The following is a 57,671-nucleotide window of genomic DNA, read 5'->3' as shown; positions in this document are numbered from 1 at the left end:
CCAGAAAGCCAAACATCCGACCTTGTGTTTTTTCATCTCCAAGCAGTCGTATTGCCTTTAATAGAACCGGCCAGTAAATCACTTCTCCAAGTATTGCAAGCAGACCAAACGCCGCAAGAAAGCCTGCATAAGTCGGGAATGTAGCCAGATAAAGTCCGGTCAGTCCAATACCAATCAGTCCTCCGCCAATCATATATTTTTTACTGATGATGTCGCAAACATAAATACCAACGATCAATCCTATGGTCTGTACTATACCGTATACACTAAGCGCTCCACCAATCTGCGTGTTGCTAAGTCCCATAAACTGCTGCATTGGCACATAAAACATATCCTTAATAGAAGAAAGCTTGAATGCAACTCCACCGGATAATGTCAAAATGCAAAACACCAGCCATCTGTTTGGTGCAGCTCTAAGCACCTTTGTTTTTGTTGCTGAATCCATCTGTAAATCTCCTTTCACTTGCATTTTTCTGTGTATAGATTGTGTTTTTCTTTGCTTCTTCACATACAATAGTCACAAGTATTGGCTTTTGCAAGCATTAAATCCAATATTTCACAACTTTTGTTGTATTTAACAAGTTGATATCTGCGTTTTTGTGCATTCTTTTTGCTTTTTAATTGTGTTTTGTTGTGTTATGATATTATTAATGTTTTTTGAAAGCATAATGCTCTAATTTTCTTTTTATGATTTCAAAAAGTCTTGTCATAATAATTATGCTATAGAGAGCAGAAAAGTATTCTGAAAGGAGAACAATGCAATGCTCTTAAAAGAGAGACAGGATATGATTCTCGATCTCATTCAAAAAAAAGGAATTGTACATACTGCTGATTTAAAAGAACGATTGAATGTTTCCTCTGAAACCATTCGGAAGGATCTGGAACTTCTTTCACAGGATGGCATGGTTCTCAGAGTTCACGGAGGAGCGATTCCCGGTCCAAATTTCATGAAGGAAAGCTCCTCCGAAACTACCTTGGAATACATCCCTCTGGAGGAACGTGATATACGGCATCGTGAGGAAAAGCTGAGAATTGTACAGGCAGCTGCTTCCATGGTGCATGAACATCAGATCATTGGGCTTGATTACGGCAGTACAAGTCAGCTTATGGCATTAGAACTCTTGAGACAATTCCAAGCCCTTACAATTATTACCGATTCTATCCAAAATGCTATGGTTCTTGCCCGTAATCCGCATTTCACAATTATCCTGCCCGGCGGAGTCCTGAATAACGATGAATATTCCATTGTAAATGACATCTCGCCATTATTAAGTCATCTGCACATTGACACCTACTTCATGAGCGCCACAGGAGTGGACCCTGTCGTCGGATGTACGGATCAACGTCTGAACGAAGTAAAAATGCAGATACAATTTCTGAAGATTTCAAGCCGTACTATAGTACTGGCTGATTCCAGTAAATTTGGAAGTGCCAGCCTGGCAAAAATCTGTGATTTGAATGATATTTCACTGTTTATAACCGATTCCGGACTCTCTGATAACATGCGAGCCGCCATCCAGGACAGTGGTGTACCAATCAAGCTAGTGTAAATTTGTGCGTAATACATTGAAATAAACCTGTTTTTTAGTTTTCAAAACAAGAAGCGCCGGCAACACTGCCGACGCTTCTTGTTTTGTTTTTGCTTATATCCGTTTTTATTTGAGATAGATCATCCGAAATTCCTTGAGGCAAAATAAAACGGATGAATCCATCGCCCCACCTCATCGCTTCACGGGGTTTGTGACGTTCACTTTGTGGTCGTACCACTTGCCTTTGGTACCGAGTAGTGCACAATCAAAATCCTCCCCGATTGCGGGTACGGGAATGTCAAAGCCGTTGACGGTTTCCGTCGTGCCATCGCTGTATTTCACCGTATCCTTTACCGGCTGGAGCAGTGCAGCCCCCGGCTTCTGCGCGTCCTCCGCGGTGCCGGGGAAAAGATTCACGATGTTTTCCGAGGTGAGGCTTACATGGATCGTCATCTTTCCATCCTTGACGGTAAGCGTACCCTTGCCATCCAATGCCTCATTCACATGGAACATCGCGCTGTCCGTCTTGAAGTCTGCGCTGTAGGTGCCATCCTCCAGGGACGCTGATGCTGTCGCTGAGACTGTATTGCCATTGCCTTCGGGCACTGCATTGACAGCTTCCCTGGCATGGGAAACATAAATCTGCTGCACCTCCGGGATCTCTCCGAGCCCAGCGATCTGCGACGTTACAGAGTCAAATGCATTCGCAGCCTGAAACTGGCTCTTCCATGACTCCGCGTCATCGCCTGCCATGTCATTGTTGGCGTGATCACCTGCCACGACCATCAGTGGGCGCAGCACAACCTTTTTATAGCCGGCATCCTTAACCTTTTTAATAACACTCTCGCAGCTGGTATCCTCAGGCTTGCCTTCCACTGTACCTATATAAACATTGACATATTTAAGTGCCTGCATCTGCGACTGCATCTGATCATAAGTCACAGCTGCCTGGTGGCTTGTACCGTGTCCCATAAAGACAAATGCAGTACCGTCCTGTTCCGCCTGATCAAGACTGTCATAATCTGCCGCCTTGACCGCCGTGTCGGTGATTGCCTTGGCGACCGCCTCCTTGTCCTGATTGACTACCGTTCCATCTGCGCCAACCTCGCCAAGGAGAGGCTCTGCTACCTGAATCGTCTTGAACTTGTCCTGATATTTATCCACTGTCTCAACAAGCTCGTCGTATTCCGCTCCGTGCATCAGATGCGTCGGCTGCACCACCAGATTCTGGACACCGTTGTTTACCGCACGCGCAAGCGACTGCTCCACGTTATCAATGCATTCGCCGTCCCGCGCCTCCACGTGATTTATGATGATCTGCGAGGTAAACGCTCTCCGCACGGACCATCCTGCGAATGCTTCCTGCAGAGCTTTTTCAATACCGCCGATGTCCTTTGCGCGGCTGTCATTAAAGGAAGTGCCGAAGCTCACAACCAGAAGCTCGTTTTCTCCGATGCCGTCCTGATTTAACGGATCATCCTTGGATGCGTCTCCGGTGTCTCTGCCAAAATATTCCGGATCAGCAAATTCCCCCTTAACAAGCTGTTTCTGTACGTCGGTAAGGGCATCCCAGGCTGCTTTTGCCTCCTGGCACTGCTTGTCCGTATCCTCCGTCCGCTCCTTAACATAAATCGCATCAATCAAATCCGCTACATGATCCGCTGCCGCCTGATCCGCCTCGCTTGCATTTGCACTGGAGTTAACGGTATCCGCTGACTTAGTTTCGGAAGCAGCTGTCGTAGTCTCGCTTCCCGATTCCGCTGCTGCCGTTGTACGTGCTCCGCCGTTTCCTGCTCCGCAGCCTGACATTGCAAGTGTGGATGCTGCGAGAAGGGCAAGCATGGTTCCTGCCAATTTCTTTTTCATTTTATTCCTTTCTGCCAGTTACTCGTGGCAAAGGTGATTCTGTCATCAGGCAGGTCTCCTGACTCATGGCATCGCATGCCGCCTTCCCGTTTCCAGTGGCTGAGGTTCACTCCGGTAGTTCTTTACTGCTGTGTGAAATCGTTGATCATAAAGCTTCAGCAATTTCCCGACGTAGGTTAGCCCGGCTTCCAAGCATGTTTATGACCTCATGGCATGTTTTTAGCATTTACAGTGACGAGTTCGTGCAGGCCTTGCACCTGCTTCCCTATTATCCCGGGCAAAGTGCGCGGGCACCAGATGACATTGACTGTTCCTGACCATTATATCGGGTTTGCAGACATCCGCCAAGAGGATGAGAAGGATATAGGAGATGACTTGACCTCTGTCCTCGCATAAATTTTTTTGCCCCGCATCATTTCTTCATCCAGTGCATTTCATAGTCCCGTAGCGCTGCCACAGCCTCCCCGGACATCGGAATCAACGCGATCATGTTAAACACCGTCATAAGTCCGATGCCAAGATCCCCGAGATCCCATACAAAAGTATATGCCGCAAGACATCCGATAAACAGATTGATAATGCCAATCACCTTGTAAATCGTCTGACTTGTCCAGTTATCTCCAAAAATGTACGCAACATTGGAGCGGGCATAGAACATCACCCCGATAAAAGTCGAGAAGCTGAAAAGCCAGAGCGTAATCGCAATAAACACCTCGCCTGCATAGCCAAAATGATACTGCATAGCCTTCTGCAAAAGATCCATTCCGCTCAGCCCCGAGAGCATGTCCTCCGGCGCAAGCAGCATCACAAACGCTGTGCAGCTGCAGATCACAATCGTATCTATAAAAACACCAAGCGACTGTAAAAGGCCGGACTTCACAGGATGATCCACATCACCCGCAGCAGCCGCGCATGGCGCAGATCCGGAACCCGCCTCATTGGAAAAAAGTCCCCGCTTGACACCATTCATGATAACAGCACCCATACCACCGGCAACCGCCTGCCTGAGTCCAAATGCCTCTGTCAGAATCCTCCGGAACACACCTGGGATCAAACGGAAATTATTAATGATGACAAAGATCGTAAGGAACAGATAAAAGCCCGCCATCACCGGCACCACGATGTCAAGCACCTTGACCGACGTGTTTTTCCTGAGGATGATGACGGCCGCAATCGTGCTCAGTATGACCGCAGTAACCATCGGCGGCACACGAAACGCATTATCAAACGCTGTGGCAACAGAATTTCCGATTACCTGACTGATACCGCACCAGCAAAGCAGTCCGGAAAATGCAAACAGGATCGCAATCACGCTCTTCCGTTTCTTTCCATGCAGCAGTGAATGCAGATAATACGCGGGGCCTCCCCGGAATCCTCCATACAACGGATCCTTCTGTTTATACATTTGCGCAAGTGTAGCCTCGACAAACGCCGTGCTGGAGCCCACAATTGCAGTCACCCACATCCAGAAAACCGCACCGGCGCCACCTGCCGATACTGCTGCGACAACCCCGACCAGATTCCCCATGCCAACACGAGTTGCAGTAGAAACAATCAGAGCCTCGATGCCAGAAACCGGATTACTCTTTTCTTCATCCACATTTTTTTCCATCACCACCCGGATCATCTCAGGAAACAGCCGCACCGGTAGAAATCTCGTAATGATCGTGCAGAAAATACCCGCAGGAATCAGGATCAATACCATCAGCGAGAGTCCGAGCGAGGAGCCACCCGGCAGAGGAATCGTCACCAGATCTCCCCAAAGCAAATTGTATACAAAATGAAATAAAGCCATCCCTCACATCCCCCTTTTCGTTATACACATAAGGCATATCTCCAATGCCCAATATTTATTGATTATACACTTACGCTTTAAATTTGTGAAGTGTGGCACAGCCTATATTCACCCGCTATGTAGCCTCTGCAATAGCCAATGACAGGAAGTTTACAGAGGTTTTCACTCTTATTTTTGCTGCCTTGCCATTACTACAGGTTTATGCTATGATCATAGTCCGCGGTGATACAAGACATGTCACTGCAGAAATACATGAGTTCGAGACCTTCCTCATGTAAAACAAAACTAAAGGAGAAAATCATATGAAGCAGAAAGACGTCTTATTTATGACGCAGGCAGCGATGATTGCTGCTGTTTATGTTGCCCTGACCTACGTGTTTGCGGCAATTTCATTTGGCGAGGTTCAGCTCCGGATTGCGGAAGCACTGACGATCCTTCCCATGTTTACGCCCGCTGCGGTTCCGGGACTTTTTGTCGGATGTCTCATCGGCAATATCCTTGGCGGTGCCGTGCTGCCGGACATTATCTGCGGAAGCCTTGCCACTCTCATTGGCGCAGTATTCACCTGGAAGCTTCGGACCAGAAGCCCATTTCTTGGATGTCTGCCACCGATCCTTGCCAATATCATCGTTGTCCCGTTTGTCCTGAAATATGCGTACGGAACCAACCTTCCAATCCCATGGATGATGCTGACTGTCGGTCTCGGCGAAGTTCTCGGCTGCGGTGTCCTGGGCTGTGTATTATATTACGCACTAAAAAATCATAAGGAAACAATCTTCCACACAAAACAGTTTGAGATGGCTGCATAAATTTGATGCAGCCACCTGCACTTGGTTAATGGTAATGCAAGTTTACCAAGACGCAGCAAAACCAGCTTACTTAAAATCAACGAACAAAAAACAACACGCGTCTAAAAACAGCCTATGCCGGCGAAATGATTGATATCCGCCGGCACAGGCTGTTTTTTTGTTTCCATATTATGTTTCTATATATCAAACGACGGAAGCTAATACTCAATGGCTTGTTTCCGAGGCTGCCTCGTCCGTAGCTTTTTTCTCTTCCGATGCTTCCGCGATCTTCCGACGGGTCCAGGCATCCACCACCTTCCGAAGCCGTCCAAAATACGGACTCACCTTCATATTTTCTGCGCCGTAAGTAAGCTGCAGCTCATATTCATTGGGAAGCCAGCTCCGGATATCTGACTCATCATGAGAGATCACAGCTTCCAGCTTATCCAGAGCCTTATATACCCTGGCTTCCGGTGTCTTAAGCTCCTCCATCTCCATCAGAAGCGCACGCCACTCCTCCCGCTGCGGAGAAGGAAATGTATTCACCCAGTTCATAAAGATGGCAAGCTCCCGGTCGCCGTCCGCATCGCTTTTTTCAAACGCAGGGATATCCCCCGTAAACGCCTCGCCTAAATCATGGATCAGGCACATTCGCCGCACCTTATCCAGATCCACATCCTGAAACTCCGGTTCTCCATCCAGAAGCATTGCCATCAGCGTCATGCGCCAGGTATGGTCCGCAACGCTTTCCTTCCGGTCCGGTGTAATCCAGCAGTGCCTTGTATTTTCCTTTAATTTTTCCGCTCTTCCAAGGATGGACAGAAGCTCTTCCGGTGTCATAGTTTCCTCCCCGCTGCTTCTTATCAAACGCAGCCATTCTTATGTAAATCCAAACTATCGTCGCAGGCAGCACATCCAATCAGATGCGAGCCATGAATTGCAGTGAAATTATGCGATGCGCGGCATCGGCGCAGTGCGCAGGCTCCGCTTCATCCTTGCGTAGGCGATCAGCATCATGATGCCTGTGAGGATCCATGAGATCGGATAAACATTCATAAGCCGACCATAATCCCGGGTTCCGGGGAATACAAGGAAAATCCATCCAAGCCGGTAGCCGCAGGTTCCGATTACCGTGAGTACTGCAGGAATCAGCGAATGTCCATGTCCCCTGAGCGACGACCCGGGGATGTCAAACAAGCCCTCCAGGAACTGGAACATGCCGCAGTGCAGCATTCGCGTTGCGGCAAACCCGAGGACCGTAGCATTTGCAGAATACAGACCAAGGAAAAATCCCCTGCCGAGGTAAAAGGTTGAGCTCATCGTCAGGGTCACCAGCATGCCAAAGCTTAGACTCAGCCAGAATACCCGCGCACACCGGTCTTCCCGCCCTGCCGCGCTGTTCTGACTGGTAAAGGTCACGCATGCCTGGCTAAATCCGCCGGTAAAAAAGTAGGCAAAAAGGTCAAAATACTGTGCAATGGAGTTTCCCGCCATCGCAAGAGACCCAAAGCTGTTGACCGAGCTCTGCACACAGATATTGGAAATAGAAAAAAGCGAGCTCTGAAATCCGGCTGGAGCGCCAATGGCAATAATCTGCTTAAGACAGCCCCCGTGGATCCGCAGCTTCGTGAGCTTCAATGTAAACGGCGCCGGCTCGGTCATGAGGAATGAAAGCACAAGCCCGGCGGCAACCCCATTGGCAATCACCGTCGCAACCGCAACTCCGGCAACGCTCATATGCATAAGGATTACAAAAAACAGATTCAGGATCACATTGACAACCCCGGAAAACATGAGGCTATACAGAGGCCGCCGGCTGTCTCCCTGGCTTCGGAGGATCGCGGCGCCAAAATTATACAGCATCTCAAACGGCACCCCAATGAGATAAATCCTGAGATACAGCACCGCAAGCGTAATGACATTATCCGGCGTGCCCATCAGCGTTAAAATCGGTTTTGCCGCAAGCTCGCCGATCACAACGACTCCCGCACTGATTATGAATGCCAATGCCACAGCCGTGTGTACTGCCGCTTCGATGGCGTCCTGCTTCTCCTGCCCGATAAACTTGGCGACAAGCACATTGGCACCGACCGACATGCCGACAAAGGTATTGACCAATAGGGAAATCACAGAATTGTTGGCGCCTACAGCCGCCTGCGCCTCGCTGGAAGCAAAATATCCAACCACCGCCGTATCTGCAGAGTTAAACAAAAGCTGAAGGATACTGGTAAGCGCCAGTGGAATCGCAAAAATGATCAGCTTATCCCAAAGAGATCCATGGGTCATATCCATCTGATGCCTTGTGGTGGTTTTTGTCATAACGATTAGCTCCTTACAAAAAACAGGGCGGTATCACCGCAGCTCAAATCCCGAAGTTGATTATATCATTGGAAGCTGTGATTTCAATATTTGGTTCCGTTTCCCTCCGGTTTATGGCAAAATGGCAGTGACAGAATTTCTTTATGGAAAGGAATGCATATGAGACTCGATAAATTTCTCGCGGATATGGGCGTGGACCCGCGCGGCAAAATAAAGCATTACATCAAATGGGGCAAGGTGACCGTCAACGGTAAGGGCGTAACTGATCCCGGATTTCAGATTCGCGACCAGGATCTGAATTCTGTGCAGGTAAGCTACAAAGGACATCCCGTTGTCTATGCCCGCTATGAATACTATATGATGCATAAACCAGCCGGCGTCCTATCGGCAACAGAGGATAAAAAACAGACCACGGTGCTTGATCTCATGACCGGTCCCGTCCGGAAGGACGTATTCCCCGTAGGTCGCCTGGATAAGGACACCGAAGGACTCCTGCTGCTCACCAACGATGGAGAGCTTGCGCACCGCCTCTTATCCCCGAAGCATCACATCGATAAGGTCTATCTTGCACGTGTCGGCGGAGAACTGCCCCCGGAGAGTGTGGAAGCATTTCAGCAGGGGATTCACTACGACACAAAGCTTACTGCCATGCCTGCCGGTCTCACCATCCTCCGCACCGGGCTTCCGATGAGCGAGACAGAAAAAGCTTCCTACATTAAAAATTACGAGCTGCTTTCCGGAATAAAAAAAGATGCATCCCATGCGAATGCATCCTGCCTTGATGTATCCCAAATCCCGGATACGGTCAGCGAAGTCACTGCTACGATTCAGGAGGGTAAATTCCATCAGATTAAAAAAATGTTCCATGCGCTTGGCACCGAGGTCGTCTATCTTAAGCGTGTCAGCATGGGACCGCTGCAGCTCGATCCGGCATTAGCGCCCGGTCAGTACCGCCCGCTGACGGAGGCAGAGCTCGCAGCGCTCCGCGAGCTCACAGGCTGATTTTCCTGCCGGTCCAGATCCCGTTTTCCTCGGTGACACGGATCACAAACGGGAAGATGCCGATTTCCGTGCAGAGCGGAACATCCTCCGCCGGATACTGTGTCTTTGCCGGGTCATAAAAATGTGCTGCCGCCTGATGCAGTCTCCGGTCCGCGGCATCCAGATCATAGGCTTCCCCGAGGATCTTGGCACGGATATATTCGGCACAGATAAGATCCTCATCCGCCCGGGTGACACCGGCATTGCCCATTGCGACGATCGACACCCGCTCCGGCTGTTTCATGCGAATATATGCCGCAACCGCATCCGCGTTGACAAGGCTTCCTGTCACGATTTCCTCCGCAAAGACTGCATTCACAATACCCTGTGTGCCGGCGCTTGTAGAGTGAATGATGGTTCTGTCTTTGAGCTCCATGTTTCTAAGGTCATAGGGAGAGTTGCCAAAATCACAACCCTCCACCTTGGCACCGCCGCGTTCGCCGGAGAGAAGCCAGTCAGGATGCTCCCGCTTAAGCTGAAACGCCTCCTCGAGACCTCCGATCGGATGCGTTTCCCTTACGCCCTTGGCAAACATATATGCCTCAAGTGTAAACGCACGAAAAACATCTATAATAACGGTCAGACCCTCCGCCTGCTTTGCTCCTGTAATCAATTCAAGAATCCTGATGTCCATGATTTCTGCTGCCTCCTCCAAAACCTTTCTATCCCGGGGATGCATCCCCGATGTTCTATGGCATTACTCTGTAGTGTACCACGCATCCCCGGAACTGATAAGCCCCTTGCGGAAACTCGCCATGCTTTGCTCCTAACTATTGCAAAAAGCCTTTTAAATTTCACCAGAAGCGCGTATAATGCCTCCGATACATAGAAAATTATGAAATGCAAGGTTGATTCTTTTAGAAATTTACAGGAGTGGTGAATGCAGACAAGCATGACAAAGGGAAATCCGTTCCCGCTGATTCTTAAGTTTATGATCCCGCTTTTTATTGGAAATGTTTTCCAGCAGCTGTACAATATGGCGGATACAATTATCGTCGGTCGTTTTGTCGGTGCAGACGCCCTCGCTGCCGTTGGTGCCACAGGCAATATTATGTTTCTTGTACTGGGATTTGCGCAGGGATTATGCACTGGCTTTACCGTGCTGACTTCACAGGCCTTTGGCGCAGAAAACTATCCCAGGGTCAAGCGTTCTGTTGCGAATGGCATCCTGCTGGCGCTGCTCGTTTCCATCGGTGTGACCATCCTCTCTGTGGCATCTATGCGTCCACTGCTTCACCTGATGCATACCCCTGACAATATCTTTGAGGATGCGTTTACTTATATTGAGATCATCTGTCTTGGCACGATTTTTGCCGTATACTATAATCTTTTTTCGGCTTTTATCCGTGCCATCGGTAACAGCCGTGTGCCCCTCTATTTTCTGATCTTCAGTGCCTGCCTCAACGTGGGACTGGATCTTCTGTTTATTATTGTAGGCAAAATGGGGGTTGCAGGAGCTGCCATCGCGACAAATCTGTCACAAGGCATCTCCGCGGTACTCTGCCTCGTTTACATTCGCACCAAAGCACAGGTGCTCTGGCCGGAGCGTGGAACCTGGCGCATCAACTCCTCCGATACCACCCAGCAGATGGCTGTCGGCATACCGATGGCGCTGCAGTTTGCAATCACGGCATCCGGCACCATGATTATGCAGTCTGCGATCAACCTCTTTGGCTCCACGGCAGTCGCTGCTTATACTGCTGCCAACAAGCTGCACAGTGTCATGACGCAGGAAATGCCCGCCATGGGGCAGGCATTGGCCACCTACAGCGGACAGAATTATGGTTTTGGAGACAGCAAGAGACTGCATCAGGGCGTGCGTGCCGCAGTAATCATCGAGCTTGTGTACTCGGTCCTGGCGGCGGTGCTCTGTGTCCTTTTGCTGCGTCCGGTGATAGGGATGTTTTTTGGAAATGCAGAGGATAGCGCAATGATCGCGGAAATGATGCCCTGGGCCAGCACCTATGTACATATCGCGGTACTGTTTTATATTCCACTAAGCCTGATTTTTGTTTTCCGTAATGCCATGCAAGGCTGCGGTCACGGCTTTCTGCCGATGATGGGCGGCGTAGTAGAGTTTTTTGCGCGTCTTCTTGTGGCGGTACTGGCCATGCATTTCATGAGCTACCCGATGGCAGTCTTCTGTGATCCCGCCGCATGGCTTGGTGCCGGTATCTTAACCGCGATTGCCTATATCTTTGTCATGCGGCAGGTAGAGCAGGAAATACACAAAGCCGGGGACAATCCTATATCATCTCACGCCTGATCACCTCCCGGCTGGTGGAAAATCTTATGATGTTAAGCTTCTGGCATACAATACTAGCAGAATTTTCATAAGAATGCTCTCTAAAATGATTTCAACCGATATGTCGAGCTTATTTTAGCATAATTTCCTTAAAGAATGATTGAAATCCAAAAAGCTGCTGCGTTGAAATCCTGCGTCCCTTGTGTAAATTTCTAAAATTTTTATAAATTTCTCTGTGCATTTTGGGAAATTTTGAGCTTGCGAAATGAACTATGGCGGACTAGAATAAGGCTCATAAAAAAACAGACCGGCTATGAAGAGAACACGACCGGAAACGAATGTTACAGAGAGCTGCCGTTTGGTGCGAGGCAGTACAGGACTTTCGGATACATCATCTCTGAGCTTCGATGGTAAACGTTATCAAAAACAAGTAATCGTCGACGGAGGATCACCGTTATCATAGATCACGCATTGTTTGATGCGGCTAAGTGACTGCTTCGGAAACGGAGTAGTAAGAAGAGTGGTACCGCAGAGGAATTTCAGCCTTTGTCTCTTCCTGTCAGATCTATGGCAGGAAAGGACAAAGGCTTTTTTTGTAACCGGCCCGTTTATATTTTTCATTTTGGAATGTCCAAGCTCAGGCAGATGCATTCCATACTCATTATGAGGAGGTCTACAATGAAAACACTGGAAAAAGTAAGTAACTTCGTCGGCAAATGGATGGCTTTGATCGTCCTGGTAGTTGCCGCTCTGGCTCTTTTTGCGCCTGCCACCTGCTCCTGGATTAAAACCAGCTGGATCAACACACTGCTTGGCGTCGTAATGTTTGGTATGGGTCTTACGCTTAAGGCGTCTGACTTTGCTGAAGTATTTAAAAGACCAAAGGATGTAATCCTCGGTGCTGTCTGCCAGTTCACGCTGATGCCGCTGCTCGCATTTCTGCTGACCAAGCTTTTCCGCCTGTCTCCGGAGCTTGCTGTCGGCGTTATCCTTGTTGGCACCTGCCCGGGCGGTACATCCTCTAACGTTATGACCTATCTTTCTCACGGTGATGTTCCACTGTCCGTTTCCATGACAGCCGTATCTACTCTCCTCGCACCGGTCATGACTCCGCTCCTGACTCTGCTGTACGCAGGACAGACCGTCGATATCAATGTTGTTGCCATGTTCCTGTCTGTCGTTAAGGTTGTTTTATTCCCGATCGTACTTGGTCTTGTCGCAAATCACTTCTTTGGCGAATTTACGCAGAAGGCTGCAAAAGCACTGCCTCTTGTATCCACAACCGCTATTGTTCTGATCGTTGGCGCAGTTGTTTCCGTAAACTCAGCGAGAATCATGACCTCCGGTCTTCTGATCCTTGCCGTTGTCATCTGTCATAACCTGCTTGGCTATCTTACCGGCTATGCGGTTGCCAAGGTTCTGGGTCTGGATACAACAAAGTGCCGTGCAATTTCCATCGAGGTCGGAATGCAGAACTCCGGTCTTGCTACAAGCCTCGCTGCAACACACTTCGCACAGTATCCGTTAGCTACTATCCCAGGTGCTGTCTTCTCTGTATGGCACAACATCTCCGGCGCACTCCTGGCTGGTTTCTTTAACCATCAGTCTGCAAAGCAGGCAGAAACTGCTGCAGCCGTTGCACGTTGATCATCGACCGCATGCCGGAAGTTTTGATCGCTGCCCGCTGATGACAATCTGGTAATCCTATATGGAAATGCTTAAAGCCCGTGACCAAAAGTCACGGGCTTATTTATTACTGAGACATCCTCGGCTAGCCAGCATCCCCCTCTCAATTTTATCTTCAATAGAGGATGTTTCATCCGACACGCTTTTAATTTTAAGGTATTTCCTATATTTCTGAAGGTTATCCGAAATTGCACCTCACCACAGCACTTCTCCGGTCTCCACATCATACACCGCACTTGCCACAGTGAAGCCCTTAAGCGCAGGATCCAGGGCAAGTGCCTGCCGGATCTTCTCGGCACTATACTCGGCATTTTTCCTGCTTGCCTCTACATCATCTATTTCCGCACCAATGGCTGCATGAATTTCATCTGTGATACTCCTGATATATCCGTCGCCATGACCAAGGATCGCCGCTCCCACTGCACCGCAGTGCGTATGCCCCAGCACCAGTGTAAGCGGACAGCCCAGATGCCGTAATGCATACTCGACACTGCCAAGCTGCTGATCGGAAATGATATTGCCAGCCACCCGGATCGTAAAGAGCTCGCCGATACCACAAAGGAAAATATCCTCGGGAATCACTCTGGAATCCGCGCATGCAATTACAACCGCATACGGATGCTGCCCATGCGCTGCTGTATCTTTCCGCCGCTCCGGAGAAATATCCCCATCGTTTTTTCTCGCTGCAATATATCGCTCATTTCCTGCCTTAAGTCGCTCCCATACCTGCGCTAATGTATATTCTGACTTTTCTGAATGTCCTATCTGTCCAGTACATTCTGTATCTTTTATGAATCCTGTGGAGTCTGCATGTTCTATATGTTCTATATATTCCATATGTCCTGGCATTGGCATGTCCTACCTTCCTATAACTATAGTGCGCATGGAAAATAAATCCAAATTCCTCAATCTCGCCACGCAAATCTTGTCGTCCGCTGCAGAGTTTACTTTCCTTACATTGTTTATATCAGCCAGAAAATTTCTGTCAAGAATGAATGTCAGTGAGTGCTTCCATGGGGGATGTTTCATCCATCGCGCTTTGATCCTCCCGTTTCGGATGATTTATCCGATGCTTCTAACCTGCGATACTCCAAAAAGCGGAATGTCAACTCTCTTTCTGCTTTTTCTGCTTGTTTCACCCTCTCTACTTGTTCCGCCCTCTCCACCTTTTCCGCCTTATTCACCTTATGCTGCCCCGATGAAATCAGTTGGAACTCTCCTTCCGGCAGCTCCGGGAAATGCTTATCCCCCGGGAAGCTTCCATCAATTTCCGTAAGGTACAGTGTGTCTGCATAAGCAAGCCCCTCCCGGTACAGACTCTCTCCTCCAATGATGAAAATCCTGTTTCTCGTGGCTAAGTCAAGTGCTTCCGGAAGGTTCCTCGCAAAGCGAATGTCCGTCTCCGCTGGAGCCGCAGCGACGGAAGCCTGTGCAGAAGTCCTTACAGAAGCATCTACAGACTCCCCCAGAGATGCTGCCACAAGCGCTTTTGCAGACTCCTCTCGTATGAGAGCTTCACTCAGGCTCCTGGAAACAATGATATTTTCTCTACCCGGGAGCGGATGTCCAATGCTCTCATAGGTCTTGCGTCCCATGATCACGGTACCTCCGGCAGTGATCTCCCGGAAATGTCGGAAGTCCTCGGAAATGTGCCATGGAATCCTCCCCTGATATCCAATCACTCTATGGTCTGCATACGCTGCAATGATCGCAATCATCCGATCCCCCATCCTCCGTCTTACGCCCGGAATCCCGTATCAAAATCTATAACCAACTATAAGAAATATCTGTTTCAAGCCCAGCCAAAAACATGATAAAATATTTTAATATCTATATACTACCATAGAAAGTGAGTCAAGCATGAAAGTCATTGATATCCTCGCGCAGCAGAAAGCCACCTTGTCCTTTGAAGTCTTTCCGCCTAAAAAAGACAGTAATTTTGATTCCGTTGTCGCCGCAACAGAAAAGATCGCCGCACTGAAGCCGAGCTTTATGTCTGTAACCTATGGTGCTGGCGGCGGAACCTCGGAGTACACTCTGCACATTGCCAAAAACATCAGTGACAAATATCAGGTGACCGTGCTCCCGCATCTCACCTGCATTTCCAGTACCAGAGAGCATGTACGCAGCATGATCCAGCGCTACCATGAGCTTGGCTTTGAAAACATCATGGCACTTCGCGGAGACATCCCAAAGGATGGCGCGCCAGCGCACGATTATCACTATGCTTGCGAGCTGATCCGCGATATCCGTGAAATCGACCCGGAGATCTGCATCGGAGGCGCCTGCTATCCGGACGGTCATGTGGAGTGCGCACATAAAAACGAGGACATCGAGCACATCCGTGAAAAGGTAGATGCCGGCTGCCAGTTCCTGACCACGCAGATGTTTTTTGACAACTCTGTCTACTACAATTATCTGTACCGCTTAAGAGAGCACGGTGTCAATGTTCCGGTGCTTGCAGGGATCATGCCGATCACAAACCGAAAGCAGGTCGAGCGCTCCGTATCCCTCTCCGGCACCACCATCCCCAACCGGTTCCGCTCCATCGTGGATAAATTTGGGGATGATCCCAAGGCTATGCAGCAGGCCGGCATCATCTATGCGGCGGAGCAGATTGTGGATCTGCTTGCCAATGACTGCACACATATCCATGTCTACTCTATGAATAAACCGGAGGTTGCCGCTGGGATCCAACAGGCCCTCGCACATCTTATCTGAGCATCACACTGGATCTGTGCCCTCCCGGCATATATATCTACTTCCTGCATATATGACCGCCCCGGCAAATATACTATATAAATACTGACATATTTTATATGAACATCAACAGGACAAACCATGCAGAAACAATATGACAAACCTATCCCCATCCGTACACGAGAGGTACTCCGGTACATGGGATCTCGCGGGAGCTCTGATCCGGAATCCACGGATTCACTGCTCATGGACAAAATATCGCACTGCGAATGTGCGTTGCAGGAGATCTCCACGCCCCGCGCCATCTGGAAGCGCTTTCCTCTGCATGTTGCAGGCGAGGGCACCCTCGAGATCGGTGGCATAAGCATGGAAAGCCAGGCGCTTTACAAAAATCTTATGGGATGCCGGGAAGCGTTTCTCATGGCAGCTACCATCGGACCGGGCGTGGACCTTCTGATCCGACGGGCAAGCATCGGAAGCATCACAGAATCTGTAATTTACCAGGCAGCCGGCGCCGAGATGATTGAGTCGTATTGTGATATCATAAACGGAAATCTGCGGGAAGCAGTACTCCGGGAGGGACTCTATCTCCGGCCACGATTCTCGCCCGGGTATGGTGACCTGCCCCTGACACTGCAGCCGGAAATCATTGCCGTGCTCGATGCAGAGCGCGAGATCGGATTGCACCTCACACGTTCGCTTGTCATGGCGCCGTCCAAATCGGTCACAGCCATCATCGGCATCACCAGGGAACCGCAGAAAAACCATTTGAAGGACTGCTCCACCTGCGACAGCACCGACTGCGCTTTCCGTCATGACTAACCGATACTCTTTAGCCTTTACATGTTATAGGAGGATTCCATGTCAATACTTGATCGTTTAAATCACGAATGGATATTTTTTGACGGAGGCACCGGTTCTGTCCTGCAGTCCATGGGGCTTACGCCGGGCGAACTGCCGGAAACCTGGAATCTCACGCACCGGGAGGAGGTTATCTCCCTGCATCTCGGTTATCTCAATGCCGGATGCACCGTTTTTAATACCAATACCTTCGGTGCAAACCGTCTGCGCTTCCCCGACAATCTGGAAGCAATCGTCCGTGCTGCTGTGGAAAATGCCACAGAAGCACGGAAACGCGCGGGACGGGAGTCCGATGCCTATATCGCGCTGGATATCGGACCCACCGGGAAGCTGCTGGAGCCCCTGGGAGATCTGCCCTTTGAGGAAACGGTATCTCTCTATAAGGAAGTGATCTCCATCGGCGCCTCTGCCGGAGCGGATCTTGTGCTGATCGAAACAATGAATGATTCCTACGAGGCTAAGGCAGCAGTCCTCGCGGCAAAGGAAGCCTGCGACCTGCCGGTTTTTGCCACAGTGGTATTTGACGAGAAGGGCAAAATGCTGACCGGCGGCACGCCGGAATCCATCACGGCAATGCTTGAAGGACTGAGGGTGGATGCTCTGGGCGTAAACTGTTCCCTCGGACCTAAGGAAATGCTGCCGATCGCCGAGCGTTTTACCAAATGCTCCTCGACACCTATCATCATTAATCCTAACGCCGGCATCCCCCGCTCCGTAAACGGAAAGACCGTCTACGATGTGGACAGTGAGCTTTTTTCCGATATCGCGGTAGAGCTTGCGAGCTTAGGCATTCAGGGAATCGGCGGCTGCTGCGGCACAACCCCCGAGTATATCCAAAAGGTCCGGGATAAGGTCTCACGCCTTCCCTTCCGCCCCATCGAGCGGAAGCACCGCACCGTGATCTCCTCGTTTTCCCGCTGTGTGGAAATCGGTCCGCGTCCCGTCATCATCGGCGAGCGGATCAACCCGACCGGTAAAAAGCGCTTCAAGGAAGCACTCAAAACAGGAGATATTGACTATATCCTGTCACAGGGTCTCGCGCAGGAGGATGCCGGCGCGGATGTTCTGGATGTGAATGTTGGTCTCCCGGGGATTGACGAACCGTCAATGATGACGCAGGTCGTAAAGAGTCTGCAGTCCGTCACAGCCCTGCCCCTGCAGATCGATACCTCCAATCCGGAGGCGATGGAGCGGGCACTCCGGCTCTATAACGGCAAGGCGATGATCAACTCGGTAAATGCCAAAAAGGAAAGCTGCGAGATGGTATTTCCGCTGGTCCGGAAATATGGCGGCGTTGTGGTGGGACTTGCTCTGGATGAGAACGGCATCGCACCGACTGCAGAAGGTCGTATCGCTGCCGCAAAGAAAATCTATACAGAGGCTGAGAAATATGGAATCCCAAAAGAGGATATCATCATCGATGGGCTTGCCATGACCGTCTCTTCGGATCCGGCTTCTGCCAATGTGACACTGGAAACCATCCGCAGAGTCCGGGATGAGCTGGGAGGACATTCGATCCTCGGGGTTTCTAACATAAGCTTCGGTCTGCCTGCCCGTGAAATCCTGAATTCCGCATTCTTTACCATGGCCATGCAAGCAGGTCTCTCCTGTGCCATCATCAATCCCAACAGCGCGCCGATGATGCGTGCCTTCCGGGCATATCTTGCACTGACCGGCAAGGACAGTAATTTCCAGGGATTTATCGGAGCCTATGCCGAATTTAAAAAGACCCGTGAGCTCTACGCAGCAGATCTTGCAAGGGAAGCCGCCGCAGAGCAGGCATTGAAAGCGGTACCTTCCGGACTTGCCGGTAATGAAACAGGAGCCGGTCACGGAAATGCCGGAAACGGGTCAGCCGCTGATAACGGAACCGCTGGTGGTAACGAAGCCGCATCGGGAAATGCGAATGCCTCCGGAGCCAAAACATTCGCAGGCGCCGCAAAGGATGCCGCCGATCGTCCGCTCTTTGAAGCCATCCGCCGGGGTGTTGCGGGCAAAGCCGCCGAGGAAACCCGCAAGGCATTAAAAAACCAGGCACCTCTGGATGTCGTAAATGAAAACCTGATTCCAGCACTCGATGTGGTCGGAAAGGGTTTTGAACAGGGAACACTGTTTTTACCACAGCTTCTTATGGCTGCCGAAGCCGCGCAGGCATCGTTTGAAGTAATCCGGGATGCAATGAGCGGAAGCCCCAGGGTTCTGAAAGGCAAGGTAATCCTTGCGACTGTTAAGGGAGATATCCATGATATTGGCAAAAACATCGTCAAGGTCCTGCTGGAAAATTACGGATACGAGGTATTGGATCTCGGACGGGATGTGCCGCCAGAGCGGATTGTCGAGACTGCAATCCGGGAAAATGTCCCTGTTGTCGGTCTCTCCGCACTGATGACGACAACCGTTGTCAATATGGAGGAGACCATACGACAGCTAAGAGAAAAAAAGCCGGACACCAAGATTGTGGTCGGCGGCGCTGTCATGACCCAGGAGTACGCCGACCAGATCGGCGCGGACTGCTATGGCAAGGATGCCATGACCACCGTCCGCTTCTGCGACCAGGTCTTTGGAAAGTAAGCTTTTAAAGCATAAATATAGCCTGCCATAAGGTTCAGCCCCTACGGCAGGCTTTTGTTATCCTATTATAAATTCATTTTGCAAAAATCATACCAAACCAGTTGATATAAAACATTTATACAAATTGCTCACACCAAATGCACATGCAGCCTGCTATACTAACGCATCACACAAAGATCAGCGACAGAATAAATACCACAATAATTGTTGTGATACCCATCACGCCGGTCATACCGGTCTGGCAGCGATATGCCTGAGAAGTATTCATGTCCGAGAACTGGGACACAACCCAGAAGTACGAGTCATTGGCATGAGATACGGTCATGGAGCCCGCACCGATCGCCATAATCACGAGCACCCGGGCAATCGGAGATGTAAAGCCAAGTGACTCCATCATCGGAGCGATCATAGCGGATGTCGTAATCATTGCCACGGTAGATGCGCCCATCGCGCACTTCAGAAGTGCTGCAATGATAAACGGCAGGAACACACCGGCACCAAGGCCAAGCAGTGAAGCACTCAGTGCATCCGCAATCGGGAGCTTCTGAATGATGGCACCGAAGGAGCCGCCTGCACCAGTAATTGCGAGGATACCCGCCGAGTTGGTAACACCCTCCGTCACCCACTTCAGCGTATTTTTGGTTTCCGACTTCGGAACAAGTGTCATTGCAATAAAGACACCAAGCAGCAGCGCAATAACCGGGTTACCGATAAAGGAAACAAAGTTTTTAAAGACACCGGAACCAAACGGGGCACTTGGAAAATCTCCAACAGACTTTAACGCGATGAGCACGATCGGCAGTAGAATCGGCGCAAAGCTGTGCAGTGCACTTGGCAGATGCCCATATTTCTCGACTAACTCCTCAACGGTATATTCCGGATTGGCGGGGATATCAATCTTGCTGGAAACATGCTTTGCATACATATATGCGGAAAATGTCGCCGGTATCGAAACCACAAGCCCTACCAGGATTGTAAGTCCCAGATCCGCATTGAGCGTACCTGCCATGGCGATCGGTCCGGGTGTCGGAGGTACCAGACAGTGGGTGGCATACAGACCACCGGACAGCGCCGTTGCCATCACCGCAAGCGATACATTGGACTGTGATGCAAGGGCTCTGGAAATCGGACTCAAAATGACAAAACCGGAATCACAGAACACCGGGATACCTGTGATATATCCCGTGATTGCCATGGTCAGCACACTTCTCTTTTTACCAACCAGCTTCAGGATCGTGTTGGCCATCGTAAGCGCAGCACCGGTTTTTTCCAGGATCGTACCGATGATGGTACCGCAGAGGATGACAATACCAATGTTCCCCATGATACTGCCAAAACCACTTTTGACTGTACTGATGACATCCTCCGTCGGGATCCCGCAGACCAACCCGACCAGCACAGAGATGATCGTCATTACGATGAATGGATGCATATTAAATTTCTGAATTGCAAGAATCATCAAAATGACCGCGATTAAAATCACGATAAAATAAAACATACTCTCCCTCCTTTAATTATGATTATGCTTATCCCGATGCCACACGATCAGCATCCGGATAAAAAGTTCCCGTTCAAACGTATCGTCATTGTCAAGTTCCAGAAGCTCATAAAGATGATTCATACGATACTGCAATGTGTTTTTATGGATGTGAAGTAGTGCAGCCGCCTCCTGCACGGAATGATTACAGTGATAATACATCGCCGCCGTCTCCAGAAGCAGCTGCAGCTGCCTTGAGTCCATCGCTTGAGCAAGCTTCCGGTACTGCTCCTCGGTAAACCGCCCACCGCCGTGCTTTATGAGCCTTGACATATAATAGCTGCAGCGATCCTCCGCCGCATACATCTCGCAGAACTGCCCCTTATCAATTCTGAGCAGCTCCATCGCTTCCGTAAAGCCCTCGGGGATATCCTCAAGCTTATGGCAGCTGCTGCTTATCGAAATCCGTACACTCCGTTCCGTAAGCATTCGCTGCCGTAGTGCCGCATAAAACGGATCCTTCTCCCGATCCTGCCCACGAAGCGCATGCAGAACAATCAAATCATTTCCCTTTATTCCAAAGATGTCCTTCCTTCCGTTCTCACGCTCTGACCTGAGAATTTCATAAATACTTTCCGGTCTGGCATTCCCGCTGCGGGCGATTCCCTCTGCCTCTTTACTGCGAATGATGACGACCTCGGCAGGGTATCGCAGGTGGATTGAAATCGCATCCTCCAGCTGAAATATCGTCTCTGCCTGGTTTTTATCTCCAAGTAGATACAGTTCCAGCAGCCGCTCCCGGATTTCGTATTCCAGCTCCCTCTGATGTGTTCGGGTCTGCTGTTCAAAATACTGCGTCACATAAACACAAAGTAGATTTGCCGCATCGCTGATCTCCGCTTCTTCACCATACATACCGACGACACCGATGATTCTGCCGGCACTGATAATCGGAAGGTTATATCCCTCGCGCGCTCCCGGGTAACGATACAAATCAGCTTTTCCGATCCGTACAGGCTTACCGGTCTCTGCTACTTCCTTGGCACCCTGATGGAAATCTCCAATCCGCTCCCGTTCCGTCGACGCAATGATAATGCCGTCGGTATTCATGATGTTAATCGTTCTGCCGCTCACAAGCGCCGAGGTCGCCTCGACAAACTCCTGCGCATGCACTGCAAATTCATGCGAATCGATATACGTCATCTTGTCCCGTCTCAGCTCCTTCCTGTAGAAGCTCCTTACGCAGAAACGCTATGATTATGACAGAGATGCTTTTATAAAAGCGCCTGTATAAAGCGCCTGTATAAAGCGCCTTTATGAATCACTTTTATCCCGCTGTCAGAGAAACAGACCATCTCCCGCGCCAAGATACACCGCGTGAAGCTTCGGATACTCTCCCACAATGCTTCTCAGCCGGTCACCGGAGCAGTGATTAAAGCCAATCACGGAAATACCGAAACCCTCCATGATGGTAAGTGTCCTGCGGATCCTCTCATCGCTTGCTTCCATTAAATGCGTGCCGCCTGCCACACCGAGAATCGGCATATGGAACCGCTCCTCAACACTCGTCAGGATGTTGAGGATTCCGGGATGACTGCAGCCGACAATCACAAACACGCCTCCCGCGAGCTTTACGACAAGACAGATCTCATCTGTAAAATTATCCTGCACCCATTCGCCATTATGCCGCAGCACAAAGCGCTCCGGGATCGTCTCAAAGTCATAGCTTCTTGCAAATGCATTGAGTACATAGGCATCCTCGGAAAGCTTCAGCATACCGTCGCACTCCAGATGCCGGATCTGATGCTCCGTAAGATACTTAAGATCAAATCCATTACCAAGATATGTAGCGCAGACATCATCGATCGCATATTTTTCCGTAAAAAAGCCCTTGCCTGTCACCAGCGGACATCTCAAACCGGCATCCACACAGGCAGGATATCCTCCTGCATGATCATAGTGGCCATGACTTCCGATCGCAAAGCTTATGTCCTTAAGCGGGACATCCAGCTTTTCTGCATTCGCCACTGTATGGCTGCCGGATCCGAAATCAAAGAGCAGCTTTTCTGACCCGGTATCCACATAAAAAGACAATCCATGCTCATGATATAAACCAAGATGCTCACTTGGCTTATCATCCATGATGGTAAATAGTTTCAAAATCGCACCTCCCTTCTGATAATGTTAGATTCCTGCAGCTTTGATCTTTGGCATCTCCGGCTCCAGAACAGTTCTCTGTGCTATCCCCCATGTGATCCGGCTGATGCCACCGTGTAATGCCTATCAGGAATTTATTTTCAATACTATTATACCTCATAAAAATTTTATTTCATTGTTATGGGTACCAAATATCAGGGCAAAATATTGTGTGATTTCGAAATATATCCGACTATAATTATATTTCCATACCAATATTGTATTACAAGTCTGCTTGCATGGCATTCCCGCTGATTCTGCTTCTATCCTATTATCAGCTTGCTTCATAAAAAAACTATGATCATGACGTATAGAAAATACAGTCTGTAGTCACGATCCCAAAAAAATAAAGCCTGCCGTAAGTCCAAAACCTACGGCAGGCTATTAACCTTGCTCTTATACAACATTTCTGCAAAAATTCGTGCTTGCCTCATCCCTACAGCTCAATCGCTTTACCCAAAGCTGCCATAATTGCATCCAATATTCTGGAATACTGATCCGGACCTGCATTTTCCGTATTCAGGAAGCTTGCCGTGATATGTACCGTGCAGGCAAACTGCCAGCCATCTAATCTATGGACAGTCTGGATATTATTTCGGATTTTCTCAGCCAGTGCCCGTACGGCTTCCTCCGGCTCCTGCTGGATAAATAAAACAAACTGACTGCCGGAGATACGTCCTGCTACATAATGCCAGCCCGCGATCTCCGAGAGGATCTGTCCAAGTCTTGCGAGCAGTGCATTTCCTGCTTCCTCTCCGTATCTCTGACAAAAGGATGCATATTCCGGCACTCTCACCTGCATGACAGCAAAGTATTTGCCCTCTTGCCACAGACTCTCGATATAATTACGAAATGTCGCCGCGATCCCCGTGGAATTGCAAAGTCCACTCACGGAATCTACAGTCACCCACTGGCTCCTGTGCTCCATCGACTCAATCACTTCCTCCGTATCCACAAAACGTCCGAGCAGTCCGATGATCTTGCCATCACAGTACAGAGGATTTTTATACGCAAGGATCGTGTGCTGTCTGCCCCGCACGATGCAATCTCCAACAGCGCCATGCACGCTCTCACCTTGCTCGATCACACGTTCCTCATCCTTACGGAACGGTCCCGGATTGACATGCCATCCGAGATCCTCATCAGTTTTGCCAAGGATTTCCTGTTGAGACGCAAAGCCATAGTACTCCAGGAAGCTGCGGCTCGCCCCCAGAAATCTCCGGTTCTGATCTTTCCAGAAAAAGCGTCCTATGTCTCCCATCATGAGGTTCTCCCATAAAGCAGCCTCCACCTGCTCCTTACTCTGCTCCTTACTCTGTTTCGTTTCCGGCAGAAGCCCATATGCGTCCATGCCACCATGACGGATATAGTCAATCTCCTCATTCGTAAGATCCGAATCGATGGTCACATAGAGCAACTGGTGCTCCATACGAGGAATCAATTGTACTATATGCAGAAACCACCTGTAATCTCCTCCTGCGGTCTTACTCCGGAACCTGCCGCAGATCATGTGCCCCTTATGCTGCTTCACCCGCTCCTCGAGCGTATCCGCGTCCAGAAATGCCGCAAGCCGCTCGCAATCCGGCGGATAGACAAACTGCCTGTCCCAGCTATTAAAGATCCGGCGAATGCCGGCTTCCCTTGCACCATGTCCCATGGGCTGTTCTGACAGAGAAGATTTCAGGCTCGTAACCGTATCATTATTAAAATCTATCGCAGCGATATCATTACAGATATAGTAGAGATTTCCCAGTAAGTCCGTGCGCCGCTGTTCCTCCTGCTCGCGGCTGATTTCAATGTACTGGATACTCACCTGATAAATATAATGATTGCGGAAATGTGTCACAACCGATGCCGTGAGCTGCATATAATGGTCTCCGGAAGGATATGCAATCGTCTGCGGTCCCGTAAGCTTCCGAAGCTGCTGATTGGCAAACTGCCTGTGAAACGCCTGCAGCTGGCTGTCCCTCTCATTGATTTTCTGCTCCCACTCACGGACCGACCGTACATGATCTCTCCTGAGTGTATCCTCATATGCCTGGTTGGTAAAAAGCAAATGCAAAAACTCTCCATCATCCTCTACCACACAAAGCGGAGCATCCGACATATAATTGATCCTGCCGAGCTCATCGAAATACGGCTTCCACTGACTGCTCTCCTGAGCAATGTGATGCTCCGCACAGTATGAATTAATATTACCTACCGGCATCGGATGTCCAAAGTAGTAGCCCTGGATCTTTTCACATCCAACAGACCGTAAGAACATGTACTGCTCCTCTGTTTCCACGCCCTCCGCCAGTGTCTGAATCCCGATCTTTTTAGCCATGCGGATCGCAGACTCTATGATGATCCTGGACTTCTCTGAAAACGAGGACAGAAAGCTCATATCAATTTTGATTTCATCAAACGCATAGTCCTTAAGAATACCAAGTGAAGAGTATCCAGAGCCAAAGTCATCCATCCAGACCTGAAATCCCAGCTGGTGCAATTGATCCGCAGCCTTGCCTATCCTCTGTACATCCTCTACAAAAGCACTCTCCGTAATCTCAATGTTTATGAGCTCCCGAGGTGCATTATATTTCTGCACAATCCGTTTGATCTGATTCACCACATCCTCATGCTCAAAGTCCTTACGTGAAAGATTGACGGAAACCGGCACAATATCCTTCTGAACCTGAGTCAGAATCTGGTAATTCCTGCAGACCTCCTCAAAAATGTAGAGATCCAGCTTATAAATCAGTCCGCTCTCCTCCAGCACAGGGATAAACTGTCCCGGCGTGAGCATACCATATATTGGGTCCAACCATCTCGCTAATGCCTCCACGCCACAGAGTGCCCTCGTCATGGTACGTATCACCGGCTGATAGTACACCTGAATCCACTTTTCCTTCATAGCTTTCTCAAAGTTACTAAGGATGTGATCATATATGGAAGCTCTGCGCCGGAGCTCATCATTAAAAAAAAGATAGCTGGAATTCTGCTGTCCTCGCTGAGATCTGCATGCTATCCTCGCACGATCACAGGCAAGTGACAGACTCTCCTCCGGATTTTTATATTTATAAATACCGGCCTTAATGCTTGGTGCATTGCCACAGTTGAGTTTTGCAACCTCGGCAAAAACCTCCTTGAGCTTTGCATCAACAGACTCCGAATCTGCTGTATAAATCACAAAATGATCACTCTCAAAGCGTGATACAGCAGCAGCGCCAAACTGCCTTGCAAGGATCGTCCCCATCCCGACAATCAGATCATCTCCTCCAGCAAAGCCGTATCGATTGTTATAGGCTTTTAAATTATTATAATCCAGATAGATGATGAGAGGAGTCTGCCCTCCTTCACGGATTTTTTCAATTCCCTCCTGGGCATACTGCAGAAAATACGTCATGTTGGGCAGCCCCGTCAGATCATCAAAGCGGCTGATCCGCGCTGCGGTGCCTTGTCTTGACAGATAATCTGTCAGGACTTCTGCAAATGCTTCCTGCCCCTGATCCGCACCTTTATGATCCATGGTTTCTGTCTCGTCCGTGTATGTAATAACGGAAAGCCTGCATTCGCCAACCATAAAATGCTTTCCGGTCGCATGGATGATGTGGTATTTATCCTGATAGCGGTTTTTATTACGATAGACGGCATCATATACGCCGCCCTGAGTAGAGAACTGATATGCAATATTGGAAACGCGTGCAACATCATCCGGGTGGGCATCAGGATACATAAAAGTATTAAGCTGCAGCATTGCTTCCTCGCGAGTATCATACCCAAAGAAACGTACTGTAGCATCCGAAACCAGCAGAGCTACCGCTTTATGATCCAAATACTGATAGATTGAAAACGGAATCGGCATAGCTTCCAGAAATGCCCTCACCTCCGGATTAAACTGATATTTTTCCATCTCCCTCTGCTCCATAAACTATAATGCCGCAGACGATTGATTCACCTGCAGAACCCTCGAAACCCATCCTGAATGTAAAAAAAAATGTATCACATATATATGCAAGACTGCAAGCAAAATAGCTGTGTGAATTTAACGTAAATTCCAGCATTATTTCTCACAGCCTTAGTTGAATTTTATAATTATGTATGATTTTATCCTTTTTTATACGTAATATTATAGAGTAGCCATATGGAAACTTCAATGAATTTTATATTATGTCTCTATGGAAAACCAAAAGCCCAGGTCTGCGGATACAGATCTGAGCTTTTATAAAAAAACATTACGATATAATGCTATGAAATAGGCTGCTGCAAAGCTGCTGCTATAAGCTTTTAAACACACACATCAGATGTCGAGACCATCAATGATCTCTCTCAGCACTCTCTCGGAATGCTGCATCTTATCGATTTCCTCATTGGTCATCGGCATCGGGATCTTGCCCTGGACGCCATTAGGTCCGATGATTGTGAGGCAGCTCAGGCAGACATCATTCACACCATACTCACCATGCATCATGGTGGAACAGCAGGTGATGGAGTCATACGCACTGGTCAGCATGTTGACAAGATTCATAACGGAAGCCGCGATGCCATAGAAGGTTGCCCCCTTGTCCTTGATGATCTCTCCGCCGGACTTCTGTACATAGTGGAAAATCTCATCCTTGTCAATGGTCTCCACCGGCATACCCTTCTGCTTTACGAGACTGATGTACTCATCAATGCTCACACCGGATACGCGGCTTGTGGACCATGGGATAAAGGAGGTGTCGCCGTGCTCGCCAAAGACATAGGAGTGTACGTTTTTCTGCGCGATGTTAAGCTTCTGCGCAAGGATGCACTTCAGTCTCGCAGAGTCAAGGATCGTACCAGTACCGATGATCTGGTTCTCCGGGATACCGGACACCTTGGTAAACACATAGGTAAGGATATCCACAGGATTGCTGACGATGATGTAGATCGCATTTGGTGCAACCTTGGTGATCTGCGGCGCGATTTCCTTGATAATCCCTACATTGGTCTTGGTAAGCTCGAGGCGGGTCTGTCCCGGCTTTCTGCCGATGCCGGAGGTAATAATGACAATATCCGAATTTGCAGCCTCCTCATAATCTCCATACTTTACACGGATCGGATCACGGAAGCTTGTGGACTGGACAATATCCAGTGCCTCGCCCTTGGCTCTCGCGATATTAACATCGATCAGCACGATTTCGGAAGCGTGGCTTCTCTGTGACAACGAGTATGCAATGGTAGAGCCTACCGCGCCTGCTCCAATGATCGTAATCTTTCTTCCGGTTTTCTTGTCCATAATCAGTTTGCTCCTTTTTTACTGAATTTTTGGCCCATCATAAACATTTCTGTCTCTGAGATAATTTGGAAGCAGCTTCGGCGATACCTTGTCTGTCTCAATTCCAGCTTCCTTTAAGGACTCCTCAAATTTACTTACATGGCTGAGCGTCAGCCTGCCATTCTTTACGTTCTTAACCTTCTGTCCGGCAGCCTTACCTGCATCACGTCCAAAGACGATGACATCCAGGAGCGAGTTGCCCATCAGACGGTTGCGTCCATGCACGCCCCCGGTCACTTCACCGGCTGCATAGAGATTTTCCACCGTTGTCATGCAGTCTGTATCGATCTCCAGACCACCGTTTTGATAATGCAGGGTCGGATATACCAGGATCGGCTCCTTACGCATATCGATGCCACGCTTCTCAAACATACGGTACATTGCCGGGATTCTTGCCTCAATGGTGCCCTCGCCGTTGATCAGCTCGATCATCGGGCTGTCAAGCCATACCGCCTGTCCATGCCCCGTATCGACACCCTTGCCCCGGTCTCCGGTTTCGCGAATGATGGCAGCCGCTTCCACATCGCGGGTCTCCAAAGGATGTACAAAGACCTCACCATCACAGTTCACAAGCTTTGCGCCAAGACTTCTTACCTTCTCTGTTACCAGCGCACCGAAAATCTGCTCCGGATATGCCGCACCGGTCGGATGGTACTGCAGTGTGTCCTCATAAAGGAGCTTTGCGCCTGCCCGGTAGCCAAGTACAAGACCATCAGCTGTTGCGCCGTAGTGGTTGGAGGTCGGGAAGCCCTGATAGTGCATTCTGCCCGCGCCGCCGGTTGCCAAGATCACTGCCTTGGCACGTACAACGATCAGCTCGTCCGTTTCCATATTGATAAAGACCGCACCGGCAGCCTTACCTTCCTCATCCTTGATGATCTCTACCGCTGCTGTAAAATCAAGGATCGGGATCTTACGGTTCAGAACCTCATCCCGCAGTGTCCGCATGATCTCCATCCCGGTGTAGTCACGGCAGGCATGCATTCTCTTGCGTGACGTACCGCCGCCATGGGTCGTGATCATCGTGCCGTCATCGGTCTTATCAAATTCCACACCCAGCTGATTCAGCCACTGGATATCCTCCGGCGCTTCATTGACAAGCTTGGCTACAAGCTCTTTTTTAGCTGCAAAATGACCACCGCCATAGGCATCCAGGAAATGCTGCATCGGGCTGTCGCCCTCCTTGTCCGCTGCCTGGATACCGCCCTCTGCCATCATGGTGTTGGCATCTCCCGGGCGGAGCTTGGTGCAGATTAAAACCCTGGCACCTGCCTCATCTGCCTCGATCGCAGCCGAGCAGCCGGCACCGCCACCGCCGATAATCAGCACATCTGTCTCATAATCCGGATGCTCCAGATCCACATCCCCCTCATGCACTCTTGCATGCGCCTGCAGCATATCCGCAAGCTCATGCGGTGCCTTGTCTCCGGCATTTACGCCGATTTTAAGCTTTTCAAACTGATCCTCACGGTAATCCGGATGATATGCCTTGAGCAGTGCATCCTTTTCATCCGCTGTCATGCGCGCGGGCTCCATGGCAGCATTTTCTTTTCTTTTAGCCTCTACCTTGCGGATCGATTCCTGAAATTTTTCCGGATACATATCTCTCTCCTCACTTCTCAATCACGCGGTTGTTATACAGTTCCTTAAGCTCCTCATCAGACTTGCTCATGAGATCCTTCATCGCCTGCTCATAATCGCCGTTCCAGATTTCCTTTACTCTCTTTTCAAGATGTCCGGATTTCGGCTCAAGATAGCGTCCGTTAAGACGTCTCGCAAGCATTGCCACCTGAGGATGAGAGATCCCCGCCGGACAACGGCTGGAGCAGATGCCGCACATCACACAGTCAAAGGAGAGCTCTGCGCATTTTGTAAAATCGCCTCTCTGGGCATACGCGATATACTGCATGGGATTCAGTCCCTGTGGGCACGCTTTAGTGCAGGCATTGCAGCCGATGCAGGCGTAGATTTCCGGATACAGCTGCATCATGAGCTGCTGCTCCGGCTTTACCTTCTCAATATCATAAATCTGCTTTACCAGCGGAAAAAACGGAAGTGTAGCCACATACATGTTGTCCTCTACCTTGGTCTGGCAGGCAAGACACATCTTTAATTCCTGCTGTCCGCCAATACGGTAAATCGTCGCGCACGCACCACAGAAACCATTGCGGCAGCCGCAGCCGCGCTTCAGCTGATAGCCGGCGTATTCCATTGCCGTCATGATCGTAAGACTGTCCGGAACCTCATATTTCTTGCCGAACAGATAGATATTTACCATCTTGTTGTCCATAATATCCTCCACCGTAAGATCAGTACTCATCCGGAAGCTCACCGAGCTCGTCAAAGCTGAATACCGGGCCATCCTTGCAGACATATTTATCACCGATGTTGCAGCGTCCGCACTTGCCAATTCCGCACTTCATACGCATTTCCATCGTGGTAAACACCTGGGAATCCGTAAATCCCAGCGCTTTAAGTCCCTGCAGCGTAAAATGAATCATCACCGGCGGACCGCATATGACCGCCGTCTCCGTCGTCGGGAAGTTGAGCTCCTGCACGTAGTTCGGTACAAAACCGACATGACCGTCCCAGCCCTCCTCCTCGCGATCAATCGTGAGGTAGACATTCATATCCTTTTCCTGCATCCACTCGTTTGTAATCTCCTCGAAATCAACGAGATCCTCCTTGGATCGGGAACCGTATACGATGTCAATGTGACCATAGTTCTCGCGCTTGGCACGGACGTAATTAATTACCGAGTGCAAAGGTGCAAGTCCGATGCCTCCGGCAATAAATAACAGATCCCGCCCCTTAAAGGTCGTATCCACCGGGAAGCCGTTGCCATAGGGACCACGCACCAGAATCTCCTGTCCTGTTTCCATGGCATGCAGCCAGCTGGTCAGTACACCGACCTTTTTGATGGAAAATTCCATATATTCTTCCACCGTCGGACTGGAAGTGATCGAAATCATGGCTTCACCTATACCAGGCACAGACAGCATCGCGCACTGTCCGGGGATATGCTCAAACAATTTCCTGCCGTCAGTTCCGACCACACGGAAGGTCTTTACATCCGGTGTTTCCTTCCGGATCTCCGTGACGACACCGACCTTAGGAATCAGTTCTTCTTTCTGCATTATGCATCCTCCTCCATGGCCTTCATGACCTTGACAATGTTCATATGGATCGGGCAACGCCTTAAGCACCGTCCGCAGCCGACGCAGCTGTAAATACCATCATTGCGGATCGGATAATAAACAAGCTTATGCATAAATCTCTGCCGGAAGCGCTCAAGCTGCGTCTTCCGCGGCGTGCCGGCCGCCATCATTGTGAAATCCTTGTACATGCAGCTGTCCCAGCAGCGGTAGCGCTCTACACCATGACCGCTGTCAAAATCCTCGATATCAAAACATTGACAGGTCGGGCAGACAAAGGTACAGGATCCGCAGCCAAGGCACTTGTCCGAGAGCTCCTTCCAGATCGGAGAGTTAAAAATCTCAAGCTCCTTGTCACGGTTATCTGTCGGCTTCAGGCTGTAAAGCGGCATCCGCTTCTGGATTTCATGGACTCTTTGCTGCTCTGCTTCTACTTCCTGGACTGCTGCATCATCTGCTGCAGCGCCAAGCGCCGCAAGGTCGAGCCTTGCAAGCAGCTTCTCTCCCTTTTCCGTGATCCCCTCAAGATACACATTACCATTGGCAATCCACATCCGGGCATCCCCGTCCGGCTTTGCCGCATCGATACCAAAGCTATGGCAGAAGCAGGTTTCGGAAGGTTCGGAGCAGGCAAAGCTCACAACGGTTGCATGTTTCCTTCTATCCTCATAATAGGTATCCACCGGATCTGCCAGAAATACACGGTCCAGCACATCAAAGGAACGCACATCGCAGGCACGCACACCAAAGATGCAGTAATCCTCAGTCTCTGTCCGCTGATCAATTACCTCGATTTTTTTACCTTCCATACGGAACTTTGCCATCGGCTGTACCTGAGGGAAGAAAAAGTCCTTGGCAGACCGCAGTGTATTAAGCTTTAACGACATCACCTTGCCCGGTGCATACTCCTCATATACAGAAAGCTTGTCGGATTTGTCCACCGGAATGTACAGTTTTTCCTGCTCCGAAATCTGCTGTAAAAGCTCCGGCAGCTTTTCACTGGAAATCCTCGTAATCATCAGTGAATTCCCCCTTTCTGTACGATGGATGGCTCGGCATCATTTTGCTCTGTAAATGCCGACAGCGGGCTCATCTGTTCCTCGGTCTCACCCGCCTGATAGTCGCCGTAGAGTGTGTCAATATCTTTAATGAACTTACGGTTTAAAAGATGCAGCGGTATGTGCTCCGGGCAGACCCGGGAGCATTCGCCGCAGTCCGTACAGCGTCCGGCAACATGGAAGGCACGGATGATATGGAAGTTGGCGTCCTCAAAATCATTGGATGCCGCCTTGGAAAATACACCCGACTTCGGGTTGTCAAACACGCAGAGCTCGCAGGTACACGCCGGGCAGACATTACGGCATGCATTGCAGCGGATACAGCGGGACAGTTCTCCCTGCCAGAAGCTAAAGCGCTCCTCCGGGGTCATCGCTTCCAACTTCTCCACTTCATCAAATCTGTGGGAGTCCAGCACCTCGCCCTCCGGTCCAAGCAGCTCATCGTAGGCCACATGTTTCCGGCTCTTGCAGTTCCTGCACCGCTCGTCCTCCGCCTTGTCAAAGGCAATCCGCTTCTCACCATACACCGTCTGGCAAACCAGCTCGTCACCGTCCTTCTGTACGCTTAGGATACCGTGAATGCCGGCGTCATGCAGTGTTTCCGCACTCACCTTGCCATCACATTCAATCCCGATGGCATAGATATGGTCTCTCACAAGTCTATGCTCTGTCATCAGCTGATTAAAGCTGTAGGTATCACAGGGTTTTAAAAAGACGGCAATCTTACCTTCCTTCTGAGACTCGGCGATCAGATACTTGGAGAGGTTGGCTCCGCAGAAATCGTTATATACAAAATTCTTTTTTACATCTTCAGCGCTCTCAAAGACCGTCGGAGTGATGTCGTAAAAAAAGTCACCGGCCGACCAGCCCAGAACCCGGTTCACGGTTCCATCCGCGAGCAGGTCACATGCGCGTTTTATCAGTTCGTCCTGCATCTTAAATCCTCCAGTCTTCTTGAGGGGCCAAGCTCTGTGATCTGTCCGACAAAGTCATTCATGACATCCACAAATCTCTGACCCTCTGCTGCCGATACCCATTCCACTCTCGTGCGCTCCTTCTCAATGCCAAGGAAATCCAGCATGGAGAAAAGCAGCGTCATGCGGCGTCTGGTATGATAGTTTCCGGTCATATAATGGCAGTCTCCGGGATGGCATCCACAGAGGATCACGCCATCAGCTCCCCGCTGAAATGCCCGTAAAATAAACATCGGATTGATCCTGCAGGAGCAGGGAACACGGATGATTTTTACATTCGCCGGATAGCTTAAACGGTTGGTTCCCGCCAGATCCGCACCGGAGTAAGAGCACCAGTTACAGCAGAACGCGATGATCTTAGGCTCCCAGTTCTCATTGTCACTTGTCATCTGCATAATGCATCTACCTCCGCCATAATCTCTCTGTTGGAAAATCCATTCAGATCCATGGCACCACTCGGGCAGGTAACCGTGCAGGCACCGCAGCCCTGGCATACCGCCGGATTGACCTCCGCAACGCGCCGTACCTTGGTGGTACGATCCGGCATACGGAACTCCTTGTCAACATAGGTGATAGCGCCATACGGGCAGACATCCGCACACTGCGAGCATCCCGTACACATCATCTCATCAGAATGCGCTACGCACGGATTGCCGGCGAGCTTATCCTTGGACAAAAGTCCGATCACCTTGCTTGCCGCAGCACCAGCCTGCGCAACGGTCTCCGGGATATCCTTCGGTCCCTGGCAGACACCGGAAAGGAATACACCTGCCGTCGGGCTCTCCACCGGACGAAGCTTCGGATGTGCCTCGGTAAACCAGTCATTGGTATCCATGGACGCTGTCAGCAGTGTCGCAAGATGACGCGCGCTGTGACTCGGCTCAATCGCCGCCGCCAGCACCACCATATCCGCATTGATGGTCAGCTGCTCATTCATAAGAAGGTCGGAAGCCTGTACGATGAGCTTGCCGTTTTCCGGTGTTACCTTACCAACGGCACCCTTGATATAGTGAACTCCATACTGCTCCACCGCACGGCGATAGAATTCATCGAAGTTCTTGCCCGGTGTACGGACATCGATATAAAAGACATAAATATCCGTGTCAGGATAGTGATCCTTGGTCAGCATGGCATGCTTTGCCGTATACATACAGCAGATTTTGGAACAATACGGCTTACCGCCTCTGGTGGAGTCGCACTCACGGGATCCGACACACTGTACAAAGACAATGGTCTTAGGCCGCTTATGGTCAGACGGACGCAGCAGCTCACCTCCGGTCGGGCCGGCAGCATTCATAAGACGCTCATACTCAAGCGAGGTCACAACGTCCGGACTCTGGGCATAGGCATACTCGTCATACCTGGAAACATCCATGATCTCGTATCCGGTCGCCGCAACGATCGCGCCATACTCCACCTCGATCTCCTTATCCGTATCCTTGTAATTGATCGCATGCGCATCACAGACCTTGGAGCAGAGACCGCACACACCCTTGTTAAGCATCAGGCAGTAATTCGGATCAATGGTTGCCACCTTCGGCACCGCCTGCGCAAACGGGATATAAATCGCGGTACGATTGTTAAGCCCGAGGTTAAATTCATTCGGTGCCTTTTTCATCGGACACTTTTCCGTGCAGAGACCGCAGCCTGTACACTTGGTCTCATCCACATATCTTGCCTTCCTCTTGATCGTCACCTTGAAGTTGCCGACAAAGCCCTTGACATCCGTCACTTCGCTGTAGGAGTAAATGTGGATCTTGTCGTTCTGTCCGACATCTACCATCTTGGGCGTGACAATACAGGATGAGCAGTCCAGCGTCGGGAAGGTCTTATCCAGCTGCGCCATCTTGCCGCCGATGGTCGGGTTTTTCTCTACAATATCAACATCATAGCCCGCATCCGCAATGTCCAGTGCCGTCTGCATGCCTGCAATACCGCCGCCAATGACCAGCGCCCTCTTGACAACCGGCGTTTCACCGGCAGTCAGCGGCGCATCCAGCTCCACCTTGGCAACCGCGGCCTTCATCAGGGAAATCGCCTTCTCTGTACCTACTTCCTTATCCTTATGCACCCAGGAGCACTGCTCGCGAATGTTGGCAATCTCGAGCATATACGGGTTCATGCCAATGCTGTTTACCGCCTTACGGAATGTCTTTTCATGCATTCTCGGAGAGCAGGAGCAGACCACCACGCCGGTCAGACCGTATTTCTTAACGGCATCCTTAATGAGATCCTGACCGCTCTGGGAACACATATAGGTGTAATCCGTGGCATACACAACCCCCGGCACATGGCGCGCTGCCTCGGCAACGGCCTCTACATCCACCGTTGCGGCAATATTGGTTCCGCAGTGGCAGACAAAAACACCAATTTTCTGCATTTTCCTCTCCTTTACTTCGTGTACTTACGAAATGCCGAAACAAGCAGCTGCTGCGGCATGTCCTCTGTCAAGCGCTCCGGCACCTGATCCGGCATCAGATGATTGCCGCCCTGCTTCCGCTCCACTGCGAGCCTGACTGCCTCAATGAGACGCGCCGGATCCACCTGTCTCGGGCAGCGCTCGATGCATGCCATGCAGGACAGACAGCGGTAAATCGACTTGCTGTTCATAAGCTTGTCAAGCTTGCCACCCTCAACCATGGCAACAAACTGATGCGGATGATACTCCATCTCGTCAAATGCCGGACAGGTTGCCGTGCAGCGACCGCATTTCATGCACTTACGAGGATTTACTCCACTGATCTCAAGGATCTCTTCCGGCGTCACTGTATAATTAGATGCCATACCTAGACCTCCTTCTTGACACCAAGTGCCTCGGCAAGCACATCCGTAAGATACCGGATGCTAACGCCTGTACCATCTGCATATTTTTTAAGATTATAGTAGCAGAGCGGGCAGGCGGTAATCAGCGTATCCGCACCCTGTGCTTTGGCATTGCCAAGGATCTGTTTTACTCTCTTTTCCGGTAGATCGCTGTCCTCGAGTGTAAGATATCCACCGCAGCACTCATTTCTCTGTGCATAAACCACAGGGGAAGCACCAATCGCTTCCAGGAAATCCTCCATGATCTTTGGATTTTCCGGATTGTCCATCGCCATCTTTTTACCGGGCCGCAATAAAAGACATCCGTAGTACGCGCCGATCTTCTGTCCCGTCAGCGGATGCTTTACCGCCTTTTTAACATTTGCAAAGCCCACAACGTCTCTCAGCAGCTCAAGATAATGCAGCACCCTGGTTTCCCCGTGATACTCCTGATGCTCTGTTGCAATATAGTTATTGACCTTTAAACTGAAATTCTCGTCATCAACGATGTCATAATTTGTCTGCTTCAGTACGTTATGACAGGCAGAGCAGAGCGTAACAAGCGTGCCGCCATTGTCTCTCGCGTACATCAGCGCCCGGACAGAAGAAAGCCGGATCGCAATCTCATCCCTGGAGAGCGGATACACACCGCCGCAGCACTGCCACTCCGGGATCTCGGTCAGCGGAACGCCCAGCGCCTCCGCCGCGTCACGTCCCCAGAGATCCAGCTCCTTTGCCTTGTTTTTTAACGTACAGCCTGGAAAATAGTTATACACCATCTGTCATGCCTCTCTCGTCAGACCATCTCTTCCGGATGGAATACCTGATCAAATTCTTCTGCCGTCAGAAATCCGAGCTTCACGCAGGCTTCTTTAAGCGAGATGTTTTCCTTGAATGCAAGCTGGCTTGTTTTTGCCGCCTTTTCATAGCCGATATACGGATTCAACGCTGTTACAAGCATCAGCGAATTATACAGGTTGTGATGCATCTTGTCCTTGTTTGCCTTGATGCCGACAGCACAGTTCTTATTGAAAGAACGGATGGACTCGGACAGAAGCCGTACAGACTGCTGGAAGTTATAGGCAATCACCGGCATAAAGACATTCAACTCAAAGTTACCCTGGGTCGCTGCCATGCCGATCGCCGCGTCATTACCGACAATCTGAACCGCAACCATGGTGACCTGCTCGCACTGGGTCGGATTCACCTTGCCCGGCATGATCGAGGAACCCGGTTCATTTGCCGGAATCGTGATCTCACCAAGACCATCTCTCGGACCGGAAGCGAGCCATCTCACATCGTTGGCAATCTTCATCATATCCGCTGCCATCGCCTTGACCGCACCATGGGCAAATACAATTTCGTCCTTGGAGGTCAGTGCATGGAACTTATTTTCCGCTGTCCGGAAGGTCTTACCGGTAAGTGCAGAAACCTTGGCAGCGACAAGCTTGTCAAAGCCTTCCGGCGCATTCAGCCCTGTGCCAACTGCCGTACCTCCCAAAGCGAGGCTCTTAAGCGGCTCTACGGCCAGCTTTACAAGCTCTATATCCCGCTCCAGCGAGCTTCTCCAGCCGCTGATTTCCTGTGAAAATGAAATCGGGACAGCATCCTGCAGATGTGTCCTGCCGGACTTTACAATCCCTTCATTGTCCTTTTCCAGCTTTTTAAAGGTCTCAATCAGCTCCGCAGCTGCCGGAATCAGCTTGTCCTCCAGCGCGAGAACTGCAGAAATATGCATTGCCGTCGGGAATGTATCATTGCTGGACTGACTCATGTTGATGTCGTCATTGGGATGGCAAAGTTTCTTGCCTGCGATGGAATTAGCCACATTGGCAATGACCTCATTGGCATTCATATTGGACTGTGTACCGGATCCGGTCTGCCAGACTACAAGCGGAAACTCATCCTTTAACTCTCCGCTGATCACCTGATCCGCTGCTCTCTCAATCACCTCAAGCTTCTCATCCGTCATCTTCTCCGGCTTCAGCTCATGATTGGCTTCGGCAGCCGCCTTTTTAAGGATGCCAAACGCATGTATGATTTCCTGCGGCATTGTCTCAATCCCAACACCAATCTGAAAGTTTTCATGACTTCTCTCTGTCTGTGCTCCCCAGCAATGATCTGCCGGCACCCTGACCTCGCCCATAGAATCATGCTCAATGCGGTATTCCATTTTTACCTCCAAACTCAACCAGTACAGCAGTCTCCTGACCTAAGTGTTTTATAAAGCAGTTTGTTTATAATAGACTGCTCTTTAAATTAGCTGCTGAGTATCAATATAAAACATGGTTAATTATTTGTCAATCTTTTGCAGTAGAATCTGTATTGAGATCTGCACAAAGAAAAGTGCCTGAAGGTAGTACAAATCGGTCAAAATGCCATTGCTCTTTTGCCGCTGATCCTATAAAATACGAGTCAACTTGCAGAGTAGATTCCGGCGCGTCAAGTGCCGGCTGAACAGGGAGTTGTCAGCCGGACGAAGGGTAAGACCGCGGTGCCGGGATCGCATCCCGCTGCTGCATAATGCGCGCTTGTGCCTCTTATGTGGTTACGGAAAACTTCATAGGAGGTATTTTTTATGTCTCATTGCTGGTCTCAATCCTTAGCTGAACTTCGTCGTCTCCGCGTGGTTGTCTTCCTCGGGCTGATGGGAGCTTTGTCTATTGCTCTCGAAGTCGTCGGTTCTATTTCCTTTGGACCATTTGTCAAGATCGGTATCACCGAGCTTCCAAATGTCGCCGTTGACTATCTGTTTGGACCTGCGGCAGGCGGGATCTTTGCCGCTGTGATGGATATCCTGAAATATCTCGCCCACCCGGACGGACCGTTTTTTCCGGGATTTACCATCAGCGCGATGGCGGGCGCCTTGATTTTTGGATTTATATTATATAGAAAAAAAGTAAGTCTTAAACGGCTGATCGCCGCCGAGATCCTGGTAAAGCTTATCGTAAATATCGGCCTCAATACCCTCTGGCTCAACATGCTTTACCATAAAGCGATCCTTGTGATCCTGCCGGCAAGAATTGTCTCTAATCTCCTACAGCTACCGGTTGATACCCTGGTGATCTTTGTTGTGCTTAAGGCCATCGACCGCACGATAAAGCCCGCCATGCAGGAGCGGTAAAAGGTTTTGTGCTTCCGATAGGATCGTGGTGTCAGCGGGCGTCCGCCGGGTAAGAAACATTAGCATATGCATCCTGCATATAATGGATAAAGGCACGTACAGAATTAGAAACATAGCGTTGATTGTTTAACAGGATGTAAAATCTCCGGAAAATCGTCGGATCGTCCAGCTTATAACAGCAGAGATGCAGATTTTTATGCTGGATCAGACGGTCACTGATAAATGCTGCCGCAAAACCCTGGTCCACAAGATGAAAGGCTGTAACGAGCTGGGAGATTTTAAGCTTGACGCGTGGCTCAATGTCGGCTTCATGAAACAGCTTTAGCGACCGCTCGTAGAGATTGTTACCTTCTTTTAATAAGATGAATTCCTCATTCTCAAATTCTTTCAGCGAAACGCACGGGCAATCCGTCTCCAGATGCCTGCCACGCATGACATCCTCCGCCGTCAAACGGAATTTCTGAAGGCGCGTATTGATGGGATCCTCCTGGGGAACCGCCAGAAGCACAATATCCGAGAAGACCGGATACCCTCCAAACTGGACAATGATATTGGGATCACAGTTTAACGTAACATCAATTTCTCTTTTTTTAAGCAGTTCCACGATCTCGCTGGAGCTGCTCTCGACAAGCTCAATCTCAATCCCGGGATACCGCTCATCAAATTCCTTAAGGATCGGCGCCAGTATATAGGAATTGATATAATGCGTTGCGCCGATGACAATTTTACCCTTTTTAAGATCGCGAATGTCCGCAAACTGCTGCTCCAGATCTTGTTCCAGATTTCTCGCCTTTTCCACTGCATCAATATAAATCCTGCCGGCTTGTGTCAATGTGACAGGCCGCGTACTTCTGTCAAACAAAGGCATGCCTATGGAGGCTTCTACCTTGGCCACTGCGATACTCAGCGCCGGCTGCGTGATATAGAGCTTTTCCGCCGCCTTGGAAAAGCTTCCGCTGCGGTAAATTTCATAAATATATTGCATGTCAAGCTGCATATTAAACTCCCTTCCGAAGCACTCCATTACGTTCAAAACATCAGATGCACTGTCCTTATTATAATTTGCAGCTTATATAAATGTAAATATCATTAATTAGATTTACTTTCTGTGGCATAACTGCCAAAATTTTATTCTGATTTGCAGCTGTCATATAAAACTCCGGCAGATACATCATTGCGTCCTTCGTAAGCTTTGTTGCCTCCAGCACTTCAATCAACGTAGTTTTCCGGTTGCGCTATCTCCACGCAAAATGGTCTCAAAATATTTTCTTCCTGAAAAATTATTCACTGAAAATATTTTCAGTATAAATTCTGCTCCTTCCTGATATAATAGGACAGCGTAGTATATAAGCCCTGCTTCACGGGTAGCATATCAGTACCAGGTGCTTTTCTATATCTTGCAAAAGGAGCGTGGCGAATGAAAAGAATTATGGTTTTAAATGGTTCCTCACGACCTCATGCATTCACGGATTCCTTGATCCAGTCATTTAAAGCTGGTGCCGAATCACAGGGGCATGAAGTTACAGTGATGGAATTACGGAATATGCACATTCACCCCTGCATTGGATGTCTGCATGGTGGAAAAAATCCCGACACGCCTTGCACACAGTCTGATGACATGGACAAAATTTATGCCCAGTACAGAAAATCCGACATCATCGTATTTGCAACGCCACTGTTTTTCTGGTCTTACAGCGGTCTTCTAAAAAATACGCTTGACCGCCTGTGGGCTTTAGCTGAATGTCCTCAGGATGCATTGCACGGAAACCATAAGAGTGGTGCACTTTTAGTTGCTGCCGGTGGAAGCCATCCGGAACAGCTGCTCATGCATTTTGACTATTTGATGACGCGGCTGGAGTGGTTTAATATTGGCAAAGTGGTCCTTGAGCACACCGACGATTTAGACATTCGCAACATTGCCCCCAATACGGAAGCATTTAACTTAGGCGCATCAATCAGTTGAGGTAGATCATGATTACGATTAGAAAAGCAGCATGCGGAGAGGAACAACATGTCCTGGATTTTTATTATGCCCTGATCGATGATATGAAAAATGCGACATATCCGAGTTTTTCGGAACGCATAAACTTGAAGCAGCGAGAGACGTGGTCACGACCGACAAACAAAAGCGCCGATCTCAACGACCGGCGCTTTTAATTTTACTCTGCAAGAGCGGTATCCAAAACCTTCTTTACATTCTCCTTGGCGGAATCATAGGACTCTCCAAGATGCGACTCGTAAATTTTCTGACCGTCAATGAACATCGCTGGTGTAGCCCAGTAATCATACTGATCGGCAATCTCCGGATGTGCTCCCTCATCAATTTCATCAAACTCAACTTTACTATATTCCGGATTTTCATTGATGAGCTCGGTCCGGGCCTTTCTTGCCTGCGCGCAATATGGACAACCCTGTACATAGAAAAAAGTAACCTTCTTCATCGGCTTACCTCCATAAATTCTTTAAGTGAAACCTACGTTTCTATCCTACCATGCCGGCATATCCCACGCAATGATTTTCCTTTGGTATCAGCCACGCCGCTTAGATCTACTCCGAAATGCAAAGATGATGTCTGGAATCAGCAGTGCCGCCACTGCGCCCAGGAATACCATAAAAACGCGGGCTGCGATATCGTAAAAAAAGCCTTCGGGCATGACATCAATCATGCGGCTCTCCCGCGGGTCAAAAAGCCAGTTCCCCTGGCTGAAAAATATTTCATGAAAAATCGTGAAATATTTTGTGAAATCTGTCATTGCGAGTAAGCCCAGGATAATGACAAGTGTCAGGATCACGGCGCAGGTAACGAGATATCCTCTGCCCAGGATCCGCAATGCCTGCCCATGCGCAAGTACGATCAGGAGTGCGGCAATCGCAAGCAGCGTCAGGATCGCAAGCGCCCGCAGCGTGAGGCAGCGCACAAATAAAACCCGAACGTCTGCCATGTGAGATTTTTCATTCGCATTGTAAAACTCGGCAGGCTCGCCATTGATGGTTGTCTCCACAATCAGGTTTTCCCGGTCGCCGCGCAGGTAAATCATGGTCTGCTCCATGACCTTGTCGAGGTCCTCCATGGTCATTTCGTCGCCCTTCCAGGTCTTCATCGTCTCGAGCACCTGATATTTCTCAAATTCGTGATGGTACAGTCCGGGCATCCAGTAGCACACCGCCTCAAACGAAGTCACAAAAATGACAAAGAGCAGCAGGATGGCAAAGACCGCGGACAGCGCCGCATATATACATCGCTTCATAGTTTGTTTCATAATGTCTCCATTCTGTCGGCTGGTCCGGCAACGATCATGATATTGAAAACGCTGACCTGGTTCACGCTATCGCCCACATCTGGTGAAATAGCGTCTTACCGTCTCCTGGTAGTGCCGCACATCAAACGATCTTCCGCATCCAAAATGATTGCTCTGGCGACTGCGTTGTGGTGGAGCAAGGCTCATTGCGTTGTTGCAGGATGTGACCAGTCCGGCTATACTATACAGCAGTTTAGCACGGTTGATGCCAATGTGCCATGCCTAAGCCGGGCACTCACCCGCCGGTATACTGGCGAGTGGTTCATCCGAAGTGTTTGCACGTTTCCGTTTCGGATGACTTTTGGGCTTAAAAATTGAGAGGGGGCAGCTGGTCCGCTGAGGATGTTGCCGGTACGCAGCGTAAGTCCGCAGGGACCGCAGAAAGGAAACAACTTAAGGTATGTACGATAACGAGCTTTTAGATAAAAAAAGAAAAACAATACTTGTAGGGGCGTGCTTCTCCGGTGATAAGGGCTTTGAGGTCAGCATGGAGGAGCTGCGCGGGCTGGCAGAAGCCGAAAATCTCGAGGTGGTCGCGACGATCACCCAAAATATCGTGAGTGAGGATGCTGCCTACTTCATCGGCTCCGGCAAGGTGGAGGAAATCAAGCAACGGGTATTTCTGGAGGACGCGGATCTCGTGGTCTTTAACAACGCCCTCTCTCCGAAGCAGCTTGCAAACCTCGCGCACGATCTCGAGGTCGAAGTCATTGACCGCACCAACCTCATTTTAAATATATTCGCGGACCGCGCGCGGACCCGGGAAGCCCGCATGCAGGTCGACGCCGCCAAGCTCCAGTACATGCTGCCGCGGCTCGTCGGTCTCCGCCAGAATCTCTCCCGGCAGGGCGGCACCGGCGGATCCATGTCCAACAAGGGCGCCGGCGAAACCCAGATCGAGCTCGACCGCCGGCACATTCAGAAGCAGCTCGCCGCACTTCGCCGCGAATTAAAGGAAATTTCGCAGAACCGCCTCACCCAGCGGAAAAAGCGTGAGCACAGCGGTATGCCTCTCGTCGCGCTGGTGGGCTACACCAACGCAGGCAAATCCACCCTGATGAACCAGCTGATTGACACCTACGGACAGGACGAGGACAAAAAGGTCATGGTCAAGGACATGCTTTTTGCCACACTGGACACCACCGTTCGCAAAATCACGCCCGGCGACCACCGCGACTTCCTGCTTTCGGACACTGTCGGATTTATCAACAACCTTCCGCATGACCTCGTGGACGCCTTCCGTTCGACCTTGGACGAGGCGCTCAACGCCAATCTGATCCTCGAGGTTGTGGATTTCTCGGACCCGAATTATCAGATGCAAATGGATGTGACCGCGCAGACGCTCAAGGATCTCGGAGCGGGCTCTATCCCGGTGCTGTATCTCATGAATAAATCCGACCGCAAATACCCGCTGTCTGAGCTTCCGATTGTCCGCGACGAAAAAATTTATCTCTCCGCAAGCCGGGGCATTGGTTTAAAGGAACTGCTCGAGCAGATTGACCGGAAGCTTTTTGCCAACTACTTTACCTGTGAGCTCCTCATCCCCTATGCGGACGGCGGGATCGAAAACATTCTCCGGGAGCAGGCGCAGGTGCTGGAAACGGAATACCGGGACGATGGCATTTACATGCGCGCCAGCGTGAGCCACGAGCAGCTCCAGCGATACAAGAAATATATCATTTTCTAAATTAGGATCTATTTCTATTTTACGGCGCAGACGAAAATTTTTCCAGGAAGGCAAAAAAAGCTTGCATCATACCCCTATAGGATAGATCGTAACTCCTCCAGCAATCATCCAGCATAGCGTATGTAATGATAACCTGTCCCATGGGCTTTGATGAAAGGACTTCATCCGCAAAGCTTGATTCCTCCTCCCGCTTGCGGTAGAATATGCCCAATCTTCGCTCCCGGCAGCATTACCCGCTGCCGCAAATCCAGCAAGACATCGGAGGTTAACATTATGGATTTTCTTCAATTAGCAAAAGAAAGATGTTCCTGCCGGAAACTCTCGGACAAGCCGGTAGAACAGGAAAAGATTCAGCAGATTCTGGAGGCGGCGCAGGCTGCTCCAACAGCGCACAACAAGCAGCCGGAAAAAATCTGGGTGATCTCGGATCCGGCAAATATCCAGAAACTTCGCGAGGCGACGACCTGTACGTTCGGTGCTGGGTTGTTCTTTGTCGTCGGTGCAAACCCGGAACAAGGATGGGTCCGTGAATCCGACGGCAGAAACTTTGCGGACATCGACGCGGCAATCGTCGGCACGCATATCATGTTTGCCGCAGAGAGTCTCGGCCTGCACAGTACCTGGGTCGGCTGGTTCGATCCGAAAATCCTGAAAAAAAATTTCCCGGGAATGGAAGGATACGACCTGATCGCCATTTTTCCGGTAGGCTATGCGCTTCCCGAGGCACACCCCTCACATCTGCATGGAGACCGGAAAGCAGTCAGCGAGATCGCGGAATTTCTCTGATCCGCCGGAGCCGCCGCGTTCAAACCCCGCTGCTCCCGCTTTTCATCCTTCTCCGCCCGGCCCAGGACGCGCGACTTCCGGATTTCGGCCTTCGATGTGTTCGATTCCAATTTTCCTCATTTGCCGGCGTCCAGGGAATCATTATTCCGATGGTATAGTTCTGCCTTGTTTTTGGCAGATAATTTCCGACCACCAAAAACACCGCGGCCAAAAACAGTTCCATATAGAACGTGATATCCACAGGATATCCCAGATTAACGGAATATTCGATTGCCGCGACAGCAAGGGAAACCACAGGGACGATCCATAGAATCAGCGTGTACATTTTCGGGTTGATATTCTGCTTTCTAGGGTCATGCGCGGTGATCAATGCGCAGAGCCAGTGAACAGCCAGAAGAAACGCCGACAGCCTGCTGTGCGGAGACGGTGATTTGTCACCTTTTGTCTTCAACCACCACACAGTTGCGTTGCTGTTTTGCCTGATACAAAACCGCGTCAGCCTGATCCACGGCATCCATCAACATGCTGCTCCCATACACGCCGCCAATGCTCAGGGTCAGGGAAATCTGCGGGAACTCGGGCACGGTCACCGACTGCACGGAAGAACGGATTTCTTCCAGTTTTCTCACAAAGACATCTCTTGGAATATTATCAAAACCAATCAGGAATTCATCACCGCCATACCGGATCACAATGTCGCTCTTGCGCACACAGCCGGTGATTGCCCGCGCTGCAGCCCGCAATGCGCAATCACCTGCCCTATGCCGCCAGTTATCATTAATCTCTTTGAAATAATCGATGTCGATCATCGCTGCCGCCTGCACGGTCAGTCCGGAAACCTGCTCATCATAATAGCGGCGGCTGGAAACTTCTGTCAGGGAGTCCTTGAACATGCGGTCATTATACCGGGTGATCCTCGAGACGAATTTATTCTTTCCTTCTGCATCAATCAGGATAGAATCATCCAGATGCAGGATTGCCTCCATAACACACGGAGCCCCATCCACCTCAAGATAATTTGCCATCATGAAGTAGATTTCCTCATCCGCAAATTCAAATTTGCAGGAACGCTTCCTGGTATGCAATGTCCTGGATGAAATGCAGTTGGCACACCTGCCATGCTTTTTCCACAGGGCAAAGCAGTAATCTTTTGCCAGTTCTGTGGTTCCATCCGCATGGTAGATGATCTGACGCATAGCTACAGGATTCACTATCCGCACGGTATCAAACACGGTGCGGATGCTTTCGAGCCTTGTCTTCAGCTGCGCATAGGTCAGTTGATCGGAAGGAGCGGGATCCCCATTGCTTTCCTCCGGAAGATGATCATCGGTGCGATCATCCGGGATATGATCTTCAAATTTGTACTCCCTGACTTCCGCATTCTTTATCCCGAAGGCTGCAAACTCCTCATTGCTCATATCGTGGAAGTAGGATTCGATCATCCGCGATATTCCATTGTGCGCGACAAGCAGGTATGTCTTTCCCGGCTCTTTTCGAATATCGTCAATCAGGTTGTAAATCCTTTGTGCCGTCTTCATCATGGATTCTCCGCCACCGTAACCGTCAGCGAAGTTCTCCTTTGCCCTGGCAAATTCCGCGCCGTCCCTAGCGGTTCCCTCCCATCTGCCAAAATTCTGCTCCACCAGGCGCGGCTCAATCCTCACCGGAACATCGATTCCATGCGAGATTTCCATCGCTGTATCATACGCGCGGGACAGCGGGGAGGTAAGGATCTCATCGATATGGATCTCGCCATGATCAATCTTATCTCTTAGCATCTGCCCGGTCTTTCTTGCCTGTGCATGGCCAAGCTCCGTCAACGGACTGTCCGTCGCACCACAGATTTTATTTTCAACATTCCATACCGTCTGTCCGTGACGGACAAAGTAAAAATGACCCATCTTTTCTTACCTCCCGTTTCTGCTTCCTCTGTTCTTCTTCCTCTGGTGAAGCATTTCCCGATGCATGTCATGCTCTCACCATTCGCATCGCTTTGATCTCCCTGGTCACCGGAAAGTACGCGATAAAGCAAATTATGCACGAGCTGGGAAAATTAGAACCCCGCCTCAGACATACACCCGGACTTTTGCAAACACGCGACCTTTGCGGGTGAGGGGTCCGGCGCCTGTATAGATGAATTTGCCGTGCCCGCGGACGGAAACCCGATCCCCGGGCTTCAGGAGATAGCCCGCGCTCAGCATGGTTTGCCCACCGACAAATACCTGTTCTGCAGAAATCAGCTCCTGCGCCTTGGTACGGGAAAGATGATACACCATGGCAAGCACCGCATCCAGCCGTTCGGAAGCAACCGAACCGCTGACCTCCTCAAATTTCGGCTCCAGCGTGCATGCTACGGGATTTACAATTTCGCACTGCACCGTGGTATGCTTCACCTGCAAGAGCTCCTTTGAGACAAGCTCCGCAATTTCGTTCAAAACAAAAATATAGGCTTCCTCCTCGCCTACGAGGATATCTCCGATTTTATCCCGCACAATGCCGAGGTTCATGAGCGCGCCCAGATAATCCCGATGCGTCAGCGCATCCGCAAATTTTCTGTTGCGTGGAAGTACATGCACAAGCTTGATCACACTGCCGGTCTCGGGTTCAAAGCGAAGAAAGTCTGCCTCGCTCTGGTAGCTTGGCAAAAAACAGACCACATTCCGGTCCGCGTCCTGTCTCCCGCCATAGACCACAAAGGGCACGCCATTCACGGTTCGGGTATTGCCGGAAATGCCCTGCTTCCTGAGGATCTCATAAAACAAGGCGAGGTCCGACGCCGACAGAAAATCTGTGTGCGTCAGATAGTCGTTCTGATAGGTTTTGATTGACAGGTCGCGGATCCTCCCTGCCAGCAAATTGTTTTCATCCATGGTATGCCCTCATCAAGAATCCTGGCTATCCTCCTGTGCGGTGTCCTCCGCAAATTCCATCTCGCCCTGCATCCAGATCTTTCCTTTGAAGCGCCGGCCCACCGCGGGCACACCAACGAGGTCCGACTCATTGATGCAGACATGGAACACCGTGTCATTGCAGCTCAGCCGGAGATCCACCACCTTTTCATGCGTGTATACATTGGACTTCACACGGATCCCCGTGATCTCCCCGATAATACTGTACTGGTCACATTCGACGCCGGTCGGCATAAAGCTGGTCTCCACCAGCGAATACAGATCTTCGGTCTCAATCCGGCGGCTGATCTCGGACATCAGATTCATATCTGTTTCCGTCAGGGTTTCGATTGCATCCTGATCCCCGTTTTTTGCCGCCTCGTAAAGCCGCTTCCGCTCACGGCGCCTGCGTCTGGCACTTTCTTCGTCCTCCTCATGCTTCTCCAGCGGCAGCAGAATCTTCCCTTCTACGGCAAGTCCGGTAAGAAACGCCTGGCGAACCTGCGGATGCATTTGCATGCGCTCGAGCTCCCGCATCTCGACGGAATTACACAAGTAGAAAATCAGCGTGATCCCGGAGCGGAAATCCTCGAGTACCCCGGCGTACGTCTCACGCTCCGCATGGCGCTCCACCGAGCCCTCCTCCGTCATCGTCCCGTCGTAGCTCCGGACATAAGGAAAATAATAATCCCGCCGGAAATTCCCCTGCGCGTCGCGTTCACCGACCACCGTGATGCCCATGGACGGCGCCACCTGCAGCTGATACTGCTCGATCACTCTGCCATTGCCCGCGCTTATCACCCGGGTCCGGTATTTCTCTGAGACGGCGCGATTAAGGTAAAACTCCATCCCATGGTCATCTTCAATTTTTGAAAATCCGATCGATCGTAAAAATTTATGCATTCCTCAAAGACTCCTCCAAGCACACCATGGCTGTAACTTCCCGTATGATACACTAATCATTTTGCGAATGCAATATGCCGTTTCATTCATTATTACCTTATTATTATCGTTCAATCTGTCGTATTCATATTATTTCTTTTGAAAATCATAGATTACAACTTAGCCCTCCAGATCTTGGTTTCTGCCACGGTCCTTGGCATCGCGAATGCCCTGGCAGAAGGTCATTTTAAGTTGGATGATGATGACAAGGATTGAGGTTTTTTATGAGCAAGTATGAAGCAGAAATTGACCGCATTATAAAAGAAGACAACGGATATCTCCTCATCTCATCCGTCGAGAAACACGGGATTTTCAGAAAATACGCTTATGAGTATCTATCGGACCGCCCAGAGATAAAAAAACTTGGAAAGGGCATTTACTGCACTCCTATGGCTATTCCTGACATGATGTTCGTTGTGACCAGAAGGAACAAAAAAGCCGTGCTTTCCCATCAGTCCGCGCTTTACCTTAACGACTTGCTGCCTTCCCCGCCGGTCCGGATCGCACTTACTGTTCCTACCCTTTACATGCGATCCCATTTAAATCCCAGGGACTATGACGTATACAGAAGCGCGGAAGATCTCTTTCCCGTCGGACGGCTTCGCATGCTTTCTAAACTTGGGAATCCTGTCGTCTGTTACGACCGGGAGAGGGCTGTCCTTGACATCATCCGGGAGTTGAACCGGAAACACCACTTTGAGGATGAAATCGCCGCGAGCCGCGCCATCCGCCTTTATTTCCAGAATCCCGATTTCCGGAATCTTCCAAAGCTATATGAATACGCGGATCTTTTTCATAATAAACAATCCTATTGGTATCATCAATACGCCTGCTCCACATACCGCTTAGATTTTCCTTTAGCGGTTCAGGCTTCCCGATACCCTCAAAGGTGCTTCTCTAAATATCCTTGATAAGTCCGTTAATTCTTTTCAGCGTTTTCTTATCCTGCGTCTGCCAGTACAGATAATCACTCCACGCTCTATCTTCCCATAGCAACCTCATTAGTCCGCCTCTATCAAGTCATGCTCTGCGAAATGGGCTTTACCGTCCTTAATATCACGCACGATATTTTCCAAATAACGGATATTGCTATCAGAATAAAACGGGTCTACCGACACCTCAAAAGGAATACGCTTTTCTCTGCCTACTTTTTTAGCAAACACAGTGAACGCCGCACTCATGGAAAGACCTAATTCAGAACACGCCTGTTCCATGCTCTTTTTTACATCTGCGTCCAACTTGAAATTAACATTAACTGTCTGTGACATATACAACACTCCTTTCTTGCTTATAGTATATGCAATAGAAAAGAAATAATCAAGAAAATTTCTTTGATTTTTCTTTATCATTTGTAGTATTTTCACATTTCATTCACTGTCATTTTGAAACAAGATTTTTAATATCTGGAAAGGTAAACGGTTTCATTATCCAGTGCACGACGCTCCGCCTTGAGATAATCCGAGATTGATTTTGCCGAAAATGTATCTCCGACATTGCTGAAAGTGTATTTTACCACACGCTCCAACTGATCGACCTTTCTCACCTGATTTCGTCTCACAATATCAGAGAAGATCGTGGAATTATAAATATCCCTCACAATCGTGTAGATTATCTGAATTTAATTTTGATTCTTGCCTTTATTTGCGCCGGCACAAAAAACCGGGGGCTCTGCTTCCGCAGAGCCCCCGGACATTTTTACTTCTCCCCGTGACGCTTCTTCTTATTCAGCATATTCCACAAAATCAGCAGGATTGCCGCAAGCACGATGCCGGCGCCATAGAGCAGCATGTTGCTGGCATCGCCGGTCTTGACATTTCTGGACGCGCCCAGCACCTGACCAATCGGGCTGTTTTCCACCGCGTCCCGGATCGCTCCAAGCACCTCACCCGGCGTTGTCTGAGTCGGTGTCGGCGTATTCCCCTGCGGAGTCACCGCATGATACCCGGTGGTTCCACTGCCACCGCCACCACCGCCGGAGTGCCCATGCGACTTCGTCTCCGGCACCTCCGGAGCCTTGTAGACATTGGAAAACTCCACCTTATCCACGACCTCATTATTTTTAGTAATTACGGACTGCACTGCAAGCGTATCGTCTGCAGTACGAACCACATTGACCGTCATCACATAAGCCGAAGTATCATAGGTGTATTCCTTGATATCTCCCGGAACCTCCGAAAACGTATAGGTATACGGACCGCCCACAGCATCAAACCTAATCTCACCAAACTCGACACTACCGGCACCCGCAGTCACCGTCTTGACCGCACCAGCCACCGTTCCCTCCGGCATCGGCGCACCCGCACTCGGCGTCATGGAAAACGTAAACGTCTCCCCACGGCTGATCACATTCCCCTGCGGATCCTTGACGACCTTACTTACCGGCGGATCAAGCTGAACCGGAGCAAACCGTCCGGTCTTGGGATACGCCTCTATTTCATACTCATACTTGTATCCCGTCTCACTGCCCTTCGGCATGATCACGAGAAACGGATTCACCTTATGATACGCATTGTCCGCCATCTCCTGCCGCACAAGATACAGACCGACCGGCAAATCCGTAACCGTATCCCCCGTCTTGATATCTGCTACATCCGCCGCAACATTCTGCTCTAGCGCAAACTTCTCAAGCTCCTTAGGCAGCACCGCCGCCTTATCCTCCATCGTCTCCCGCGTAAGCATCACACCGCTATCCTTAAACGGATCCGTAAGCCTAAACTCTGTCACGGACGTCCCATCCACAACATCTCCAACCTTGTACAAAGCAAAGGTTCCCGCCTTGTCCTTGTCCACCGCCTTGCCGTCCTGATCCTGATCCCCGGGGATAATGGTAATACTCCCCTTCCGCTCAGCGTCATACCCCGCCGCGCCGGATTCTGATACGGATTCGGATGCCGTATCGGATACGGATGCGAATGCCGTCATCGCCTGCAGGGAAATCACTGCTCCCACCGTAAGACCCAGCAGCCACCTCTTAACATGTCTTGCTTTCATCATCTGACCCACCTGATCCTCTCTCGTTACTATGGTCCTTTTTCTTTGCAGGCATGAGCAGCGCAATCAAAAACAGCACCGCAACCCCCATCACCGCAAACGGAATATACTTCTGTACCTTCTCCTGTGTCGTAAGCTCCCGCTCCACATGCTGCACCGGGATACTCTTGATCTCCTGCTCCGGCAGATTCTCAATCCGATGCCCCCGCACCAGAAGCCTGTGCGTATTAATCCCATACGGCGTACACGTCATCAGCGTCACATAATCCTGACCATCCACCACCTGCAGCGCATCCAGCTCACTCGGCAGCACCGTCAAAATCTGATCCACCTGATACGTCATCTTCCGGTCCAGCACCGTGATGATAAAGACATCACCCTCTGAAAGCTCCGGCAGATCCGTAAACAGCTTCGCGCTCGGCAGCCCCCTGTGCGCACTCAGCACCGCATGTGTACCGGCACCACCGATCGGCAGACTCGAGCCCTCCAGATGCCCCACCGCTTCATTGAGCACCGCGCCCGAGGTCCCATGGTAGAATGGAAGCTTCACGCCAATCTTCGGAATCTCCACATATCCCATGATCCCGGAGTCATCCACATGCAAGGTCTCCTCATATCCCGCCGTCCGGCTCTCCTCCGAAAACGGATTGGGATTGTCGCGAAGCCTTGCGTTGTAGTCCTCCGCCGCCTCAAAATATTTTGTAAAGTCCTCCGGCGTAATATCCTTCACCGCATCCTCGTAATTTACCACGACACGCGACGCATGCATCTCATTCACATAGTCGCTGATATACGGATAAAGCACTACACCAAGTCCCGCAAGGAACACAAGGACAATCAAAACTGTAGCTAAAAAACGTTTCTTCACTCCATATCCTTCCGATGTTTCCGCTCCCCCGACTTCTTGTCACTGATCGGAAGCAGCAGATAGATAAAGAACAAAACCAGCGCCGGCACCACGAAATTCCAGGAGAAATGGAACCTCACGGTCTCATACTGACCAGAATCCTCTGAGGAAACCGGAGCAGAAGCATAAGCAGCTTCTACATCCTCCACCCGGTGACCACGCACCAGAAGCCTCTGTGTATTGATCCCATACGGCGTGCAGGTAAGCAGCGTTACATAATCCTGGTCCGGATCCACCAGCAGCGCCTCCGTCTCATCCGGATCCACCACCAGCTTCTCATCCACCTCATACGTAAGCGTCCGGTTTAACACCGTGATGACAAACCTGTCACCCTCCGTAAGCACCGGCAGATCACTAAACAGCTTGGCACTCGGAAGCCCCCGATGCGCACTCAGCACCGCATGCGTACCCTGGCCGCCTACCGGAAGCGAAGTCCCTTCGAGATGCCCCACAGCCTCATTGAGCACCGCCTCACTCGTCCCATGGTAAATCGGATAACGGATGTGAATCTTATCAATCGTAATGTATCCGATGATCCCGTTGTCCTCCGGCTCGTCCAGTGCCTCCATATAGCCCGTCAGATCCTCCGGCGTATAGAACCGCATCGGATCCGCCAGTAACTGTGCGTTGAATGCATCCGCCCTTGCAAACTGCTCCTGGTAATCGTTGTCCGACATTTCCTCTACTTCTGTATCATAGTTTACTACGACCTTGGACGAATGTCTCTCGTTTATGTAGTTGCTCACGGTCGGATACAGAAAAATCGACAGCCCCAGCAGGAAGATCAGAACCACCAGCGATGTCGATATATCTTTTTGTTTCTTGAAGATCTTCATGGCTGTCTCCTCACTCCTGCCCGATGTCCTATTGCCGGAATCTCACATTACCGAATTACCGGATTTTTTAGTTACCAGATTATCTGATTACCGGATTTGCTAATCGTCTTATTTCCTAATTGTCTGATTATCTATTTCCAATATTTCATTGCGAATGTTTCACGTCCCGGAGAGTCCCAGGAACCGGGCTCCGGAAAGCCCGGCTCCTGAGCTACTCCCGGATGTCAAGCATCCAGGTCAGCTTCTCTTAATACGTTATCGATAATACGTTACCGATCAGCTTCTCTTTTTAATAATCAGCACTGCAGCCGCACCAGCCATGATCACAAGACCAGCAACTGCAAATACCGTTGTACCAATACCACCGGTGGAAGGAAGAAGAACACCAGCATTATTTGGAACATCAATGGCATTGTTTTCTGTTGTAGTATCTAAGTTCACAGTAATGGCAACTCTCTTAGTCAACTTATTATAACCCATAGGAGCTTTGTCCTCCTGCAGGTAATACGTTCCTGCTGCAAGACCCTCAACTTTTGCGGTCGCATGTCCGTTCACGCCGCCCGCTTTGATTGATGTTGAAGTCTCATTACCGGTAAGAACTTGGTATGTATTCGTATCAGCGTTCTTTACAGAAATCTGTATCTGTGTACCACCATTTTCAGCGGTCCAAAGCGAGAACTCAGCATCTCCTGCAGATTCCGGAATTACTACATCATCATCTGTTGCCTCAGTACCCTTACCGTCCTTTTTGGTTAGCTGGAAGCCATAGGTCTTTACTCCAACTGGCTCAGTCTCAACACTAGTATAATGATCATACTCAAGATGTGCCTTATTGGTTTCAGCCGTATTGACAACCGCTTGATTATTTACTACTGCTTTATACGTCAGTGTAACTGTCTTACCTTTCTGCGCACTTACCACCTCACTTGGAAGTGTGATAGTAATAGTCTGATTGCCATCATTATCTGAAGATACTTCTGAAATCTGTAATCCTGTGATTTCTGTATTATCAACCTTTGCCGTCACATCAAGTAATGCATCTTCATCAGCTCCATCATATGGTGTAAGACCCTTAGTCATTGTATCAAAAACCTTGATGTCCTTAGTAGTGTCAACATTTTCCGGGATAGTAACATTTACAGTGTAAGTAACATTCTGACCATATGCTGCTGTTGTAAGGTCCTCTGTCTTAGTCAGCGTAGGATAGACGTTCTTCTCTTTAATTGTCACACCATTAGATCCAGCGGTCTGTACTGCGAGCACTTTACCTAAGGATGATTCGATAAGATAATATCCATCATCAAGATCATTAATAGTTACAGAACTTCCACCGCCATTCTGTTTAATAGAATTATCATCAGAATATTTTTGTCTAGCATTTTTAACGGCATTTTTAATGACTTCTGTATTAAATGCTGCTGCAATTGCCTTGGCTGCTTCATCTTTTTCCTGATCACTCATTGTTGAGTAATCTTGTTTTGCAACAACATTCCATCTTGTGCTATCGGCAGATTGGGTAACATTGAAAAAATTAGTCCCTTCAATGGCATGTGCCAATGCTTCATTTTCAACATAATATGCAACGTTATTGCCGTCAATGCTGGCTTTTAAAACCTGATAGTATTTATACGTTGTGGTGTCGGTTTCTCCTGATTTAGCTCCACTCTCAATCGTAATACTTGCCGCCATGGCGGTTAATGGCATTGCTGCTACCAGTGCGCTTGCCGCGAGGACTGCGAACATCTTCTTAAACTTTTTCATAATCTCTACCCTTTCTTTGCCATCTGATGGCACTTGAGTTTATTGGTTGCTTCTGTTTAAGCCACAGATGGCATTCACTTACTGCTCTTTTTGTGCCCGGCCGCCGGCATTCGCAAATGACGCGGCGGCGGGCTGTTTGTACTTTCACCGGCTCACTCCTCGGCACAGTACCCGTCGAGTTCAGAGGCTAAAATGTTAATTTAAACCTCCTTTCTGCCTGTGTCTGGCGTGAATGATATAAACCATAGCGGTCAGCATCAGCGCGAGTCCGCTTAAGTTGTAGAGGAATGTTCCCATACCGCCGGTGCCGGGAAGAACCCGCCCCGGGGTGTTGAAGATGGTGATATCAATTGCGCCATCCTGTGTGCTTACTATAGTGACCTGTTCATCGGAGCTTTTAGCCGGCTGTACCAGGCGACCATTGCTTATACTAAATTCAAATGATTTCGTCAGCAGATTATATCCCGCCGGAGCTGTAACCTCTGTAATCCGATACTCACCATCCGGTATTTTATTGAAGGTAATTCCATCTTTTGGAATCGGAAACTTTCCTTCGCTATCCACCGATTTAAGATCAGCAGCCGGTTGATATGTATTATTTTCTCCCTTCTTTTCAATCTTGATCGTTGCACCTTCAAGTGGTGTGTTGCTGCTGTCATTGGCTTTTTTATAGAAGGTAAGCTTTACTGGTGTGTTGCTGATTTGGTTGTTTTGTATCTCAGTACCATTAAAGGAGATGCTTACTGCACCATCCCTAGTAATCTGGACTGTATAAATCGCATCGCTTAATACATAGCCGGTCGGTGCCGTGATCTCTTTAATATAGTAGGTTTTGCCAGAAACCGAGTCATATGGAAGCCCTGTGAATGTAACTACTCCGTTTGCATCCGATGTGCTTGTGAGAGCAATCTGCCCATCAGTCTTGTATGCCTCTGTTGCCCGCTCATTGGTAAATACTCCAAACACAGCACCAGAAAGTTTTGTCGTTGCATTTCCATCCTCGACCTTAGTGAAGCTCACATTTACTTTTGGTGTCTCATAGACGTTTGTAAAGGTCACCGTTTGGTCGATAAAAGTATTATCAGTACTCTTTAGGGAAACATTATCTACTGCTGTTCCTTCAGTCTCCTGCGAATTATTTCCAACTTGATATAACGTCTTGGAGTACGGTATCGTATTCGTTCCACCATTGGTAACCACCTCTTTAGAGATCTGCTCTACGACCTTATATGTTTTTCTTGGATCGAGTTGATGAAACGTATATAAACTATTGCTAAAATCGCTATATTTAACGGTATATAATGGCTTATAATCTTTATCGTTATCTCCTTTCTCTAATAACTCAAACTGCGTGTTGGCAAATTCCTCTGAATCTGGTGCATTCTGTGTAATCTGACCATTAACTTGAAATTTCTTTACAAGCGTAAGACTCCTAGTGTTTTCTGTCGCATCATTCTTAACAACTATATCAACATGACCTGCACTTGGTACGGTTGCGCTTACTCCATCCGTACCATTATCATTTATAGGTTTTCCATCAGAGCCTTTTGCCTGATAGCTTACAGAATAAATCTGTCCTGTATCCGGTTCTACAACCTTAACTTCTGTCTTTGCACCAATATTGGAAAAATTTGCTGTATCACTTGCATGAATGGGAAACTGTCCATTTTTATCTGTCTTATAGGTTCTACTGGTTCCTGTGCTGTTTAACGTATATGTTTGATCTGCTACAGGAGCAAAACTTTGTCCTTCACCGGTCTTAGTGAAAAGCTGCAGCGTATACTGTTCTTCACTTGCCTGCCTTGCATCTAATCCTTCGACTTTTTTCTGAATGTTGACACTGCCATCCGGGATCGGCGGGATGTTGACCTTAAGCTTCAGATTTGATGCACCGGCTCCTCTCTCCATGTAAAAGATCTGGATTCTGTGCTGTGAACCGTCAGCGAAGGTATTGGTATTTTCCTTCCAATTGGTCCGGTCAAGTGCATTAGCCTTACTAAACTGCTCTTTGATGTTAGTTTCTTTCCACGCTATAGCCATATTAGTTGCATGATCAGTATACCTTACCTCACCAGTTGCAAAATTTATATAACCGCTTTGCGCATCATG

General features: G+C 49.6%; 49 protein-coding genes, 1 pseudogene, 2 riboswitches and 1 other annotated feature (2 of these 53 cut by a window edge). Of the genes and pseudogenes, 12 read left to right on the top strand and 38 right to left on the bottom strand.

The annotated features are described in order from the left end of the window. On the bottom strand, positions 1–445 hold the start of the coding sequence (locus ACTNEN_RS11260) for an MFS transporter (protein WP_441206550.1). 851 nt of this gene lie to the left of the window's left edge; the window shows 445 of its 1,296 coding nt (coding positions 1–445); the start codon lies at positions 443–445; its stop codon lies off the left edge, out of view. Between the two features lie 316 nt (positions 446–761). Between ACTNEN_RS11260 and ACTNEN_RS11255 the strand changes: the two genes are divergently transcribed. Then, the gene (locus tag ACTNEN_RS11255; protein WP_441206549.1) at positions 762–1,550 is read left to right on the top strand and encodes a DeoR/GlpR family DNA-binding transcription regulator; all 789 of its coding nucleotides are present in this window, start codon (positions 762–764) and stop codon (positions 1,548–1,550) included. Positions 1,551–1,721: 171 nt separating this feature from the next. Here the strand turns inward: ACTNEN_RS11255 and ACTNEN_RS11250 are convergent, their stop codons facing one another. Then, the gene (locus ACTNEN_RS11250; protein WP_441206548.1) at positions 1,722–3,395 is read right to left on the bottom strand and encodes a sirohydrochlorin cobaltochelatase; all 1,674 of its coding nucleotides are present in this window, start codon (positions 3,393–3,395) and stop codon (positions 1,722–1,724) included. 31 nt (positions 3,396–3,426) lie between these two features. Beyond that, positions 3,427–3,708: riboswitch (cobalamin riboswitch) on the bottom strand. Positions 3,709–3,807: 99 nt separating this feature from the next. After that, positions 3,808–5,190 (bottom strand): alanine/glycine:cation symporter family protein, encoded by a 1,383-nt coding sequence (locus ACTNEN_RS11245; RefSeq protein WP_441206547.1) that lies wholly within the window; start codon positions 5,188–5,190, stop codon positions 3,808–3,810. Positions 5,191–5,492: 302 nt separating this feature from the next. On the opposite strand from ACTNEN_RS11245, the gene ACTNEN_RS11240 reads away from it, so the two are divergent. Further along, positions 5,493–5,999 (top strand): QueT transporter family protein, encoded by a 507-nt coding sequence (locus ACTNEN_RS11240; RefSeq protein ID WP_441206545.1) that lies wholly within the window; start codon positions 5,493–5,495, stop codon positions 5,997–5,999. A gap of 204 nt (positions 6,000–6,203) precedes the next feature. Here ACTNEN_RS11240 and ACTNEN_RS11235 read toward each other — a convergent pair whose 3' ends face one another. Both ACTNEN_RS11235 and ACTNEN_RS11230 read right to left on the bottom strand, forming a co-directional pair. Then, the gene (locus ACTNEN_RS11235; RefSeq protein ID WP_441206544.1) at positions 6,204–6,818 is read right to left on the bottom strand and encodes an HD domain-containing protein; all 615 of its coding nucleotides are present in this window, start codon (positions 6,816–6,818) and stop codon (positions 6,204–6,206) included. Between the two features lie 108 nt (positions 6,819–6,926). Further along, the gene (locus ACTNEN_RS11230; protein WP_441206542.1) at positions 6,927–8,297 is read right to left on the bottom strand and encodes an MATE family efflux transporter; all 1,371 of its coding nucleotides are present in this window, start codon (positions 8,295–8,297) and stop codon (positions 6,927–6,929) included. Positions 8,298–8,450: 153 nt separating this feature from the next. Between ACTNEN_RS11230 and ACTNEN_RS11225 the strand changes: the two genes are divergently transcribed. Next, positions 8,451–9,299 (top strand): pseudouridine synthase, encoded by an 849-nt coding sequence (locus tag ACTNEN_RS11225; protein WP_441206540.1) that lies wholly within the window; start codon positions 8,451–8,453, stop codon positions 9,297–9,299. Here the strand turns inward: ACTNEN_RS11225 and ACTNEN_RS11220 are convergent. After that, the gene (locus tag ACTNEN_RS11220) at positions 9,289–9,972 is read right to left on the bottom strand and encodes a 2-phosphosulfolactate phosphatase (RefSeq protein WP_441206539.1); all 684 of its coding nucleotides are present in this window, start codon (positions 9,970–9,972) and stop codon (positions 9,289–9,291) included. The two genes, ACTNEN_RS11225 and ACTNEN_RS11220, sit on opposite strands and share 11 nt — an antisense overlap. Before the next feature lie 246 nt (positions 9,973–10,218). Here ACTNEN_RS11220 and ACTNEN_RS11215 point away from each other — a divergent pair, with 246 nt between their 5' ends. Together ACTNEN_RS11215 and ACTNEN_RS11210 are read left to right on the top strand one after the other, a co-directional pair. Further along, positions 10,219–11,604 (top strand): MATE family efflux transporter, encoded by a 1,386-nt coding sequence (locus ACTNEN_RS11215; RefSeq protein ID WP_441206537.1) that lies wholly within the window; start codon positions 10,219–10,221, stop codon positions 11,602–11,604. 283 nt (positions 11,605–11,887) lie between these two features. Next, positions 11,888–12,140, top strand: a binding site (T-box leader). A 121-nt stretch (positions 12,141–12,261) separates the two neighbouring features. Then, entirely contained in the window at positions 12,262–13,230 is a 969-nt protein-coding gene (locus tag ACTNEN_RS11210; RefSeq protein ID WP_441206535.1) for a bile acid:sodium symporter family protein, read from the top strand. A gap of 234 nt (positions 13,231–13,464) precedes the next feature. Here the strand turns inward: ACTNEN_RS11210 and ACTNEN_RS11205 are convergent, their stop codons facing one another. Together ACTNEN_RS11205 and ACTNEN_RS11200 are read right to left on the bottom strand one after the other, a co-directional pair. Beyond that, entirely contained in the window at positions 13,465–14,124 is a 660-nt protein-coding gene (locus ACTNEN_RS11205) for a carbonic anhydrase (protein WP_441206534.1), read from the bottom strand. Positions 14,125–14,294: 170 nt separating this feature from the next. Then, positions 14,295–14,987 carry a dihydrofolate reductase gene (locus ACTNEN_RS11200; RefSeq protein ID WP_441206533.1) on the bottom strand — a complete coding sequence of 231 codons (693 nt, stop codon included), beginning with the start codon at positions 14,985–14,987 and terminating at the stop codon, positions 14,295–14,297. A 142-nt stretch (positions 14,988–15,129) separates the two neighbouring features. On the opposite strand from ACTNEN_RS11200, the gene metF reads away from it, so the two are divergent. The 3 genes from metF to ACTNEN_RS11185 all read left to right on the top strand — a co-directional run bounded on the left by metF (position 15,130) and on the right by ACTNEN_RS11185 (position 19,401). Beyond that, positions 15,130–15,990 (top strand): methylenetetrahydrofolate reductase [NAD(P)H], encoded by an 861-nt coding sequence (gene metF / locus ACTNEN_RS11195; protein WP_441206531.1) that lies wholly within the window; start codon positions 15,130–15,132, stop codon positions 15,988–15,990. 120 nt (positions 15,991–16,110) lie between these two features. Next, positions 16,111–16,791: a vitamin B12 dependent-methionine synthase activation domain-containing protein gene (locus ACTNEN_RS11190; RefSeq protein WP_441206530.1), complete on the top strand. Its 681-nt coding sequence runs from the start codon at positions 16,111–16,113 to the stop codon at positions 16,789–16,791. A gap of 39 nt (positions 16,792–16,830) precedes the next feature. Next, positions 16,831–19,401, top strand: coding sequence for a homocysteine S-methyltransferase family protein (locus ACTNEN_RS11185; RefSeq protein WP_441206529.1), 2,571 nt, complete (start codon positions 16,831–16,833; stop codon positions 19,399–19,401). Positions 19,402–19,567: 166 nt separating this feature from the next. Here ACTNEN_RS11185 and ACTNEN_RS11180 read toward each other — a convergent pair whose 3' ends face one another. From ACTNEN_RS11180 to fumC, 15 genes are all read right to left on the bottom strand, one after another. Beyond that, positions 19,568–20,899 (bottom strand): GntP family permease, encoded by a 1,332-nt coding sequence (locus ACTNEN_RS11180; RefSeq protein ID WP_441206527.1) that lies wholly within the window; start codon positions 20,897–20,899, stop codon positions 19,568–19,570. Positions 20,900–20,911: 12 nt separating this feature from the next. After that, complete coding sequence (locus ACTNEN_RS11175) at positions 20,912–22,081, bottom strand: CdaR family transcriptional regulator (protein ID WP_441206526.1); 1,170 nt, start codon at positions 22,079–22,081, stop codon at positions 20,912–20,914. 135 nt (positions 22,082–22,216) lie between these two features. After that, positions 22,217–23,020 carry an MBL fold metallo-hydrolase gene (locus ACTNEN_RS11170; protein ID WP_441206562.1) on the bottom strand — a complete coding sequence of 268 codons (804 nt, stop codon included), beginning with the start codon at positions 23,018–23,020 and terminating at the stop codon, positions 22,217–22,219. Between the two features lie 490 nt (positions 23,021–23,510). After that, positions 23,511–26,966: an EAL domain-containing protein gene (locus ACTNEN_RS11165; RefSeq protein ID WP_441206525.1), complete on the bottom strand. Its 3,456-nt coding sequence runs from the start codon at positions 26,964–26,966 to the stop codon at positions 23,511–23,513. Between the two features lie 387 nt (positions 26,967–27,353). Further along, positions 27,354–28,313, bottom strand: coding sequence for an L-lactate dehydrogenase (locus ACTNEN_RS11160; RefSeq protein WP_441206524.1), 960 nt, complete (start codon positions 28,311–28,313; stop codon positions 27,354–27,356). 18 nt (positions 28,314–28,331) lie between these two features. Beyond that, positions 28,332–29,954 carry an FAD-dependent oxidoreductase gene (locus ACTNEN_RS11155; RefSeq protein ID WP_441206522.1) on the bottom strand — a complete coding sequence of 541 codons (1,623 nt, stop codon included), beginning with the start codon at positions 29,952–29,954 and terminating at the stop codon, positions 28,332–28,334. 10 nt (positions 29,955–29,964) lie between these two features. Further along, a complete protein-coding gene (locus ACTNEN_RS11150) occupies positions 29,965–30,672 on the bottom strand; it encodes a 4Fe-4S dicluster domain-containing protein (RefSeq protein ID WP_441206520.1) in 708 nt (235 codons plus the stop codon). Further along, positions 30,662–31,489 (bottom strand): FAD/NAD(P)-binding protein, encoded by an 828-nt coding sequence (locus ACTNEN_RS11145; protein WP_441206518.1) that lies wholly within the window; start codon positions 31,487–31,489, stop codon positions 30,662–30,664. Before ACTNEN_RS11145 ends, ACTNEN_RS11150 begins: the two co-directional genes overlap by 11 nt. After that, the gene (locus ACTNEN_RS11140) at positions 31,489–32,526 is read right to left on the bottom strand and encodes a 4Fe-4S dicluster domain-containing protein (RefSeq protein WP_441206517.1); all 1,038 of its coding nucleotides are present in this window, start codon (positions 32,524–32,526) and stop codon (positions 31,489–31,491) included. The genes ACTNEN_RS11145 and ACTNEN_RS11140 overlap by 1 nt, the downstream gene beginning before the upstream one ends. Next, a complete protein-coding gene (locus ACTNEN_RS11135; protein ID WP_441206516.1) occupies positions 32,526–33,500 on the bottom strand; it encodes a 4Fe-4S dicluster domain-containing protein in 975 nt (324 codons plus the stop codon). The genes ACTNEN_RS11140 and ACTNEN_RS11135 overlap by 1 nt, the downstream gene beginning before the upstream one ends. Next, positions 33,485–33,928 carry a hydrogenase iron-sulfur subunit gene (locus ACTNEN_RS11130; RefSeq protein ID WP_441206560.1) on the bottom strand — a complete coding sequence of 148 codons (444 nt, stop codon included), beginning with the start codon at positions 33,926–33,928 and terminating at the stop codon, positions 33,485–33,487. The genes ACTNEN_RS11135 and ACTNEN_RS11130 overlap by 16 nt, the downstream gene beginning before the upstream one ends. Next, positions 33,925–35,919, bottom strand: a complete 1,995-nt coding sequence (locus tag ACTNEN_RS11125) for a 4Fe-4S binding protein (RefSeq protein ID WP_441206514.1) — start codon at positions 35,917–35,919, stop codon at positions 33,925–33,927. The genes ACTNEN_RS11130 and ACTNEN_RS11125 overlap by 4 nt, the downstream gene beginning before the upstream one ends. An 11-nt stretch (positions 35,920–35,930) precedes the next feature. Then, the gene (locus ACTNEN_RS11120; protein WP_441206513.1) at positions 35,931–36,323 is read right to left on the bottom strand and encodes a 4Fe-4S dicluster domain-containing protein; all 393 of its coding nucleotides are present in this window, start codon (positions 36,321–36,323) and stop codon (positions 35,931–35,933) included. A gap of 2 nt (positions 36,324–36,325) precedes the next feature. Continuing rightward, positions 36,326–37,120, bottom strand: a complete 795-nt coding sequence (locus ACTNEN_RS11115; protein WP_441206512.1) for a CoB--CoM heterodisulfide reductase iron-sulfur subunit B family protein — start codon at positions 37,118–37,120, stop codon at positions 36,326–36,328. A 17-nt stretch (positions 37,121–37,137) separates the two neighbouring features. After that, on the bottom strand, positions 37,138–38,514 hold the full coding sequence (gene fumC / locus ACTNEN_RS11110) for a class II fumarate hydratase (RefSeq protein ID WP_441206511.1): 1,377 nt from the start codon (positions 38,512–38,514) through the stop codon (positions 37,138–37,140). Between the two features lie 248 nt (positions 38,515–38,762). Then, positions 38,763–38,859, top strand: a riboswitch (THF riboswitch). 60 nt (positions 38,860–38,919) lie between these two features. Here fumC and ACTNEN_RS11105 point away from each other — a divergent pair. Continuing rightward, positions 38,920–39,465 (top strand): folate family ECF transporter S component, encoded by a 546-nt coding sequence (locus ACTNEN_RS11105; protein ID WP_441206509.1) that lies wholly within the window; start codon positions 38,920–38,922, stop codon positions 39,463–39,465. Between the two features lie 31 nt (positions 39,466–39,496). Here ACTNEN_RS11105 and ACTNEN_RS11100 read toward each other — a convergent pair whose 3' ends face one another. Next, positions 39,497–40,462: a LysR family transcriptional regulator gene (locus ACTNEN_RS11100; RefSeq protein WP_441206507.1), complete on the bottom strand. Its 966-nt coding sequence runs from the start codon at positions 40,460–40,462 to the stop codon at positions 39,497–39,499. A 420-nt stretch (positions 40,463–40,882) separates the two neighbouring features. On the opposite strand from ACTNEN_RS11100, the gene ACTNEN_RS11095 reads away from it, so the two are divergent. Beyond that, the gene (locus ACTNEN_RS11095; protein ID WP_441206506.1) at positions 40,883–41,428 is read left to right on the top strand and encodes a flavodoxin family protein; all 546 of its coding nucleotides are present in this window, start codon (positions 40,883–40,885) and stop codon (positions 41,426–41,428) included. A 196-nt stretch (positions 41,429–41,624) separates the two neighbouring features. Here ACTNEN_RS11095 and ACTNEN_RS11090 read toward each other — a convergent pair whose 3' ends face one another. Both ACTNEN_RS11090 and ACTNEN_RS11085 read right to left on the bottom strand, forming a co-directional pair. Further along, positions 41,625–41,906 carry a glutaredoxin family protein gene (locus ACTNEN_RS11090; RefSeq protein ID WP_441206504.1) on the bottom strand — a complete coding sequence of 94 codons (282 nt, stop codon included), beginning with the start codon at positions 41,904–41,906 and terminating at the stop codon, positions 41,625–41,627. Between the two features lie 87 nt (positions 41,907–41,993). After that, entirely contained in the window at positions 41,994–42,725 is a 732-nt protein-coding gene (locus ACTNEN_RS11085) for a TIGR01906 family membrane protein (RefSeq protein WP_441206502.1), read from the bottom strand. Between the two features lie 439 nt (positions 42,726–43,164). On the opposite strand from ACTNEN_RS11085, the gene hflX reads away from it, so the two are divergent. Together hflX and ACTNEN_RS11075 are read left to right on the top strand one after the other, a co-directional pair. Continuing rightward, entirely contained in the window at positions 43,165–44,451 is a 1,287-nt protein-coding gene (gene hflX, locus ACTNEN_RS11080; RefSeq protein WP_441206501.1) for a GTPase HflX, read from the top strand. A gap of 273 nt (positions 44,452–44,724) precedes the next feature. Then, positions 44,725–45,237, top strand: coding sequence for a nitroreductase family protein (locus ACTNEN_RS11075; RefSeq protein WP_441206499.1), 513 nt, complete (start codon positions 44,725–44,727; stop codon positions 45,235–45,237). 19 nt (positions 45,238–45,256) lie between these two features. Here ACTNEN_RS11075 and ACTNEN_RS11070 read toward each other — a convergent pair whose 3' ends face one another. The 12 genes and pseudogenes from ACTNEN_RS11070 to ACTNEN_RS11015 all read right to left on the bottom strand — a co-directional run. Further along, positions 45,257–45,688, bottom strand: a complete 432-nt coding sequence (locus ACTNEN_RS11070) for an SdpI family protein (protein ID WP_441206498.1) — start codon at positions 45,686–45,688, stop codon at positions 45,257–45,259. Then, positions 45,672–47,138, bottom strand: a complete 1,467-nt coding sequence (locus tag ACTNEN_RS11065; RefSeq protein ID WP_441206497.1) for a histidine phosphatase family protein — start codon at positions 47,136–47,138, stop codon at positions 45,672–45,674. Before ACTNEN_RS11065 ends, ACTNEN_RS11070 begins: the two co-directional genes overlap by 17 nt. Before the next feature lie 165 nt (positions 47,139–47,303). Continuing rightward, positions 47,304–48,107 carry a YlmH/Sll1252 family protein gene (locus ACTNEN_RS11060; protein ID WP_441206496.1) on the bottom strand — a complete coding sequence of 268 codons (804 nt, stop codon included), beginning with the start codon at positions 48,105–48,107 and terminating at the stop codon, positions 47,304–47,306. Positions 48,108–48,119: 12 nt separating this feature from the next. Next, complete coding sequence (locus ACTNEN_RS11055; RefSeq protein ID WP_441206495.1) at positions 48,120–49,028, bottom strand: DUF3881 family protein; 909 nt, start codon at positions 49,026–49,028, stop codon at positions 48,120–48,122. Between the two features lie 810 nt (positions 49,029–49,838). Beyond that, positions 49,839–50,069, bottom strand: a pseudogene (locus ACTNEN_RS11050) (Txe/YoeB family addiction module toxin); the annotation flags it as partial. Continuing rightward, complete coding sequence (locus ACTNEN_RS11045; protein WP_441206494.1) at positions 50,069–50,335, bottom strand: type II toxin-antitoxin system RelB/DinJ family antitoxin; 267 nt, start codon at positions 50,333–50,335, stop codon at positions 50,069–50,071. The pseudogene ACTNEN_RS11050 and the gene ACTNEN_RS11045, both read right to left, overlap by 1 nt. A gap of 128 nt (positions 50,336–50,463) precedes the next feature. Then, positions 50,464–50,610: a hypothetical protein gene (locus ACTNEN_RS11040; protein ID WP_441206493.1), complete on the bottom strand. Its 147-nt coding sequence runs from the start codon at positions 50,608–50,610 to the stop codon at positions 50,464–50,466. A 152-nt stretch (positions 50,611–50,762) separates the two neighbouring features. Next, positions 50,763–52,061 (bottom strand): Spy0128 family protein, encoded by a 1,299-nt coding sequence (locus ACTNEN_RS11035; RefSeq protein ID WP_441206491.1) that lies wholly within the window; start codon positions 52,059–52,061, stop codon positions 50,763–50,765. Next, on the bottom strand, positions 52,039–52,926 hold the full coding sequence (locus ACTNEN_RS11030) for a class C sortase (RefSeq protein ID WP_441206490.1): 888 nt from the start codon (positions 52,924–52,926) through the stop codon (positions 52,039–52,041). The genes ACTNEN_RS11035 and ACTNEN_RS11030 overlap by 23 nt, the downstream gene beginning before the upstream one ends. Continuing rightward, positions 52,923–53,801, bottom strand: coding sequence for a class C sortase (locus ACTNEN_RS11025; RefSeq protein WP_441206489.1), 879 nt, complete (start codon positions 53,799–53,801; stop codon positions 52,923–52,925). Before ACTNEN_RS11025 ends, ACTNEN_RS11030 begins: the two co-directional genes overlap by 4 nt. 276 nt (positions 53,802–54,077) lie before the next feature. Beyond that, complete coding sequence (locus ACTNEN_RS11020) at positions 54,078–55,562, bottom strand: SpaH/EbpB family LPXTG-anchored major pilin (RefSeq protein WP_441206487.1); 1,485 nt, start codon at positions 55,560–55,562, stop codon at positions 54,078–54,080. 195 nt (positions 55,563–55,757) lie between these two features. Continuing rightward, positions 55,758–57,671, bottom strand: partial view of a SpaA isopeptide-forming pilin-related protein gene (locus tag ACTNEN_RS11015; protein WP_441206486.1) — the 3' end only. It continues 3,180 nt past the right edge of the window; the window shows 1,914 of its 5,094 coding nt (coding positions 3,181–5,094); its start codon lies off the right edge, out of view; its stop codon occupies positions 55,758–55,760.

The sequence above is a fragment of the Oribacterium sp. HCP28S3_H8 genome, assembly GCF_052064775.1.
Classification (GTDB): Bacteria; Bacillota; Clostridia; order Lachnospirales; family Lachnospiraceae; genus Oribacterium.
Note: the sequence above shows the minus strand (reverse complement) of the source record. Positions and strands in the feature narration are given on the sequence as shown.

What these genes read in the sequence shown, in the direction of transcription:
- ACTNEN_RS11135 (WP_441206516.1), bottom strand. Translation starts at nt 33,500, where the DNA reads ATGCAGGACGAACTGATAAAACGCGCATGTGACCTGCTCGCGGATGGA.
- hflX (WP_441206501.1), top strand. Translation starts at nt 43,165, where the DNA reads ATGTACGATAACGAGCTTTTAGATAAAAAAAGAAAAACAATACTTGTA.
- ACTNEN_RS11095 (WP_441206506.1), top strand. Translation starts at nt 40,883, where the DNA reads ATGAAAAGAATTATGGTTTTAAATGGTTCCTCACGACCTCATGCATTC.
- ACTNEN_RS11170 (WP_441206562.1), bottom strand. Translation starts at nt 23,020, where the DNA reads ATGGATGATAAGCCAAGTGAGCATCTTGGTTTATATCATGAGCATGGA.
- ACTNEN_RS11100 (WP_441206507.1), bottom strand. Translation starts at nt 40,462, where the DNA reads ATGCAGCTTGACATGCAATATATTTATGAAATTTACCGCAGCGGAAGC.
- ACTNEN_RS11255 (WP_441206549.1), top strand. Translation starts at nt 762, where the DNA reads ATGCTCTTAAAAGAGAGACAGGATATGATTCTCGATCTCATTCAAAAA.
- ACTNEN_RS11155 (WP_441206522.1), bottom strand. Translation starts at nt 29,954, where the DNA reads ATGTATCCGGAAAAATTTCAGGAATCGATCCGCAAGGTAGAGGCTAAA.
- fumC (WP_441206511.1), bottom strand. Translation starts at nt 38,514, where the DNA reads ATGGAATACCGCATTGAGCATGATTCTATGGGCGAGGTCAGGGTGCCG.
- ACTNEN_RS11185 (WP_441206529.1), top strand. Translation starts at nt 16,831, where the DNA reads ATGTCAATACTTGATCGTTTAAATCACGAATGGATATTTTTTGACGGA.
- ACTNEN_RS11025 (WP_441206489.1), bottom strand. Translation starts at nt 53,801, where the DNA reads ATGAAGATCTTCAAGAAACAAAAAGATATATCGACATCGCTGGTGGTT.
- ACTNEN_RS11065 (WP_441206497.1), bottom strand. Translation starts at nt 47,138, where the DNA reads ATGGGTCATTTTTACTTTGTCCGTCACGGACAGACGGTATGGAATGTT.
- ACTNEN_RS11045 (WP_441206494.1), bottom strand. Translation starts at nt 50,335, where the DNA reads ATGTCACAGACAGTTAATGTTAATTTCAAGTTGGACGCAGATGTAAAA.
- ACTNEN_RS11210 (WP_441206535.1), top strand. Translation starts at nt 12,262, where the DNA reads ATGAAAACACTGGAAAAAGTAAGTAACTTCGTCGGCAAATGGATGGCT.
- ACTNEN_RS11115 (WP_441206512.1), bottom strand. Translation starts at nt 37,120, where the DNA reads ATGGTGTATAACTATTTTCCAGGCTGTACGTTAAAAAACAAGGCAAAG.
- ACTNEN_RS11250 (WP_441206548.1), bottom strand. Translation starts at nt 3,395, where the DNA reads ATGAAAAAGAAATTGGCAGGAACCATGCTTGCCCTTCTCGCAGCATCC.
- ACTNEN_RS11125 (WP_441206514.1), bottom strand. Translation starts at nt 35,919, where the DNA reads ATGCAGAAAATTGGTGTTTTTGTCTGCCACTGCGGAACCAATATTGCC.
- ACTNEN_RS11220 (WP_441206539.1), bottom strand. Translation starts at nt 9,972, where the DNA reads ATGGACATCAGGATTCTTGAATTGATTACAGGAGCAAAGCAGGCGGAG.
- ACTNEN_RS11180 (WP_441206527.1), bottom strand. Translation starts at nt 20,899, where the DNA reads ATGTTTTATTTTATCGTGATTTTAATCGCGGTCATTTTGATGATTCTT.
- ACTNEN_RS11140 (WP_441206517.1), bottom strand. Translation starts at nt 32,526, where the DNA reads ATGATTACGAGGATTTCCAGTGAAAAGCTGCCGGAGCTTTTACAGCAG.
- ACTNEN_RS11175 (WP_441206526.1), bottom strand. Translation starts at nt 22,081, where the DNA reads ATGACGTATATCGATTCGCATGAATTTGCAGTGCATGCGCAGGAGTTT.
- ACTNEN_RS11075 (WP_441206499.1), top strand. Translation starts at nt 44,725, where the DNA reads ATGGATTTTCTTCAATTAGCAAAAGAAAGATGTTCCTGCCGGAAACTC.
- ACTNEN_RS11230 (WP_441206542.1), bottom strand. Translation starts at nt 8,297, where the DNA reads ATGACAAAAACCACCACAAGGCATCAGATGGATATGACCCATGGATCT.
- ACTNEN_RS11240 (WP_441206545.1), top strand. Translation starts at nt 5,493, where the DNA reads ATGAAGCAGAAAGACGTCTTATTTATGACGCAGGCAGCGATGATTGCT.
- ACTNEN_RS11205 (WP_441206534.1), bottom strand. Translation starts at nt 14,124, where the DNA reads ATGCCAATGCCAGGACATATGGAATATATAGAACATATAGAACATGCA.
- ACTNEN_RS11145 (WP_441206518.1), bottom strand. Translation starts at nt 31,489, where the DNA reads ATGCAGAAAGAAGAACTGATTCCTAAGGTCGGTGTCGTCACGGAGATC.
- ACTNEN_RS11085 (WP_441206502.1), bottom strand. Translation starts at nt 42,725, where the DNA reads ATGAAACAAACTATGAAGCGATGTATATATGCGGCGCTGTCCGCGGTC.
- ACTNEN_RS11225 (WP_441206540.1), top strand. Translation starts at nt 8,451, where the DNA reads ATGCATATGAGACTCGATAAATTTCTCGCGGATATGGGCGTGGACCCG.
- ACTNEN_RS11200 (WP_441206533.1), bottom strand. Translation starts at nt 14,987, where the DNA reads ATGATTGCGATCATTGCAGCGTATGCAGACCATAGAGTGATTGGATAT.
- ACTNEN_RS11055 (WP_441206495.1), bottom strand. Translation starts at nt 49,028, where the DNA reads ATGCATAAATTTTTACGATCGATCGGATTTTCAAAAATTGAAGATGAC.
- ACTNEN_RS11150 (WP_441206520.1), bottom strand. Translation starts at nt 30,672, where the DNA reads ATGAGTACTGATCTTACGGTGGAGGATATTATGGACAACAAGATGGTA.
- ACTNEN_RS11090 (WP_441206504.1), bottom strand. Translation starts at nt 41,906, where the DNA reads ATGAAGAAGGTTACTTTTTTCTATGTACAGGGTTGTCCATATTGCGCG.
- ACTNEN_RS11245 (WP_441206547.1), bottom strand. Translation starts at nt 5,190, where the DNA reads ATGGCTTTATTTCATTTTGTATACAATTTGCTTTGGGGAGATCTGGTG.
- ACTNEN_RS11120 (WP_441206513.1), bottom strand. Translation starts at nt 36,323, where the DNA reads ATGGCATCTAATTATACAGTGACGCCGGAAGAGATCCTTGAGATCAGT.
- ACTNEN_RS11215 (WP_441206537.1), top strand. Translation starts at nt 10,219, where the DNA reads ATGCAGACAAGCATGACAAAGGGAAATCCGTTCCCGCTGATTCTTAAG.
- metF (WP_441206531.1), top strand. Translation starts at nt 15,130, where the DNA reads ATGAAAGTCATTGATATCCTCGCGCAGCAGAAAGCCACCTTGTCCTTT.
- ACTNEN_RS11190 (WP_441206530.1), top strand. Translation starts at nt 16,111, where the DNA reads ATGCAGAAACAATATGACAAACCTATCCCCATCCGTACACGAGAGGTA.
- ACTNEN_RS11235 (WP_441206544.1), bottom strand. Translation starts at nt 6,818, where the DNA reads ATGACACCGGAAGAGCTTCTGTCCATCCTTGGAAGAGCGGAAAAATTA.
- ACTNEN_RS11060 (WP_441206496.1), bottom strand. Translation starts at nt 48,107, where the DNA reads ATGGATGAAAACAATTTGCTGGCAGGGAGGATCCGCGACCTGTCAATC.
- ACTNEN_RS11105 (WP_441206509.1), top strand. Translation starts at nt 38,920, where the DNA reads ATGTCTCATTGCTGGTCTCAATCCTTAGCTGAACTTCGTCGTCTCCGC.
- ACTNEN_RS11035 (WP_441206491.1), bottom strand. Translation starts at nt 52,061, where the DNA reads ATGATGAAAGCAAGACATGTTAAGAGGTGGCTGCTGGGTCTTACGGTG.
- ACTNEN_RS11020 (WP_441206487.1), bottom strand. Translation starts at nt 55,562, where the DNA reads ATGAAAAAGTTTAAGAAGATGTTCGCAGTCCTCGCGGCAAGCGCACTG.
- ACTNEN_RS11130 (WP_441206560.1), bottom strand. Translation starts at nt 33,928, where the DNA reads ATGACAAGTGACAATGAGAACTGGGAGCCTAAGATCATCGCGTTCTGC.
- ACTNEN_RS11165 (WP_441206525.1), bottom strand. Translation starts at nt 26,966, where the DNA reads ATGGAAAAATATCAGTTTAATCCGGAGGTGAGGGCATTTCTGGAAGCT.
- ACTNEN_RS11160 (WP_441206524.1), bottom strand. Translation starts at nt 28,313, where the DNA reads ATGGACAAGAAAACCGGAAGAAAGATTACGATCATTGGAGCAGGCGCG.